At 67.1% G+C, this 47,807-nt stretch carries 38 protein-coding genes; 16 read left to right on the top strand and 22 right to left on the bottom strand.

All coding sequences use genetic code 11. From position 1 onward, the window contains the following. Positions 1-91: 91 nt before the first annotated feature. On the bottom strand, positions 92-1,060 hold the full coding sequence (locus AB0I04_RS50410) for an LCP family protein (protein WP_360902443.1): 969 nt from the start codon (positions 1,058-1,060) through the stop codon (positions 92-94). A 178-nt stretch (positions 1,061-1,238) separates the two neighbouring features. Between AB0I04_RS50410 and AB0I04_RS50415 the strand changes: the two genes are divergently transcribed. Together AB0I04_RS50415 and AB0I04_RS50420 are read left to right on the top strand one after the other, a co-directional pair. Next, positions 1,239-2,564 carry an O-antigen ligase family protein gene (locus tag AB0I04_RS50415; protein ID WP_360902446.1) on the top strand — a complete coding sequence of 442 codons (1,326 nt, stop codon included), beginning with the start codon at positions 1,239-1,241 and terminating at the stop codon, positions 2,562-2,564. After that, positions 2,557-3,420, top strand: a complete 864-nt coding sequence (locus tag AB0I04_RS50420; RefSeq protein ID WP_360902449.1) for a class I SAM-dependent methyltransferase — start codon at positions 2,557-2,559, stop codon at positions 3,418-3,420. The genes AB0I04_RS50415 and AB0I04_RS50420 overlap by 8 nt, the downstream gene beginning before the upstream one ends. Here the strand turns inward: AB0I04_RS50420 and AB0I04_RS50425 are convergent. Beyond that, the gene (locus AB0I04_RS50425; RefSeq protein WP_360902451.1) at positions 3,381-4,568 is read right to left on the bottom strand and encodes a glycosyltransferase; all 1,188 of its coding nucleotides are present in this window, start codon (positions 4,566-4,568) and stop codon (positions 3,381-3,383) included. The genes AB0I04_RS50420 and AB0I04_RS50425 overlap by 40 nt on opposite strands. A gap of 288 nt (positions 4,569-4,856) precedes the next feature. Here AB0I04_RS50425 and AB0I04_RS50430 point away from each other — a divergent pair, with 288 nt between their 5' ends. The 5 genes from AB0I04_RS50430 (at position 4,857) to AB0I04_RS50450 (ending at position 9,959) form a co-directional block, all read left to right on the top strand. Continuing rightward, positions 4,857-5,654, top strand: a complete 798-nt coding sequence (locus AB0I04_RS50430) for a hypothetical protein (RefSeq protein ID WP_360902454.1) — start codon at positions 4,857-4,859, stop codon at positions 5,652-5,654. A 5-nt stretch (positions 5,655-5,659) separates the two neighbouring features. Then, positions 5,660-6,799, top strand: a complete 1,140-nt coding sequence (rffA, locus tag AB0I04_RS50435; protein WP_360902455.1) for a dTDP-4-amino-4,6-dideoxygalactose transaminase — start codon at positions 5,660-5,662, stop codon at positions 6,797-6,799. Positions 6,800-6,943: 144 nt separating this feature from the next. After that, positions 6,944-8,011, top strand: coding sequence for a glucose-1-phosphate thymidylyltransferase (locus AB0I04_RS50440; RefSeq protein WP_360902457.1), 1,068 nt, complete (start codon positions 6,944-6,946; stop codon positions 8,009-8,011). Continuing rightward, a complete protein-coding gene (gene rfbB / locus AB0I04_RS50445) occupies positions 8,008-8,997 on the top strand; it encodes a dTDP-glucose 4,6-dehydratase (protein ID WP_360902460.1) in 990 nt (329 codons plus the stop codon). The genes AB0I04_RS50440 and rfbB overlap by 4 nt, the downstream gene beginning before the upstream one ends. A gap of 38 nt (positions 8,998-9,035) precedes the next feature. Then, complete coding sequence (locus AB0I04_RS50450; RefSeq protein WP_360902463.1) at positions 9,036-9,959, top strand: sulfotransferase; 924 nt, start codon at positions 9,036-9,038, stop codon at positions 9,957-9,959. A gap of 9 nt (positions 9,960-9,968) precedes the next feature. On the opposite strand, the gene AB0I04_RS50455 is transcribed toward AB0I04_RS50450, so the two are convergent. Further along, on the bottom strand, positions 9,969-10,865 hold the full coding sequence (locus AB0I04_RS50455; RefSeq protein ID WP_360902466.1) for a glycosyltransferase: 897 nt from the start codon (positions 10,863-10,865) through the stop codon (positions 9,969-9,971). 286 nt (positions 10,866-11,151) lie between these two features. On the opposite strand from AB0I04_RS50455, the gene AB0I04_RS50460 reads away from it, so the two are divergent. Continuing rightward, complete coding sequence (locus AB0I04_RS50460; RefSeq protein WP_360902468.1) at positions 11,152-13,440, top strand: hypothetical protein; 2,289 nt, start codon at positions 11,152-11,154, stop codon at positions 13,438-13,440. On the opposite strand, the gene AB0I04_RS50465 is transcribed toward AB0I04_RS50460, so the two are convergent. The 7 genes from AB0I04_RS50465 to AB0I04_RS50495 form a co-directional block, all read right to left on the bottom strand. Then, on the bottom strand, positions 13,430-14,410 hold the full coding sequence (locus tag AB0I04_RS50465) for an FkbM family methyltransferase (protein ID WP_360902471.1): 981 nt from the start codon (positions 14,408-14,410) through the stop codon (positions 13,430-13,432). The genes AB0I04_RS50460 and AB0I04_RS50465 overlap by 11 nt on opposite strands. Continuing rightward, entirely contained in the window at positions 14,313-15,788 is a 1,476-nt protein-coding gene (locus AB0I04_RS50470) for a hypothetical protein (protein ID WP_360902474.1), read from the bottom strand. The genes AB0I04_RS50465 and AB0I04_RS50470 overlap by 98 nt, the downstream gene beginning before the upstream one ends. Beyond that, complete coding sequence (locus tag AB0I04_RS50475; RefSeq protein WP_360902477.1) at positions 15,701-16,912, bottom strand: O-antigen polymerase; 1,212 nt, start codon at positions 16,910-16,912, stop codon at positions 15,701-15,703. The genes AB0I04_RS50470 and AB0I04_RS50475 overlap by 88 nt, the downstream gene beginning before the upstream one ends. Before the next feature lie 303 nt (positions 16,913-17,215). Then, positions 17,216-18,661: a polysaccharide biosynthesis tyrosine autokinase gene (locus AB0I04_RS50480; RefSeq protein ID WP_360902480.1), complete on the bottom strand. Its 1,446-nt coding sequence runs from the start codon at positions 18,659-18,661 to the stop codon at positions 17,216-17,218. A gap of 78 nt (positions 18,662-18,739) precedes the next feature. Continuing rightward, positions 18,740-19,870 carry a glycosyltransferase family 1 protein gene (locus AB0I04_RS50485; protein WP_360902483.1) on the bottom strand — a complete coding sequence of 377 codons (1,131 nt, stop codon included), beginning with the start codon at positions 19,868-19,870 and terminating at the stop codon, positions 18,740-18,742. After that, complete coding sequence (locus AB0I04_RS50490) at positions 19,867-20,916, bottom strand: glycosyltransferase family 4 protein (RefSeq protein ID WP_360902486.1); 1,050 nt, start codon at positions 20,914-20,916, stop codon at positions 19,867-19,869. Before AB0I04_RS50490 ends, AB0I04_RS50485 begins: the two co-directional genes overlap by 4 nt. Positions 20,917-20,959: 43 nt before the next feature. Beyond that, entirely contained in the window at positions 20,960-21,715 is a 756-nt protein-coding gene (locus AB0I04_RS50495) for a sugar transferase (protein ID WP_360902489.1), read from the bottom strand. A gap of 275 nt (positions 21,716-21,990) precedes the next feature. Between AB0I04_RS50495 and asnB the strand changes: the two genes are divergently transcribed. Next, a complete protein-coding gene (gene asnB, locus AB0I04_RS50500; protein ID WP_360902491.1) occupies positions 21,991-23,835 on the top strand; it encodes an asparagine synthase (glutamine-hydrolyzing) in 1,845 nt (614 codons plus the stop codon). Continuing rightward, positions 23,729-25,147, top strand: coding sequence for a polysaccharide biosynthesis C-terminal domain-containing protein (locus AB0I04_RS50505; protein ID WP_360902494.1), 1,419 nt, complete (start codon positions 23,729-23,731; stop codon positions 25,145-25,147). The genes asnB and AB0I04_RS50505 overlap by 107 nt, the downstream gene beginning before the upstream one ends. On the opposite strand, the gene AB0I04_RS50510 is transcribed toward AB0I04_RS50505, so the two are convergent. From AB0I04_RS50510 to AB0I04_RS50540, 7 genes are all read right to left on the bottom strand, one after another. Beyond that, positions 25,128-26,159 (bottom strand): NAD-dependent epimerase/dehydratase family protein, encoded by a 1,032-nt coding sequence (locus tag AB0I04_RS50510; protein WP_360902497.1) that lies wholly within the window; start codon positions 26,157-26,159, stop codon positions 25,128-25,130. The genes AB0I04_RS50505 and AB0I04_RS50510 overlap by 20 nt on opposite strands. Positions 26,160-26,306: 147 nt before the next feature. Then, on the bottom strand, positions 26,307-27,101 hold the full coding sequence (locus AB0I04_RS50515; protein ID WP_360902500.1) for a hypothetical protein: 795 nt from the start codon (positions 27,099-27,101) through the stop codon (positions 26,307-26,309). A gap of 492 nt (positions 27,102-27,593) precedes the next feature. Next, a complete protein-coding gene (locus tag AB0I04_RS50520; protein WP_360902503.1) occupies positions 27,594-28,574 on the bottom strand; it encodes an ATP-binding cassette domain-containing protein in 981 nt (326 codons plus the stop codon). Positions 28,575-28,578: 4 nt separating this feature from the next. After that, positions 28,579-29,382 carry an ABC-2 family transporter protein gene (locus AB0I04_RS50525; protein WP_360902506.1) on the bottom strand — a complete coding sequence of 268 codons (804 nt, stop codon included), beginning with the start codon at positions 29,380-29,382 and terminating at the stop codon, positions 28,579-28,581. Further along, on the bottom strand, positions 29,375-30,211 hold the full coding sequence (locus tag AB0I04_RS50530) for an ABC-2 family transporter protein (protein ID WP_360902508.1): 837 nt from the start codon (positions 30,209-30,211) through the stop codon (positions 29,375-29,377). The genes AB0I04_RS50525 and AB0I04_RS50530 overlap by 8 nt, the downstream gene beginning before the upstream one ends. A gap of 164 nt (positions 30,212-30,375) precedes the next feature. Further along, positions 30,376-31,326: an alpha/beta hydrolase gene (locus AB0I04_RS50535; protein ID WP_360902511.1), complete on the bottom strand. Its 951-nt coding sequence runs from the start codon at positions 31,324-31,326 to the stop codon at positions 30,376-30,378. Positions 31,327-31,450: 124 nt separating this feature from the next. Beyond that, positions 31,451-32,896: a M1 family metallopeptidase gene (locus AB0I04_RS50540; RefSeq protein ID WP_360902514.1), complete on the bottom strand. Its 1,446-nt coding sequence runs from the start codon at positions 32,894-32,896 to the stop codon at positions 31,451-31,453. 555 nt (positions 32,897-33,451) lie between these two features. Here AB0I04_RS50540 and AB0I04_RS50545 point away from each other — a divergent pair. From AB0I04_RS50545 to AB0I04_RS50555, 3 genes are all read left to right on the top strand, one after another. After that, the gene (locus AB0I04_RS50545) at positions 33,452-33,691 is read left to right on the top strand and encodes a hypothetical protein (protein ID WP_360902517.1); all 240 of its coding nucleotides are present in this window, start codon (positions 33,452-33,454) and stop codon (positions 33,689-33,691) included. Further along, positions 33,691-35,037 (top strand): hypothetical protein, encoded by a 1,347-nt coding sequence (locus tag AB0I04_RS50550; protein WP_360902519.1) that lies wholly within the window; start codon positions 33,691-33,693, stop codon positions 35,035-35,037. The genes AB0I04_RS50545 and AB0I04_RS50550 overlap by 1 nt, the downstream gene beginning before the upstream one ends. Before the next feature lie 121 nt (positions 35,038-35,158). Beyond that, entirely contained in the window at positions 35,159-37,378 is a 2,220-nt protein-coding gene (locus tag AB0I04_RS50555; protein ID WP_360902522.1) for a hypothetical protein, read from the top strand. A gap of 238 nt (positions 37,379-37,616) precedes the next feature. Here AB0I04_RS50555 and aceA read toward each other — a convergent pair whose 3' ends face one another. Next, entirely contained in the window at positions 37,617-38,912 is a 1,296-nt protein-coding gene (aceA, locus tag AB0I04_RS50560; RefSeq protein ID WP_360902525.1) for an isocitrate lyase, read from the bottom strand. Positions 38,913-39,063: 151 nt separating this feature from the next. On the opposite strand from aceA, the gene AB0I04_RS50565 reads away from it, so the two are divergent. Together AB0I04_RS50565 and AB0I04_RS50570 are read left to right on the top strand one after the other, a co-directional pair. After that, positions 39,064-40,500: a helix-turn-helix domain-containing protein gene (locus AB0I04_RS50565; RefSeq protein WP_360902527.1), complete on the top strand. Its 1,437-nt coding sequence runs from the start codon at positions 39,064-39,066 to the stop codon at positions 40,498-40,500. A gap of 159 nt (positions 40,501-40,659) precedes the next feature. Continuing rightward, complete coding sequence (locus AB0I04_RS50570; protein ID WP_360902530.1) at positions 40,660-41,625, top strand: glucosyl-3-phosphoglycerate synthase; 966 nt, start codon at positions 40,660-40,662, stop codon at positions 41,623-41,625. A 25-nt stretch (positions 41,626-41,650) separates the two neighbouring features. On the opposite strand, the gene AB0I04_RS50575 is transcribed toward AB0I04_RS50570, so the two are convergent. After that, positions 41,651-42,937 carry an MCE family protein gene (locus AB0I04_RS50575; protein ID WP_360902533.1) on the bottom strand — a complete coding sequence of 429 codons (1,287 nt, stop codon included), beginning with the start codon at positions 42,935-42,937 and terminating at the stop codon, positions 41,651-41,653. 250 nt (positions 42,938-43,187) lie between these two features. Here AB0I04_RS50575 and AB0I04_RS50580 point away from each other — a divergent pair, with 250 nt between their 5' ends. Then, positions 43,188-44,417 (top strand): acyl-CoA dehydrogenase family protein, encoded by a 1,230-nt coding sequence (locus AB0I04_RS50580; protein ID WP_360902536.1) that lies wholly within the window; start codon positions 43,188-43,190, stop codon positions 44,415-44,417. 339 nt (positions 44,418-44,756) lie between these two features. On the opposite strand, the gene AB0I04_RS50585 is transcribed toward AB0I04_RS50580, so the two are convergent. The 3 genes from AB0I04_RS50585 to AB0I04_RS50595 form a co-directional block, all read right to left on the bottom strand. Beyond that, a complete protein-coding gene (locus AB0I04_RS50585) occupies positions 44,757-46,250 on the bottom strand; it encodes a tetratricopeptide repeat protein (RefSeq protein WP_360902539.1) in 1,494 nt (497 codons plus the stop codon). A 442-nt stretch (positions 46,251-46,692) separates the two neighbouring features. Next, complete coding sequence (locus AB0I04_RS50590; protein WP_360902542.1) at positions 46,693-47,145, bottom strand: MarR family winged helix-turn-helix transcriptional regulator; 453 nt, start codon at positions 47,143-47,145, stop codon at positions 46,693-46,695. Continuing rightward, the gene (locus tag AB0I04_RS50595) at positions 47,142-47,561 is read right to left on the bottom strand and encodes a hypothetical protein (protein WP_360902545.1); all 420 of its coding nucleotides are present in this window, start codon (positions 47,559-47,561) and stop codon (positions 47,142-47,144) included. The genes AB0I04_RS50590 and AB0I04_RS50595 overlap by 4 nt, the downstream gene beginning before the upstream one ends. Positions 47,562-47,807: the final 246 nt, after the last annotated feature.

The following is a 47,807-nucleotide window of genomic DNA, read 5'->3' on the forward strand; positions in this document are numbered from 1 at the left end:
CTCATCCGTCAACGTCACCTCGGCCACCGGCCGACCCCTGCGAGCCAGCCAGCAACCCCACAATTCTTCAACGAATTTCAGACGCGAGACACTAGCCGGGGATCAGGCCTTTGGGTTCTGGGCGGTCGACGACGAACGAGCGGACGAGCTCTGCCATCGTCTTGGGGTCCCACCCGACGATCTGGCCGATGCCGGGCTGCCAGGCGCCGACGGTTGGGATCGTCTTCGCGGTGACGGCGCCATCGCACAGTGCCAGCGCCAGGCGGACCAGGTCGTACAGATGGTTGCCCTTGTCGACCGTGACGACGGCGAGGGCTGTCCTGACGAACGCGATGACCCGCGCCGGTTCGAGGGCCGCATCCGGACTCGTCGCCTTCTCGATCACTGCGGCGATGAGCCTTCGCCGGCGTTCGGCGGGACCCGGGCGGGCATGGGGGAGGGCGCCGCCGCGCAGATAGTCCAGCGCCCGGTCGCCGGAGACGGTGGAGCAGTCCGCGGATGCCCACGGCGCGGCGACCCGGGTCGGCTCGTCCGCGCAGATTCGCACCCCGCCGACCGCGTCGGCGAGTGAGACCAGACCGCCGAGACCGATCTCGACGTAGTGGTCGATGCTGGCGTGGACGATGCTCTCGACCTCGCGGATCAACAGTTGTGGCCCGCCTCGGTCGTAGGCCGTGCGGAGAGAGGCGACGCCGTAACCGGCGATCGTGGCGGTGGTGCGCAACGGCAGGCTGACGAGCAGCGGTCTGCCGCCGTCGTGGCGGAGGTGAAGCTCGATCGCCGTGTCGATGCGGCGCCCGCCGGCGCCGGTCATCGGCCGTTGTCCAGGCGGCTGGGGTGGGTCGTCGTAGGTGACCAGGAGCCAATCCTCGCCGAGTCCCCACGTGGGTTTGAGGGGATAGGGCGCCGTCGCGTCGATCCGGCCGAGGTCCGCTTCGATGAACAGGCATGACGCCAGCAGGACCACCAGGAGGACGTCGAGCACGGCGAACGGCCAGCGCCGCCCCCCGTACCTGGGTAGCCATGCTCTCGGCTCCCATGGCGGCGCGTCAGGGTTCATGGTGCGGCGTTCCTTCCGCTCGTCATCTCGTACCGGCCCGGTGGCAACACGGTTTCGTACAGCGCCCGATAGATCAGATGCTGCTACTGTCCGTAGTTATACCTGTGCGCAGTGTGCGAGGCAGTCCAGTGAAACATGATCTTCAGGAACGTCGGGGGGGACGAGGGTGCACGGGCGGATGGACCAGGCTTCGGCCGCGGGCCTCCGGGACCTTTGCCGACCGGCGACGCTGGTCCTTCTTCTGGTTCCCCTGAGCATGCTCGGGGCGGGCACGTCCACTGACGGCCGACTCGCCCTCGTCAGCGCGATCGCCGCGTCGGCGGCGATCGCCGCCGCATCGGTCCTTCTCGGCATCGTGCCGGTGCGGCACACCTACCTGTGGATGGTGCTCTTCGCCGGCCTGCTGGTCTTGAGCTTCGCCTTTCCCCTGGCGGCGGTGCCGGCGCCGCCAGGGCAGCGGTATCGGGCCGTCGATCTCCTCAGGTCGTTGAGCGCGATGCCTCACGCGCAGCTCGCTCGGCTCTTCGACCTCGTGGGAATCCTGGCGGGCCTGGCGCTGCTGGGCGTCAGCGTCGTCACCTCGCCACACCCCCGGCAGGCCGCGCGCGTGATCACGCTGTCCGGTGCGGCCGCCGCGGCGTACGTCCTCGTCCGCGGCGGATTCGACAACGTGCGTCTCGAAGGGCTCGGCTGCAACCCGAACTACCTCGGCTTTCTCCTCGCCATCCCGTTCGTCACCGCCGTGGGGCTGGTGCGGTACGCCCGTAATCCGAGATGGCTCGTGCCCGCGGCCGTCTGCGGCATCGCGCTCTCCGCGACGCACTCGCGGAGCGCGTCCCTGGCGGCCGCCGTCGGCGTCGCCATCGTCCTGCTCCAGGGCTGCTCCCGGCTCCTCCAGATCATTCTGATCTCCGGCGTCGCCACGGCCACGACAGCGGCGGCGGCCGGCGGGATGCTCCAGCCGATGGGACGGCATATCGAGAACCTGGGTGCGGGTGGCCGGACGATCACTGATCTGAGCCTCAGCAACGGTCTGCGCAGGAAAGTGGCGGAGTTCGCCGTACGCGTGATCATCGAGCATCCGCTGCGGGGGATCGGCCTTTCGACGTTCCCCGGCTATGCCCAACGCTCCCCGGACGTCGGCGTCTACCTCGCCACCCATGACGAATATCTGCGGCTGGCCGCCGAGGCGGGCGTCATCACGTTGATCGTGTTCGTCGTCCTGCTCTGGCTCGGCCTGGGGCGGCGGCAGGTCGGCGACCTGGCGCTGCTGCGGGCCGTCGTGCTCACGTACGGGGTGATTCTCCTGCTGTCCAATCCGTTGGCGAATCCGGTCGTCAGCGCGCCCTTCTGGGTCTCGATGGGGTGCCTCCTGGCCTCCCGGCCCAGCCGGGGGCTCACCACGAGGGCGCTGGTGGTCGGCGCGGCTCGGGCACTCAGGCGGAAACGAGAGACGACCTCGATCGCCCGACCGCCACGAGAAGGGGCGGAGCCACGTGCCTGACGTCCGAACCGATGCCCGGAGGGATGACCGGTTCCGATTCGGGGAGAACTGGCGTTCCTTCATCGAACTCGTCGACGACACGAGGATCGCCGCCGCCGTCCACGCCGTCCGCGATCCGCTGGGGGTCGCCGACCTGGCGGGCCGTACCTTTCTCGACGTGGGGTGCGGCAGCGGGCTCTTCTCGCTGGCCGCGCAGCGGCTCGGGGCGCGGGTTCGCGCTTTCGACTTCGATCCCGAGTCGGTGGCGGCTGCTGCCGAGCTACGCAGGCGGTTCGCACCGGGCAGCGACTGGGGCGTCGAGCAGGGGTCCATCCTCGACGACCGGTTCGTCGAGCGGCTGGGCACCTTTGACGTCGTCTATGCCTGGGGCGTTCTGCACCATACGGGCGACCTGTGGGCTGCGATCGACGCCACGTCCCGCCTGGTCGTACCAGGCGGCCTCATCTACATCTCGGTGTACAACGACCAAGGGCCACGGAGCCGGATGTGGTGGCACGTGAAACGGCGCTACAACAGGTCCGGTTCGCTGGTACGGCGGCTTCTCCTCGCGGCGAGCGCCGCCTATCTCGTACGGAACGCGCCGCTGCGCCGGCTCATGCGCGTGGCCTCCGTCGGCGCCGGCGTGCCGGACCGGCGGGTACGGCCACGGGGCATGTCCGCGTGGCACGACCTCGTCGATTGGGTCGGTGGGTTTCCCTTCGAAGTGGCCAGGCCCGAGCAGGTGTTTCTGTTCCTGCGCTCCCGGGGCTTCGAACTGCGCCACATGACGACCTGCGGAGGCGACCTCGGGTGCAACGAGTACGTCTTCGAACGTCCTCACGACGGTTGCCGGACCATGCCGAGCAGTTCGCGGTAGACGCGCACGTGCTCGTCGACCATGACGTCGTTGCTCAGGTGCGCCTCGCTCCACGCGCGTGCTCTCAGACCGAGGTCGGCGGCGAACGCCGGATTCCCGATCACCCGTGCGATCCCGTCCGCCAGCGCCTGGGGATCGGCCGGCGGCACCAGTACGCCGCGGCCGCGGAGCAACTCGCCGGCGCCTCCGACCTCCGTCGCGACGACCGGGCGTCCCGCCGCCATGGCCTCCATGACGGCGTTGCTCATGCCTTCCTGAAGTGAGGCCAGCGCTACGACGTCGCACCGGGCCAGCAACCGTCCGATGTCGGTTCGCGTACCGAGGAAGCGGACGTCGACGCCGAGCCGCGTCGCCTGACGCTCCAGCGCCGCCCGCTCGGGCCCGTCGCCGGCCAGCGCGAGTGTGCAGGGGACCCCACACGTCCGCAGTCGTGCCATGGCCTCGAGGAGGTACCGGTGGCCCTTGTACGAGATGAGGTTGGCCACGCAGAGCACGACCGGAAGCCGGGTGGCGAGGGGAGCGGGAGGCATCGGCTCGAAGGCGGAGCCGGGAAGACCGTTCCGAACGATCGTGAGCTTCTCCGCCGTGACGCCTCTGTCGCGCAACGCGTCGTCGGCGACGGCCCGCGCGTTCGCTATGAGATGGTCGGTCACGCGCGTCGCCGCAGCGTCCAAGGCCGACACCAGCGGTCGGCCCCGCTTGAAATCCCCGAGGCTTCTGCGGCCCGCCACGAGCACCGGGACGCCCGCCGGGCGTGCGGCCGCGGCGGCCGTCACGTGGCTGTGGAAGAGGAACGCGTGCAGCACGTCCGGCCGCGTCCGGCGCAGGCGCCCGACCAATCGGAGGAACGCCGCCGCGTTGTCCGACGGCATCCGCCAACCCGCGGAGCGGCGCTGGAACCCGAGGTGTATTACGGGGACACCGGCGGTGCGGAGGGTGTCTTCGTGCGGACCTCCCTCGAACATCACCAGCACGCTCGTGTCGACGCCCCGTGCGCGCAGGCCCTCGGCGAGCAGGGCGACCTGCTTCTCGGTACCGCCGAGGCCGAGTTGGCCGATCAGCAGGCACACGCGCTCGAGCGGGGCCGACGTTCCGCCGGCATCGGCCCGCGCCGAGACCGCGACCTCACCGCCTGGGGCCTGTCTCAAAGTTCCCGCCCTGTCATGGTCGTGATGGTAAGACGACGATTTCCCGCCGACGGTCGCCGTCCGCTTCTCACCCATTGTCCGTGTCGCCCGCTCGGGGGTGATATTCGCTAGGCAGGGACGATGGTGGTCGAATTTCCAAAGAATATTTTAGGAAAGCCGATGCTGATGGTCGACGTCGACTTGAATGCCGCGCATCCGGTCTGGATACCGTTGTAAGCCGACGGCCGACCGATGGAATTCATGACGATAATATGGCGGAGGCATCCCATGAGTTGGCACGATGTCGCCTTGGCGCCGGGCGTGGTCGCCGGGCCGTCTCCGTACGACTCGGCCCGATTCGGTATCGCCGTCGATCGGATCTCCGTATCCGCAGCGTCGGCGGCGACGCTCGAGGACGTACTCGACGCGATCAATGCCTCCACGGCGGATGTCGTGGTCCTGCGTTATCCGGCCGATCGCATGAGCTGGTTCGCGGCCCTGACGGAACTCGACCGGACCGCCATCGTCGCCGACAACCTCGTCGGCTGGAAACTGGCCACGGGCCAGGGGCGACGTCCCCCTCCGCTGCCGGGCGGTCTCGAGATCGTCGACTCCGTGAGCGCGGCGGAGATGGACGCCATGATCGTCGATGCCTTCCGCGATTACGGCAACCACTACCGCGCCAATCCACTGTTCGATCCGGCGCTGGTGCTAGCGGGCTACCAGGAATGGGCCCGTCGGGAGATCACGAGCGGCGTCGTCGCCATCCGAAACACCGAGAGTCGAGATCGCGAATCCGGGATGCTCGGATTCGTCACTTACGGCGCCGCGAGCGGTGTCGCCGAGATCGAGCTCAGCGGCGTGGTCTCGGGGGCCCAGAACGCCGGGCTCTACCATCACCTGCTCGCCGGAACGGAGGGCCGAGCGGCGTCGCGCGGAATCGAAAGCGTGGTCATCTCCACCCAGAGCCGGAACGTCCGAGTGCAGCGTCGCTGGGCGGACTATGGCTTCAAGCCTGTGCTCAGCATTTTCACAGTCCACCTTATCCGGCGGGGCCTGCTGAGAAATCCGGCAGAGCCCGCTGAGAACCGGTCAAGACAAGGATAACGACTTTGCCGGATACTACCGTGATTCCGTTCAACCGCCCCTATGTCGCCGGAGCGGAGCAGGAATATCTGGTGCGGGCCATGGCCGGTGGTGCTCTGGAGGGGGACGGGCCTTTCACGAGACGAGCGAACGCGCTGATCGCCGAGCTCATCGGGGCCTCCTCAGCCCTGCTGACGACCTCGTGCACGCATGCGCTGGAGATGAGTGCCCTGCTCCTCGGCATCGCCCCCGGTGACGAGGTCATCATGCCGTCGTTCACCTTCACCTCGACCGCCACCGCCTTCGCGCTGCGCGGCGCGGTCCCGGTCTTCGCCGACTGCCGTCCGGACACGCTCAACCTGGACGAGCGGCGGATCGAGGCGGCGATCACGGAACGGACGCGCGCGATCGTCGTCATGCACTACGCCGGCGTGGCCTGTGAGATGGACGCCATCATGGCGATCGCCGAGCGGCACGGCCTGGCCGTGGTGGAGGACAACGCACACGGGCTCTGTGCCCGTTACCGCGGCCGAGCGCTGGGGTCGTTCGGCGCGATGGCCACCCAGAGCTTCCACGCCACGAAGAACGTGCAGTGCGGGGAGGGCGGTGCGCTCGTCCTGAACGACCCTGGGCTCGTCGAACGCGCTGAGATCATCCGGGAGAAGGGCACCAACCGCGCTCAGTTCTTCCGCGGAATGGTGGACAAGTACCGATGGATCGACATCGGTTCGAGCTACCTGCCCTCCGACATGCTGGCCGCCTTCCTCGTCGCACAACTCGAGGCGATCGACGACATCCAGGCCCGGCGGCACCGTGTCTGGGCGGCCTATGACGAGTGGGTGGCCGACTGGGCCAAGGAGCGTGAGGTGCGGCGGCCGATCGTACCCGCCGACCGAGACCATCCGGCTCACCTGTACTACCTGCTGCTGCCCGATCTGGCCCACCGCCAGGCGTTCCTGCGCCATCTCAGCGAGCAGGGGGTGCGGGCGGCATTCCATTATCAGCCGTTGCACACCACGCCCGGGGGACTGCGGTACGGACGCGTGGCGCCGGGTGGATGTCCGGTTACCGAGGACGTCGCCGACCGGCTCGTGCGGCTTCCACTGTTCGCCGCGATGAGCGATGACGAACTGCAACGCATTGTCAAAGCCGTCATCTCCTACTGAGACGGGCATCGCCGCGAGTATCAAACTCATATCCCGCCGGTAAACGTTCACAAAAAGAAGCCGTGTCCGCCGGGTCGCGTGCACGCCCATGAGATCATTTGCATGACACGCGGACTCGGGGGGGCTCGTGGAAGCTGCAGAACGATGAAGGCACTGGTGCTCGCAGGGGGACGCGGTACTCGCCTGCGTCCCCTCACTCATACGTCGGCGAAGCAACTTGTCCCGGTCGCCAACCGGCCAGTGCTGTTTTACGGCCTGGACGCGATCTGCGAGGTAGGTATCACCGACGTCGGGATCGTCATCGGTGATACCGGGAATGAGGTGCGCGCGGCGGTCGGTGATGGGTCGCGTTTTGGGATGGACGTCACTTATATCCCGCAGAAGGAACCGCTCGGGCTCGCGCACTGTGTGCTCATCGCGAAGGACTTCCTGGGCGACGACGACTTCATCGTGTACCTCGGCGACAACTTCCTCGTCGGCGGCATCTCGAACCTCCTTCAGGAGTTCCGGGCCGGCGGTTACACGGCGCAACTGTTGCTGAGCAAGGTCGCCGAGCCGCAGTTCTACGGCGTTGCCGAACTCGACCGGGACGGTCGCATCATCAGCCTGCAGGAGAAGCCCGAACTGCCGAGAAGCGATCTGGCGATCGTCGGCGTGTACGCGTTCACAGCAGCGATACACGAGGCGGTAGGCGCGATCAAGCCCTCGGCGCGCGGTGAACTTGAGATCACGGACGCGGTCCAGTGGCTGATCGACCAGGGACATCGTGTTCACTCGCACATCGTCACCGGTTACTGGAAGGACACCGGTCGTCTCCAGGACATCCTGGAATGCAACCGCATTCTGCTCGAGACGGTCGAGCCGGACCTCGCCGGCGTGGTAGCGGGCCGATCGGAGATCGACGGCCGAGTCGTGGTCCACCCGGACGCGGTGGTCGAGGATTCGGTACTCCGCGGACCGATCGTCATCGGGGCCGGAAGCAAGGTGCTCCGCTCCTACGTCGGTCCGTTCACGTCCATCGGGGATGACTGCCTCATCGAAGAGGCCGAGATCGAGTACTCCATCGTCCTCGGTGGCTCGACGATCCAGGGCGTGCCGCGGATCGAGTACTCCCTGATCGGCAGGGACGTCGAGGTGACGCGTGCCGTTCACGCACCTAATGCCCACCGCCTGATGGTCGGTGATCACAGTAAGGTCCAACTGCGCATATGAGGTTCTTCGTCACCGGTGGTGCTGGATTCATCGGATCGCACTATGTTCGCGCATTGCTTCGTCGCGGCTACCCGGGATGGGAGGATGCGGATGTCACGGTGCTGGACAAGCTCACCTACGCCGGTAACCTCGCCAACCTCGCATCCGTGGCAGGCCATCCGCAGTTCACCTTCATCCGAGGTGACATCGGCGACGGCTCGCTTCTCAAGGAAGTCGTTCCCGGCCATGATGTGATTGTCAATTTCGCCGCGGAGTCGCACGTCGACCGGTCGATCGACGACGCCGGCGATTTCGTGGTGACGAACGTTCTGGGCACACAGCGGCTGCTTCAGGCGGCACTCGAATATGGGGTCCGGACGTTCGTGCAGGTCTCCACCGACGAAGTGTACGGATCGATCGATGATGGGGCCTGGCGGGAGACCGAGCCGTTGTTGCCCAACTCGCCCTACTCCGCTTCCAAAGCGGGCGCGGATCTGCTCTGCCGTGCCTTTTATCGCACCTATGGTTTGGATGTCAGAGTTACTCGCTGCTCGAATAACTACGGGCCGTGGCAGTATCCTGAAAAGATCATTCCGCTGTCCATCGCGAACCTGCTCGATGGACGCAAGATCCCCTTGTACGGCGACGGTCGGAATGTCCGTGAGTGGCTACACGTCGACGATCACTGCCGTGGCATCCAGCTGGTACTGGAGAAGGGGTCGGCGGGCGAGACATACAACATCGGCGGTGGTACCGAGCTCACCAACTTCGAACTTGTCGGCAGATTGCTCGAGGCGGTGGGGGAGGGCTGGGACATGGTCGAGTACGTCGCAGATCGTCTGGGGCACGATCGCCGGTACTCGATCGACACGACGAAGATCCGAGGCCTCGGTTATCGACCCGAGGTCGATTTCGACGAGGGGCTCGCGGCCGTCGCGCGCTGGTATGCGGACAATGAGGACTTCTGGCGGCCGCTCATTGAGGCGGAACGCCCGACGGTGCGTTAACCCATATTCGTGAGAGCGAACTTGGCGAAAGGATCGGTATGCATCCCCGTGTCATCTTCGTGGGTGGCGTCTCTCGAAGTGGAACCACGCTCCTGCATCGCCTCCTCGGTCAGTTGCCCGAGGTCGTCTCGCTGGGTGAGGTCTGCAACCTCTGGGGGACAGGACTCAGAAATGGAGATCTATGTACCTGTGGGGACCTGATCGCTTCCTGTGTTTTCTGGAAGGAGATAGGCGACCGGGCGTTTGGTGGCTGGGACGCCGTTGATCTGCAGGAAATGCGACGACTCCGTGGATCGATCGACCGGATTCGCTTTCTTCCGGCGTTGCTCCAAGGCAAGCGCTCCGGCGCGGTCCAGACGACGGCCGCCGCCTACGCCTCTTACTACACCAAGATCTACACGGCCGCACTCGAAGTCAGTGGCGCGCAGGTCGTCGTTGATTCGAGCAAGCGGGCGCCGTTGGCCTGCTGCCTTGGCATGTATGCCGACGTCGACCTGAGACTGGTTCACGTAGTTCGCGACAGCCGTGGCGTTGCGTATTCTTGCACAAAAAACGTAGTGCGGGTGGATTCCGTTCGTGGCGCAACCCTGGGAACGGCGTCGCCGGCGGATACGTCAATCAATTGGATCGTTCAGAACCTTGCTTTGGAGATTCTGAGCAGAAAGGGAGTGTCGACCCGCATGCTCGCCTATGAACGCCTCATCGACGATCCTGTCGGCGTCCTCCGTGAAGTCATATCTTTTGCGGGCCTGTCGGTCGATGAGTCGGCGATGAGATTCCTGTCCGATGATCACGCTGTGCTGGACGCCGGGCACAGTATCGGAGGCAATCCGATGCGTGCGCAGACCGGTCGCGTCTCCCTTCGCCTCGACGATGCCTGGCGCACTCACCTTCCCCGTACCGACCGTCTGCTGGTGTCCGCGCTCACGTACCCATTGCTCCGCCGCTACTCCCGCAGCTGAGAAAGAGTTCTACTCTCTCGGCCCAGGCAGGACGAGCCCCGTCAATCCTTCGATGCGGCCGATGGCCCGCTGGAGATACCAAATGGTCAGGGCCCAGCGTCCGCCGGCGATGCTCAGCGCCGCTGCCGCGAGAGGGCGGAAGACCACCCTGATCCGGAGGCCGAGGCCGTGGTGGGCCCGGTACACGCGTCCGGTGCCGCGCGCATAGCGCCTGGCCTTGATGTGGTAGGCGCGTTCACCTGGTGACGGCGCGTCGGGGTTGTACTCGACGATGATGATCTGGGGGTCGAACAGGATCGTCCAGCCGGCCTTCAGGCCACGAAGAAGCAGATCCGTTCCCTCCCCCGATTGCCAGGGTGATGCGGCGCCGACCCCGAGATCTTCGTCGAAACCGCCCACGGCGCGGAGGAAGTCGCGCCTTAGAAAGACCGTGTGCTCGATGGCGCTCGTCCACACCGTCCGATGGTTCAGCGGCATCTGCCGGTCGCCGAACGAGGTGAGCTGAGCCGGTCGACCCGGGGTGCCGACCGAGCGACCGGAGACCCCGCCGGCCGATGGAGAACGCGCGAGGGCCGCCGCGGCTTGCGCGAGCGTCTCGGGCAGATAGCTGGTGTCGTCGTCCGGAAACGCGACGAAATCGTAGTCTCCCAGGGCCGCGACACCTACGTTGCGTCCGACCGATGCGCCTCGTGCCGAGGTCAGACGACGCACAGGGAGCCGATCTGCCCATGAGGCGACCACGGCGCGTGTGCCGTCGTCGCTGCTCTGGTCGACGACGACCACCTCGCTGGGCCTGAGCGTCTGCGCGTGGATGGATGCCAGCAGGTGGTCCAGCAGCTTGGGCCGCCCGATCGTGGTCACAACGACAGCGAATTTCGGTTTCGATTTCATGTCACCGTTGTTCAATTCATCCGGGTCAATGGTAATTCCTGGAGAGACGCCTTCGCTCTTCCTGTGGACCCATTATATGGATCTGCTCTGAGGTAGCGGTTGCAGCATGACGGTCCATCGATATGGGGGTGTCGCGTTGGCTGTGGCGATCGCTCCGGATTGTCGCGGTGGCGGCGGCGTCCAAATATTACCGAGAATGACCTTCTCATTTCCTCATTCTTTGTGTGACCATCGTTCGGATCTTGTTACGTTGCTGGTCGCTACGCTTCTTCTTTTACGGTGAATCGGCGAGGAGAGGGTCATGGCGCAGGCGCCGCCGGCAGATCAGATGACAATGCCGATCGGGACTGAGCGCCCGATACGATGGCCGGCGAAAGCGCTACGATCGGGCTGGGTTCCCACGGCGCTCGTGATCGCGGTGGCTGCCGCTCTTTTGCGACATTATGGCGTGCCCCTACGCGAAACGGCGTTCTTCGGCGCCTTCATCACTCTGGGTTCCACGGTGCCGGGGGTGCTGCTGTGGCGCGCTTTTCGAGGGGGATCGCAGTTCGTCGCCGAAGAGGTCGCGGCCGGGACGGTCCTCGGACAGGCGATCACCGTACTCATTTATGTGGGCGCACGGTGGGCCGGGCATCCTTTGTTCGTGCTCGCGTGGCCGGCCGTCACGATAACCGCTTTTCTCGCCGTACCGGCATTGCGGCGACACTGGCGAAGAACGGGGCCCATCAGGCACGTCCCGGCTGCCTATTCCTGGGCGCTCGCGGCTCTGGTCGGGTTCGTCGTACTGTCGACCGGGTCGGCGTTCTACCGTCAGCACGGGCTGACGTGGCCGGGCTATGCCGCGCCCTACATCGACATGCCGTACCATCTGGGCCTCATCGGTGAACTCAAGCACCATATGCCACCAGAAGCGCCGTCCGTGGCCGGTGAGCCGCTCTACTATCACTGGTTCGTCTACGCGGACATGGCGGCCACCAGTTGGGTCACCGGCATCGAGCCGCAGACGCTGCTGTACCGGCTGTTCATGCTGCCGACCCTGGCGACGTCGCTCGTACTGCTCTTCGCGGCCGCACGGCGCTTGACCGATCGGTGGTGGCCCGGGATGGTCGCGCTGGCGATCAACTGTCTGGTATGGGCGCCGAGCGTGTACTCCTGGTACCCCTCCTTGGGCGTCGACTTCCTGATACGCGCTGACGTGCCGTGGCGAAGCCCGACGCAAGGGCTCGGGGCGATGATGTTCGCGCCTGTCATTCTGCTGCTCATCGACCTTCTTCGTCGGCCGAGGTCGGGAGCGGGGCCGTGGATCCTGTTCGTCACCTTGCTCATGGGGGTGATGGGGGCGAAGGCCACCTATCTCCCGATGCTCATCGCGGGCCTTCTCATCGTGCTGATCGGGACGATCATCGCGAGACGGCGCCTGCACCGACCGGCACTCGTGGCGCTCCTGGCCGCGGCCCCCTCCGTGCTGATCGCGAAATTGGTGCTGTTCGGCGGGAACTCTGACGGCGTGATTTTTCACCCCGGGTCGATGTTCGGTGCTGTGGCTGATGTGGCCGCCTCGACGTCCGATCCTCCGCAGGCGTTGCGGGAGGTCGCGGCGCTGGTGAGCATTGTCGGTCGGGTCTTTGTCTGGGGAGGCGCACTGTGCCTGGCCCTCCGGCGAAGGACCTTGTGCGACCCGGCGATCCTCCTGCTCCTTGGAATCAGTGTGACGGGGATCGCGGTCGCGTGCATTCTGCGTTTTCCCGGTAACTCCCAGTCGTACTTCCTCTGCGGCGTGATGCCATGTATGTCTCTCGTATCCGTCTACGGGCTGATGGCTGTGCTTCCGGGGCGGCTCGGCCGACGCTCGGGAATCATGCTTCTCGGTGCCTCGGCCGGTGGGGTCGCTGCGGTCTTGGCGGTCCGCGGACTGGGGGGGAACACCAGGCCGACCGTGGGTGACGCACTGCCGCGTATGCTCGGCCCGTTCTTCGCGCTCATAGTGATCAGCATCGGGTGCATGGTGCTTCTGGTGTTGGCCGGACGCCGGCGTCCATCCGTGCGGTCCCTGTCGCCGGTGGTGGCGCTCGCCTTCGTCGGCGGGCTCATCCTGCCCGGGAGTCTGCTCCACGTCCGGCAACTCTGGCATGGCATTCCCCGAGACCCGTTGGCAGCCGCGATCGGCGCGGGGACTCTCGAGGCGGGACGGTGGCTGCGGGATCACTCGCGTCCCGATGACCTGGTCGCGACCAACGCCGTCTGCCTCTCCGGCATGGGCTGCGACGATCGGCGCTTCGCCGTATCGGCGTATTCGGAGCGACGCGTCCTGGTGGAGAGCTGGCGCTACACCGCGAGAGCGCATATGGAGGGGGTGAGACGGCACATTCCCGACGAGTCAGTGCCCTTCTGGGACCTTCGGCGGCTGATGGCCAACGACGCCGTCTTCCACCGGCCCTCACTCGAGGCGGTTCGGCGACTACGCCACACGTACGGTGTGCGCTGGCTCTTCGTCGACAGGAGTTTTGACCGGCCCGCTCCCGACCTCGACCGATTCGCGCGCCTGCGCTATGCGGCGGGTCAGTGCAGTGTCTACGAGATCACGGGCTGAGACGGACACTGACGTCCGATCGGTCCTTAGCGCGATTCGAGTGTGCGTCGAGCATCATGTTCGCGATCGCCAGATGGTCATCGTTGTTGGTCGCGAGAAGGTTCGCCCCGAGGCCCTCTTTCATGCCGAGACGAAGGACGTCCTGCTTCGTGCAGGCGCGCATCCTGATCTCATGGACGAGGAACACATGGTGATAATTTGAAAAAATCACATCAAGGAGCTCGTACGGCGAGAAGCCGCAATTCTCCAGCCCGTGCGGACTGTATTCGATCAGTAGCGTCGGGGCGAGGCTCAGTGTCTTCTGGGCGCCTCGAAGTACGAACCCGTCGTAGCCCTCGGCGTCGATCTTGATGAGGTCTGGCGTACCGATCTCATGGTCCGCCAGATACGAATCGAGTGAGACCACGGGGACCGACGTCGAGCTGGACCATCCCAGCGCGTTACCGGCGCCGATGGAATGATGGCCGATGCCCCTCGCCAGGTAGATCGTCGCGGAACCGATCTTCTCGCCGACCGCCGCCGCTTCGACGGTGACCTTCTCCAGGAGGCCGTTTCGGGTGATGTTCCCCCGCAGGTAGGCGACGTTCTCCGGTACGGGTTCGAACGCGACCAGATGGCCGCCCTCTGGAAGATTTGCTGCGCCGACACAGGAGTAAAGGCCGATGTTGGCACCGATATCGATGATCACCTTGCTGCGGGTCGCCAGGCGCTCGAAAAGGACGATCTCGACCTCTTCGTAATAACCGGCGAACAGTTGGTGAATGATCGAGAAGTCGCGTGCCGGACCGGTCAGACTCAGCCCGCGGTATACCGTCGCGACGTCATCGCCATTCGCGGAACAGCCGAATTTGTAAACCATCTTCTGGATGCGCTTAGTGATCGTGAGATCCTGAACGCGCGTTCGCCTGAACAGTTTCCGGGAAACCTTGAGAGTCTGGCGAGCGATTTGCCTGCGCACGATGCTGGTCAACTCCCTGATAGTCGACTGTGCCGAGTTGCTCGGCGGGCACTGCCGGCCGGTGTCGCCGACCGAGTGGTCGGACGGTCGTCTGGGGTCGATGTCTCGCGTACAGCACGGCGCCGTACAGGCAGGACAGTGTCATGGTGGCGGCGAGACCCGTCGCGGCTCCCTGAGCGCCGGCGAAAGCGGCGCCGATGGCGGCCGCGCCGACCAGGGCGACCGCCGTGGCCAGCCTGAATATGAAGAGCGCGCGTATCGCCTGCAGGGCGCGTAGGGCCCCCGCCGGCCCCAGCACCGCGCCCTGCGCGATGCGAAAGACGGTCTGCGCCGGCAGCAGAGGAGCCATGAGCTGCCATGATCTGCCGAACACCAACGCGCCGACGCTCGCCGGCAACACCATCGCCAGCACCCCCGAGGCGGCGCCGACGGTTCCGAGTCCCAGCGTGACCACGAGGGTTCCCTGGCCGAGCCGGTCCGGCCGGTCGGCGAGCAGCCGTGACAGTTCGGTGATGGCGATCACTCGGCCGGCGTTGATCACCACGGCGGCCGGGCCGAAGACCGTATCCGCGGCACGCAGCGAGCCGACGGCCGCCAGCCCTGCGATCCTGCCGACCACGATCAGCGTCCCGTAGGAGCAGATCGTCAGCACCACGCCCTCGACCAGGTACGGACGTGCGAGATCGCCGTACTCGCGGAGCCAGCCGGACGCGGAGGCGAAGCGCGGCAGCACCCGGGCCTGGGCGATCGCGATCACGGTGGCGATCAGTCCGCTGAGTCCCCAGACCAGGAACACCCAGGTCATCTTCGTGGTCACCGACAGCACGACGAACATGGCGACGCACTGGCTCAGCCCCCAGGCGGCATCGCTCACGATGGCCTTGCGGGGCTGGCCGGCGGCGATGAAGCCCATTCGCAGGGTGCTCTGAATGAGGAGCACCGGGAGCAAAGCTGCCAAGATCAGGACCGGAGCGGTGATGCCGCCCAGGATCGGGCCGGACAACGGGAGCAGCGCGACGGCACCGATCAGCCCGAACACCGCCGCGGCTCCCGAGCTGTCGCGCAGTGCCCGGCGCGCGGAGCCGGGGTCCCGGGGGAAACGCACCATTAGTGGCTCGGCGAACGTTGTCTGGGTTAGCTGATGAAAGACTACGTAATAGCCATATAGCAGGGCGAATTCGCCGAATGCTGCGGCCGACATACGCCGTGCCGACAGAATGATCAACATAAAATTCGTCGCACTCGATATGACCTGATCGGCGAGGATCCATCCGCCTCGGCGGGTGGCATGAGTGAGCATGATCAGTCCTCTCTGGCGCGTGCGCGATGTAGCAGCATCCAAGTAATCAGCCCACCGACGATCAGAGGAAAGGCGCGGCCAAGTCCCCAATAGAAGAGCATTCCCATTTCGAGGATGCCGACATAGATGACAGCGTAGAGGACGATTCCACGCAGTTCTCCGGAACGCATGCTGTGGTAGCAGATTCCGATGAGCAGCCCTACGGCGCCCCACCAGACGACTGCGCCGAAAAGGCCATAGTCGATGATGCTGGGAAGGATTCCCCCGGGAGTATTGAATTCCAGATTTCCGTATCTCGCATACAGATATGATCTGTAGTCGGTACCGTTGGTGGCACTGTTGTCGATGTGAACGAATGATCTCACGACTGGGAAGTTCCATAGGAACGGTCCGGTGTAGATAGGTATCGGCGAATTCGTTGAATCATGGGCTAGGAGTATGGCTGAATTGTTGCTGGAGGTAGCGTAATATCCGCCAAGTCGCCGTAGCACGAACCCGATGAAACCGGTGTCACTATGGCGTGCGTAGAAATCGTTCCAGCTGCGGGTGTACTCAAGGGCGCCGAAGACGGTCGCCAAGACCAGTGGGCCAAGGAGCGGAAGCATCGCCCATAGGATTGAATGCTGCCGCCGTCGGCCTTTGGGAAATGCTGTCGCGGCGAGCACGATTACGGGGACGGCCAGTTCCATGAGGGCGATACGCTCAGTATTGAAGAAGCCTCGGGCCAGGCCGAAACTCGCGAGTGCGACCAGTCCGAGCGTGTGCCGTCGGCCGCTGATCCGGCGATCCAGCAGCAAGCAGATAAGAGCGAGCGGGCCGACTTGGGTAAGTGTCGTGATTCCCGGAACGGTGGTGAGGTATTCACCTCTGGCGGATTGCAGTACGCCCCGCTGCAGGGCGAGCGCGTCGTACAGCTGTTGTGCTCCGTAGCCACGTGATACGGCGGCCACGGCCCACGTCACGTACCCGATCAAGGCAAGTATCAGGAACACGCGTCCGGCCCACAGCAAGACTTTCTGTTGACCGACCGTGACGATTTCGTGTGGCTTTCGGGAATCATGCCTACGGCGTTTGATGAGGTTCGGTACCAGCGTGCCGGTGACGAAAACGCCGAGAAGTAGCGCGGTGAGAAGCGCCTCAGCCGTGCCGAAGTATTTCGGCGTGCGCCACCAGAGACGGAAGTCGTCCGCCGGGATGAGGCACGCGATGGCCAAACACGGTAGGACGCTCAGGATGCCGGTCCAGCCTGGATGCAACCACCAGGCCCCTTGGCGCAGCTGGAGCGGACTCGGCGTGGACGAACGGCGCCCCGCCCCGGTCGGGCGATCGTGGAGCGCTGCATGAACGCGTTCTGGCACGGACGTCTCCAGCCTTATCGGCGAGTGCGGTTTCATCGAGTCGTTCAAGAACGGGATGCCGCCTCGGCCTGGTTATTCGGCTGAGGCTGCACATCCCCGCTTCTCCATCGACAGACTCCGGATACCGGCCGGCTCTGAAGTCGGGTCTGCCGGCCGAAGTCATCCGACAGGGGTCCTTGTCGGTGCCGCACCGTTCGCCGGCGAAACCGGGTCCACGTCCTCGAGGCGCGGCTTTTTCTCATCGGGGCGATAGCCCGAGTTGCCGCCGTAGTAGCGGTAGCGGTCGTGCTTCCCCTTCGTCGCCATGTTGACGATCACTCCCAGTGTGATTCCGCTGACCGCGTCCATGCTCTTGACGGCCTCGCGCAGCTCATCGCGTTTCGTTCGTCCCGCACGCACGACGAGAAGGACGCCGTCGCTGCCGGAGGCGATCACCGCCGCATCCGTGACCGGGAGCAGCGGGGGCGAGTCGATGATCACGTAGTCCGCGTCGGCCTGGAGTTCTTCGAGGAGCAACTGCATCTTCTGGGTTCCCAGCAGCTCGCTCGGGTTCGGTGGTACCGGACCGCTGGCCAGCACGTCGATCGCACAGCTTCTCTCGGCGCGCTGCATGACGTCGGCCATGCTGGCCTGACCGGACAACACGCTGGTGAGCCCGATCTCCTCGACGAGACCGAGCGAGCTCGCGACGGTCGGGCGTCGCAGGTCGGCATCGACGATGACGACGCGGGCACCGTCCTCGGCGAGCGAGAACGCAAGGTTCAGGGCGACGCTGGACTTTCCGTCGCCTTCGAGCGGACTGGACACGACGATCGTCCGTGGGGGTCGGTCGACATTGATGAAGCGCAGGTTCGTTCGGAGCTTGCGGAATCCCTCGGCCCGGAGACCGAGCGGGTCGGTGTCGTGGACGAGGGTTCGTTTCCGCGCGGCGCGCTCGTAGACGATTTCGCCGAGTACGGGCAGACCACTCGCCAGGCCCGCGTCGGACGTGACGTCGATCCGGGTGTCCAGGGCCTCTTTGAGCATCCCTGCCAGCGCGCCGGCGAGGGCGCCGAGCACGATGCCGAGGAGGGTGTTCAACACCGGCCTCGGGCTAATCGGCGCGCTCGGCTGCGAACCCGGCCTGACCACCTGGATCCGTACGGTCGGTGGACGCCCCGGCAGCGGTGCCTCCAGTTCCGCCACCGTGGTGATGAGGTGCTGCGTGACGCTGTTCACGATCCGCGCCGCCATCACCGGATCGGAATCGCGTACGGCGATGTTCATCAGCACGGTGTCGATCGGTACGTCGACCTTGAGTCGTTTCGCGAGCATGTCCGGCCGCATGCGCAGCCTCAGCTCACGGATCACGGGAATCGTGACCTTCGGCGTCGTCACGAGGCCGGCGTACGACCGGACCTGCTGCTGGCTGAAGAGCGTCCCTTGATAAACCTGATCCAGTTTCTGTGCCTGCTGCGACACCGAGACGAAGACCGATGCCTTCGACTCGTACATGGTCGGTTGCAGCATCGTGATCAGCTGCGCGACGCCGATCCCCAGCAGCATGACGCTCACCAGCAGCGCCAGGTGCCGCCGGATCGCGGTGATCAGTTCCCTTACGCTCATGCAGTCCCCCGTGTCGGACCTTCGTGAAATGCGAAGTTCTCGGCGTTCTAGTTGTCGGTGCTCTCGTGGGCCGCGTCCTCACGAACGCGATAGCGCTGCCGGGGCCGTGCCCTCGCCGTTCGAGGAACTCGGGCGGCCCGACAGCAGGCGCGTGAAGACCTCCAGATGACGCCGGGCCGATTCGGCCCAGGTGAACCGCTGTGCGTTGGCCAGGCCGTGAGTGTGCAACTCTGTGGCGAGGGCGTCATCGGTGAGGACGTCTCGTAGCGCCGCGGCGATCGACCCGGAATCGAGGTCACGCAGCAGAATGGCCGCCTGACTGGAGACTTCCGGCAGGGCGCCACGGTCGGAGCAGATCACGGGTGTCCCGCACGCCATCGCCTCGATGACGGGCAGCCCGAACCCCTCGTGGCTCGACGGGAGCGCGAAGACGGCGGCGGCGCGGTACAGCGGGGCGACCAGCTCCGCCGGCACCTGACCCAGGTATCGCACGTGCGGCGCGGTCGCCACGAGCCGCTCGACCGGCTCCGACCCGAGGAAGGGACCGCCGGCGACGACCAGTTGGATCCCGAGCCCGGCGATCTCCGGCCGGCCGACCGCGTCGACGAGGGTCGGGATGTTCTTTCGGGGGTCGAGATTGCCGAGGTAGAGAACGAACCGTTCCGGTAGGCGCAGGCGCGCGAGGAGGTCGGCGTCCGCCGAACCGTCGGAATGGAAACGATCGGTGTCGACGCCGTGTGGGATGACGTGCAGGCGATGCTCGGGGACTCCGAACGCGCGCTCGATCTCGGCCGCGGAGCTTGCGGAGACGGTGACCACGGCGTCAGCGGCGTGGGCCAGGCGGCTCACGCGTGCCCGCCAGGTGCGTTCCCAGAGTGTGCGCCGGATGCCCGGGACATGCTGGGGAACGCCGTGGATCGTCGCCACGATCGGCAACCGGCCCGTGCTCAGCGCTCCGGTGTCCGCGGGGAAGTGCAGCAGATCAGCGTGCCGGTGGTCCACCGTACGCGGCCAGACGAATCCCTCGGCCGCCGCGTGGCAGAGCTGTCGCGCCGGCCCGCGGAGCGTATCCCCGGGTGGCACGAGGAGCGTGTGCTCGACACCGAGCCGCCCCAGCCTCCGGTAGAGGCTCTCCGCGTAGGTCGTGTTGCCGCCGACGTTGCGGCGCAGTACCTTTCCCGCCACCGCGACCCGAATCCGGTCGGTCACGCTCTCTCCTTCACTGGTAGGGCCGGAGCTCCATAGGCCGCGGCCAGCCGCCTCGCCTGGACCTCCGGCGTGTGCTCGTGCAATGCCGCGCGGCATCGGTTCGTGTGCTCGACCCGGTGCGCGGGATCGGTCATGCGGCGCACCGTCGCGGCGAGCGCCTCTGGGGTGCGGACGAGTCCGGGAAGCCCGAGCGCGGCCAGATCCGGTAGTGACCGCACGACCATGGGCAGTCCGGCTGCGGCCGCCTCCAGCATCGCCATGGTCGGCGCGACCTCCCAGAGCGCCGTGTGCACGTAGACGTGCGCCTGGCCGAGCCTGCGCAACACCTCTTCCCGTGGCAACCAACCCGCGACGTGCACGCCGGCGGACTCGAGCCGCTCACGACGTCCGGGATCGCCGTCGCCGATCCACTCCCAGCGGATCGGCCAGCCGCGCCTGCGCGCCTCCATGCTCGCCTCGGCGAGGAAATCCGGGTCCTTCTGCCGGCAGATCCGCCCTACGGCGACGGCGGCCACCTCGTTCTCGGCCGGTCGCGCGGCCGGGATCACCGGCTGGACCCGGACGGCATGCGGTACGCACACCACCTGCTGCCGTCCGCGCAGCATCCGGGCGAGCGCGGCTTCCCGGGGACTTGCCGCCGCCACCACGCCCGTTCGCCGCGCGAGGATGGATTCCGCGATACGGAACATTCCACGTACCCGCGGAATTACATCGACGCGTTCGAACGCATAACAGTGCGGCGAATAGACGATACGATCCGCCGGGATCGACGGGCAGCCGCGAACGTAGATTCCGGCGTACGAGGAATGGGCGTGCACGATATCGGGCCGGATCAGGTTGTAGGCATGATGGATCGTGCGAATGCGCGCCGGGTGGCCCTCGGGCAGCCGAAGCCAGCCTCGCACCTGTCCGGCGAGTGTCACGCCGGTGTCCTCTCCATCGCGTGTGGCGGTGAGCAGCCAGTGGTCGAACGTGGGCGTCGCGCGGATATAGCCGGCTACGGCGCTGCTTACGCCACCGCCCCAGCATTCGACGACATGGATCACCGTGAACCGGCGCGTGAGTTCGGCGGAACGTGCGCCTTCCGGCTCACAATGCGCCGTTACCATTGACCACCGCACCAAGCGTCTTGAAGAGGATCCATAGGTCCAACCTCAGCGACCATTCCGCTACGTAACGGAGGTCCAGCTCCATCGCGTGCTGCCACGGCAGGGTCGAGCGGCCGCTGATCTGCCACAGGCCGGTCAGACCCGGTCGTACGGCGAGGCGGCCGCGCTCCCGGCTCGTGTACAGCGCGACCTCCGAGTGGACCTGAGGACGGGGTCCGACCAGCGACATTTGACCGAGTGCCACGTTCCAAAGCTGGGGGAGCTCGTCGAGGGACCATCGGCGCAACCAGTGACCGATCCGGGTCACACGGGGGTCATCGGGCACTTTGAAGAACGGTTCGTCGGCCCGTCCGTGTGTCCGCAACAGGTCCGCGAGCTGGTCATCGGCGCCGACCCTCATCGAGCGGAACTTCCACATCCGGAACGGCTTGCCGTCGATCCCGATGCGCTCATGGACGAAGAGCACCGGTCCCGGGCCGCTCAATCGCACCGCGACGGCGATGGCCACCAGAACAGGAGCGAGGACGAGCAGCGCGACAAGGGCGACCAGCCGATCGACGGCGTGTTTCACTCGAAGTGCCGCCGGTCCACTGAGGAGACGTTTCTCGGGCTGCACTTCCGCCAAACGTAGATGTGCCTCGACGTCCTCGATGAGGCCGACATCCTCGACGACGCCGACGCTCTCGTCGGCAGGCGCGTTCTGGCCTGACTGCGCGCTCGGTGTGGAAATGGACACTGTCGTCCTCCGGCATGTTGAATAATCTCCGCTCCCCGGCCCCAGGTATATCGCCTACGTGCGATTAGTCACTCCTTGCTCAAGATCAACACTTGGTCAGTTGACCGGAAATTATCTCTTGCGGTTCTTTCGGGGACTGTACGTGTCCGGGGCAAATAGCCTGGGTACCTGGCGTGCGACGGCTGCGATGTCATGGTTGGGGGTCGAAAAGACCGATGTGCGGGATAGCGGGAATCGTGTCGATTGGTCATCCGGATTCCGGTCTTCTCCGCTGTATGTGCAAGGTGCTCGCTCACCGAGGGCCGGACGGTGCGGGCTTCCACGATGACGAGCACGCCACACTCGGCATGCGACGCCTCGCGATCATCGACGTGGCCGGTGGTGACCAGCCGGTTTACAACGAGGACCGGACCGTGGTCGCGGTCTTCAACGGCGAGATCTACAATTACGCCGCATTGCGGCGTGAACTGCGGAATCGTGGTCATCGTTTTGCCACGAATGGCGATACCGAGTGCCTTGTGCACCTGTATGAGGAATTCGGTGATGATCTGGTCCACCGGCTCCGTGGAATGTTCGCGTTCGCCATCTGGGACCGGACCAGGCGGCGGCTTCTCCTCGCCCGCGACCGGGTGGGCAAGAAGCCGCTGTTCTGGCGCTCCGACGGCGCGACGCTATGGTTCGGCTCGGAGCTCAAGGCGCTCATGCAGGACGCCACGGCGCGTCACGAGATCGACCTGGTGGCGCTGCACCACTATCTGACGTATCAGTACGTACCCGCCCCTTGGTCCATTCTCCACGGGATTCACAAACTGCCGCCGGGCCACCTGCTCTCCTGGCAGGACGGCATCGCCGTGACGAGTCGTTACTGGCGCCTCGACTGCACGCCGCGCGAGGTCACATCCGAAGAGGAGGCCGCCGAACAGCTTCGCGATCATCTGCTCGAAGCGACGCGCGTCCGCATGGTGAGTGAGCGGCCGCTGGGGGCCTTCCTCTCCGGCGGGCTCGACTCCTCGGCGGTCGTCGCCGCGATGGCCAGGCAGAGCGGCGAGCGCATCAAGACGTTCAGCATCGGTTTCGACGAGGAGAAGTTCGACGAACGACGCTACGCGCGCATGCTGGCCCGGCGTTACGCCACCGACCACCACGAGATGGTCGTCACCCCGTCCGCGCTCGACGTGCTGCCGACGCTGTCCTGGCACTACGACGAGCCGTTCGCGGACTCTTCGGCGATCCCCACCTTCTACGTCGCACGGATGAGCAGCGAGCAGGTGACGGTGATCCTCAACGGAGACGGCGGCGACGAGCTGTTCGGCGGCTACCTGCGCTATCTGCTCATGTCGCACGCCGGCCGGATTCCCGCGTTCCCGTTCCTGAGAGGCCGGCTCGACCGGGTCGGCTCCTCACTCTCGGCCCGCTGCGCCCCGCGCTCGGCGCTACAGCGGGCGGGCCGGGCGGTGGAGCTCCTGGGCCACCCGACGCCGCGGCGCTACGCACGGCTCATGTCCTACTTCACTCCTGAGCAGAAGACGGCTCTCTACTCGGACGCGCTGCGTACGCGGCTGGCGGAGGTGGACAGCTACGACCTGTTCGACGAGGCGTTCGCCGCCTCCCGCGCCGTCTCCGACGTCTGTCGTGTCATGGACGTCGACGTCAACACGTACCTTCCCGGCGACCTCCTGGTGAAGGTGGACATCGCCACGATGGCCAACTCCCTGGAGGCGCGTTCCCCGTTCCTGGACCACCACCTGATGGAGTGGGCGGCCGGGCTGCCGGCCCGGCTGAAGGTCCGTTCGGGCACGACGAAATACCTGCTGAAGAAGGCGGTCGCGGAATGGCTGCCCCCCGCGATCGTGACGCGGCCGAAGATGGGGTTCGGGGTGCCGCTCGCGCGGTGGCTCCGCACCGAACTGTCGGAACTCTCGTGGGACGTGCTGACGGACGGCACGGCGAGATCGCGAGGGCTGTTCCGGCCCGAGGCGGTGCGGGAGATGCTGAGGCGGCACGAGAACGGGCATGACCACGCCAACCGGATCTGGGCGCTCATCCAGTTCGAGCTGTGGTGCCGTGCCTTCCTCGACCCGCCTGGCACGAGTGACCCGGCTCCGGGATCCCGGCCGTGAACCGACGCGCCGCCTTCATGGTCCCCGAGCCGGTGCGGTGAACCGAGAAGCTCGGCAGGCCGCCGGAACCCTTTGCATCTACGCCGCCAGATTCCTTCTCGGCGCGCTCATGAGCGTGGTCGTGAACCGGTCGCTGGGGCCCGAGGGGCGCGGTACCTACGCGGTGCTGATGACCGTCGCGACGGTCGCCCTCCACCTCGGTCACCTGTCGGTCGAAGAGTCACACGTCGCGCTGTGGCCGCGAGTCCGCGACAGCGCTCTCATCACCGCCAACTGCCTGCTCTTCGGCATGGCACTCGGATGCGTCTGCGCGATCGCCGCCGGCATCGCGGTCGAGGGTCTGGGACCCGGCGTCGTGCCGGTCGGGGATCACGGCCTGCTGGTCCTGGCGATGGCCTGGATCCCCTGCGCCATGACCGAGAAGCTGCTCGCTCGCCTGATGGTCCTGAGGGCGCGCATCGACGTCAACAACTGGAGCGGCCTGCTCAGCGTGAGCGTGCACTGCGCGGCGCTGATCGGCCTGGCCGCCATGGCGAAGCTGACACTCTGGTGGATCGTCGCGCTGTGGACCATGTCCGCCGCGCTGCCGCTGGCGGTCCTGCTGCCCGCCGCTCGCCCGAGGCTGCGGCACTGCGATGCCGTCGTGGCGCGCCGGGCGCTCCGTCTGGGGTTGCGCTACCACACCGGCCTCGTCTCGATGTTCCTCCTGCTGCGCGCCGACATCCTGATGCTGGGTGCGATGACGACGACCGTCGAGGTGGGGCTCTACGCGGCGGCGGTGACGCTCATGGAACTCGGCAGGGTGCCTCCTGACATCGTCGCGAACCTCGCCATGCCTCGGCAGCTGGAGGCAGACGAGCGGACGGCCGCCGCGTTCACCGTCAGCTCCACGAGGATCGCCGCGCTCGTGGCCGCCGGCTCCGTCGCGCTGCTGTGCGCCACCGCGCCCTTCGTCGTTCCGGTGGTCTACGGGCCGGCGTTCACGGGGAGCATCGGCCCGCTTCTCGGCCTGGCGCCGGGCCTGTGGCTGATCGGGGCGACCAGACCGGTCGGCGCCTTCCTGCTGCGGCTGGACCGTCCCCTGCTGAGTTCGGTGACGACGGTCGTGGCCCTCACCGTCAACGTGGGGCTGAATCTCGCGCTGATCCCATCGTGCGGAGCCGTCGGCGCCGCACTCGCCTCCAGTATCGGTTACGGCGTGCTCGCGGCCTTGCAGGTCCTGTGGTTCCTGCGGGTGACGCGAACTCCGCCGCGTCAGCTCATTCCCCGGCGGTCCGACATCCGCTACGCGCTCACCGTGGGAGCGCGGTGATGTACGGCGGCGCGGAGGCGGGACTCTCCGACATCTCGCGTGCCCCGTCTGCGATCGCGTCGGCGAGGATGTCGTCGAGTGAGTATCGCGGAGTCCAGCCGGTCAGGGCGTGGAGCTTCGCCGTGTCCGGAACCTTCCGGTTCATGTCCTCGTACCCGGGCCCGTACGCCTGGTCGTAGGGAACCAGCCGGATCGGCGACGTGCTTCCGGAGCGCGCGATGATCATCTCGGCGAGATCACGAATGCTGATCTCCTGCGGCGACCCGACATTGAACGTCTGCCCGACCGCCGCCGGCTCGCTCATGAGCGGGAGGATCGCGTCCACGACGTCCCTGACATGAGCGAAACAGCGCGTCTGCCGTCCGTCCCCGAAGACCGTCAGGGGCTCGTTACGCAGGGCCTGCCGGACCAGACGCGGGACGACCATGCCGTACATCGGGCTCTGCCGGGGGCCGACCGTATTGAAGAGGCGGACCACGACCGTGGGGAGACCGCGTTCCCGGTGGTAGCTGGTCGCGAGGATCTCGCCGACGGCCTTGGCCGTGCTGTACGCCCAGCGCAGGACGGAAGGGCTGCCGAGAATCATGTCGGCGGTCTCCGTCAGGGGGTGGAGTGAGTTCTTCCCGTAGATGTCCGAGGTGCTGGTGACGAGGATCTTGCGGCGGTAACGGTGCGCGGCCTTGATCACGATCTCCGAGCCGCGGATGTTCGTGGTCAGCGATCTCAGCGGCTGCGCGACCACGAGCTTCACCCCGACCGCGGCGGCCATGTGGATCACCATGTCGCACTCGTGCACGAGTTCGTCGACCAGGAGCTCATCGAGCACGGAGCCGTGCACCAGGCGGAAGCCGGGGTGCCGGGCGACCGTGGCGAGGTTCGCCGATCGGCCCGTCGACAGGGTGTCCAGGGCGACGACCGAGTCGCCGCGTGCGAGTAGGGCCTCGACGAGATGCGAGCCGATGAAGCCGGCTCCGCCCGTCACCAGGTATCTCGTCCCGCTGTCTTCCGGCATGCCGCGCCTCCCGGGATTCCGTTGTCGTCGCTGCGGATGGGGCCGATTTCCGCGTACGGCATGGGTGGCGGGAATTTCGTTCCCGCCACCCATGCCGGCCCATTGCCGATTCCTGGTACCGCCACAGAAGACGGCAGAGCCTTCGGGTCAGGAGCAGCCGGGAATGCTGCCCACGGGCCTGCAGTTGTTGGGATTGTTGGCGGTCACCAGGCTCCCGGCGAGCGTCACCGTCCCGGGACCGGGACGGTCGAAGATCCCGCCGCCGTCGGAGGCGGTGTTGCGCTTGACGAGCGTCCTCACGAGCAAGGCTCTTCCGCCGACGCCGTTCAACAACCCGCCTCCTTCGAACCTGGCGGTGTTGTCGTCGAGTGTCGTCTGGACCAGCCTGGCGGTGCCGCCCTGCTCGTTGTAGATGCCGCCGCCGCTCGTGTTGGCGGTGTTTGCGGTGATGCGGGACCTATCCGTCTCGAGCCGGCCGTCGCTGTAGATGCCGGCACCACCACCGCCGAAACCGTTGGGATGACGCGTCGTGTTCCTTTCGATGAGGACCAAGATAAGGATGAGCGAGCCGCTGTCGTTGGCGATGCCGGCGCCGTTGTCCGCCGTGCTGTTCCGCACCGTGACCGATTTCAGGACAATGGTGCCGCGTGCGCTGAGGATGGCCCCGCCGGGGAAGACCCCCGCGTCGCCGCCCTCGATGAAGATGCCCGCGACGTCCAGGCGGGCGCCGGCGGCCACCTCGATCAGGCGGAACGGCCCGCCTCCGGTGCGCCGAATGTGCGTGGACGGCCCCCCGACGATGGTGATGTTCCCGGTGATGATGGGCAATGCGTCCCCGCCGCGCGTCCCGGTCTCCGCCGCGGTGGTGAAGTCGTAATTGCAGTTCGGGACCAGTCGGATCGTGCCGTGACCGGCCGCGTTGGCGTTGGTGACCGCTGTCACGAGCCCTGACGCCCCGCCTGAAGGTCCGCTGCACGGCACCGTCACGACCTGCTGGGCATAGGCCGAGGATGGCGATGCCGCCGCCCCCGCCCCGATCAGCGTGGCAGCCGCAACGCTGCCAGCTGTTCTAGCGAATGAACCCATGAGGCTCCCCCCGGAACAGAATGGACATTCCTCTTGTCGGTGATGAATTGTCCTAGCGGCACCGCCGACAGTAGAAGAGAAACATTGCGGAGACTATCACGCTGCCATAGACGCCGGTTCTTTGGAATTCTTGAAGATTGTTGACTTGTGTTTTCACGAGTTCGCCGATGAGTGCGACCGGTGAAGTGACCCAGGCGGCTGTATCATGACGGGCGATGCGTCAGGTGTCTTGAGGTGCACGGTGGCTCGGCCGGGCGATGGTCGAAAAAAACAATTGCCTGGCCGGAGAAATGGCGTCGACTGCGACTTTCGGTACGGAATGATTGTCGGCCTGGCCGCCGAGCGCGGTCAGAGACGCCCGGGTTCGCAGTCGAAACCGGCAGAACTGCCGGTGCGGTAGAGGCGTGTGACGACGTCCTCGATATCGGGTTCGCGCAGGGCGATGTCCTCGACGTCGTAACGGGCGGCGACGGCGGCGACCACGGCCGCGGCGTTCTCGGCCGGCGGTATCGCCAGCCACTGCCGGGGGCCGTCCGTACGGATGAGGCGGGCGCCGTCGACCTCGATCGGCGCCTGCGGGGCGGCGAGATCGACGACGAGGATCCGGTCGGCGTCGGCGGTGGCCCGCAGGCGCTCCAGCGAGCCGTCGTACGCCAGCCGGCCATGGTCGATCACCATGACGCGGCGGCAGAGGCGTTCGATGTCGCCGAGGTCGTGCGTGGTGAGCAGGATCGTCGTTCCCCGCTCGGCGCCCAGCCGGGACAGGAAGGCGCGGACGGTGGCCTTGCTGATGACGTCGAGGCCGATGGTCGGCTCGTCGAGGACCAGGATCTCCGGATCGTGCACCAGCGCCGCGGCGAGGTCGCCGCGCATCCGCTGCCCCAGGCTGAGCTGCCGGACCGGGGTGTCGAGGAACGCGCCGAGCTCGAGTACCTCGGTCAGCTCGGCCAGCCGGGTCCGGTGCGTGGCACGGTCGACGCGGTAGAGGTGCCGGATGAGGGTGAGGCTGTCGCGCAGCGGCAGGTCCCACCACAGGGTGGTGCGCTGGCCGAACACCACGCCGATCCGCCGGGCCAGGGTCGTGCGCTGCCGCGCCGGGTCGAGGCCGGCGACGCGCACCCGCCCGGCGGACGGCGTGAGGATGCCGGTGAGCATCTTGATGGTCGTCGACTTTCCGGCGCCGTTCGGACCGAGGTAGCCGACGAACTCCCCGGCGCCGACGGTGAACGAGATCCCGTCGACCGCGTCGACGTTCACCCGCGTGCGGCGGAGCCGCCCGGTGCGCCGCCGCACGGCGAACGTCTTGCGGACGTTCTCGACCTCCAGCATGTGGTCAGCTCCCCGTCGATCGATAGCGCCGCAGGCCCGTACGCCAGGTGACGGCGGCCAGTGCGGACAGCACCGCCGCGACCAGCGGCGACGCGAAACGGAAGAACACCGGCAGGCCGAGCGGATCGGGTCGGCCGAGGACGTACAGCGCCGGCTGCCAGTTGACGAATGCCAGCGGCACGACCCAGGTCAGCCCGCGCAGGACGTCGCGGCCGAAGATGCTGAGCGGGTACTGGGCGAGGTAGGCGCCGCCGTACGTGACCGTGTTCATCGCCTGCTTGCCGTCGACGATCGCGAACTGCCACGTCGCGCTGAGCACCCACAGCGCGGCGTAGATCCAGTAGCCGCCGGCGAGCATCAGCGGGACCGCCGCGACGCGGCCCGGTGTCCAGGCCACGTCGAGCCGGGCGAGGGCGAGGAGGAGCACCGTCCCCGTCGGCACGAGCTTGCCGATCCGGCGTGGGGAGAAGTCCTCGGTGGCGAGTTGCAGCAGCGGCCCGACCGGCCGGACCAGCAGCGTGTCCAGCGTGCCCTGGCGGATGTGCTCGCCGAGCCGGTCGGTCGAGCCGAACGTGAGGTCGGCGAACGCGAAGGAGACTCCCGCCGTGCCGTACAGGAACATCACCTCGGGCAGGGAGAAGCCGCCGAGCTGGGACGTGTGCGCAAAGATGATCAGGATGGCGGCGAGGTCGAGCGACGTGACGACCGCCTGGGCGACGATCAGCATAACCATCGACGCCGGGTACTGCGCGGCCGCCCGCAGCCACGTTCCGGCGAGCAGAAGGTAGGTCCGTACCGCCTCAACCACCGTGGATCACCAGCCTCCGCGGTGCCGCCACGGTCAGCAGCCGCCCGGCGACGAGCAGCGCCACGGCCCACGCCGCCTGGAAGGCGTACGCCCCGAGCGGGTCGGCCCGCTTGCCGAGGAACACGTCCGCGGGCACCTGGATCAGCGCCGCCCACGGCAGGACACGGGCGACCGCGGCGAGGGGGCCGGGGAAGACCACCAGCGGGATGATCATGCCGGAGAAGAACATCGTGGTCACCAGCGAGATCGCCGTGACCCCACGGTCGTCGTGGATCCAGAAGACGGCCAGGGAGTACAGGTAGCGCAACGCGAAGCTCACCAGCACGGCGAGCAGCACCGCGACGGCGAAGGCCGCCCACCGGCCCGGAGACGGCGGCCATCGCAGCGAGAACGCCAGTCCGCCGACGATCAGCGGGGGAGCGCCGCGCGACAGCACCGCGAACGCCGCGCGCCCGAGGTCGTCCGCGAGCCACCAGCCCTGCAGGTCCACCGGCCGGTGCAGGTCGATCGCGATGTCACCGGTGCGGATCCGCTCGGTCAGGTCGAGACTGCCGGCGAACACCCGGACCGGCTCGATGAGCCCCTGCGTGAGGAAGCTGAACGTCACCGCGTCGGCGACGTCGTACCCGCCGAGCGCCGGCCGGGCCCGCCACACGGCGATCAGCACGAACGCCCGCAGGAAGCCGAAGACGGTGTTGGTGAACGTCGCGGAGACGGCCGCCACGCGGTAGGTGCTGTAGCGCCGGAACGCGTACGCCGCGACCCAGGCGTACCGCAACGGCGCGTGAAGAGAGGAGACCGCCCGTGCCCGCCCGCCGGGACTCCGCAAGGCAACCTCCTCCTCACCGACCGTGACCGCTGTGGGCGCGCGCGAACCGCCCGGGACGCCGGGCTCTCGCGGCCGGTTTCACACCGTACGGCGCGGGCGGCCGATCGGCCAGTGGATTATGGCCGCCTCGGTGCCCGCGCCGCGGGGTCGGGAGTGAGCCGGCCTCAGCCGGTGCCCAGGGCCTTGCGGAGGGTGCGGACGGCCTGCTCGATGGCGGCGGTCGCCGCGTTGGTCGTACGGACCGGGTTGAGCATCATGAAGTCGTGGATGATGCCGTTGAAGCGCACGCTCGTGGTCGGGACCCCCGCCTGGGTGAGCCGGCGCGCGTAGGCCTCGCCCTCGTCGCGCAGCACGTCGTTCTCATCGACGATCACCAGGGCCGGCGGCAGGCCGGCGAGGTCCTCGAGTTCCGCGCGGAGCGGTGAGGCGGTGATCTCCGCCCGCTGCGCGGGATCGGTGGTGTAGGCGTCCCAGAACCAGGCCATGGCGTTGGCGGTCAGGAAGGGCCCGTTCGCGAACTCCCGGTAGCTGCCGGTGTCCTGCGCGGCGTCGGTCACCGGGTAGTACAGCGACTGGTGCACGAAGGTCACGTCACCCCGGCGCTTGGCGAGGATGGCCAGGGCGGTGGCCATGTTGCCGCCGACCGAGTCGCCGGCGACGGCCAGGCGAGACGGGTCGAGGCCCTCGTCGGCGCCGTTCCGGGTGATCCACTGCGCGGTGGCGTACGCCTGCTCGAGCGCGACCGGGTACCCTGCCTCGGGCGAACGGTCGTACTCGACGAAGACGATGGCGGCGCCAGCGCCGACGGCGAGTTCGCGGACCAGACGGTCGTGGGTGCCGGCGTTGCCGAGGATCCATCCGCCGCCGTGGACGTAGAGGACGGCCGGCAACGGACCGGCGGCCCCGGGCGGCTTGACGATCCGGACCCGCACGTCGCCGACCTCCGCCGGCACGGTGATCCACTTGTCGTCGACGCCGGGCTTGTCGATCGGTGCGGCCTGAATGTCGTCGAGGACCTTTCGGGCGTCCTCCACGCCGAGTTCGTACAGGAAGGGAGGCTTGGACGTGGCGTCCGCGATTTGCTGCGCCGCCGCCTCGAGAACCGGATCGCTCATGACATCGCTCCTTGGTAACGGTGAGTAGTCCGTCTCCTGTGGAGCTACCCGTGTGGAGCGGGTCTTCGAACCGTGGGTCATGAGCGGTGGCCGGGGACCCGGCGGGTCCCCGGCCGAGGGGAGGTCAGCCCTGTGGCAGGGCCGGCTTGCCGGGGGCCCAGAGCCAGGTGTTGAAGAACCCGCTCAGGTCCTGCCCGGAGATCTTCTGCGCGAGCGCCGTGAACTGCTGGGTGGTGGCGTTGCCGTACCGGTGCTCGGCCGCCCAGGTGCGCAGCGTCTTGAAGAAGGCGTCATCGCCGATCTTCTCCCGCAGGAACTGCAGCACCATGGCGCCGCCGCTGTAGACGCGGTCGTGGAACATGGTGTCGCGCTTCGGATCCGCGATCACGACGTTCCACCAGCTGTCGTTCGCCGCGTGCCCGTTGTAGATCGCCCGAGCCTGGTCGTGCAGCGTCGTGCCGCCGTGCTTCTCGTTCCAGTAGTAGTGCGAGAAGGTGGCGAAGCTCTCGTTCAGCCAGATGTTCTGCCAGGTCTTCACCGAGACGCTGTCACCGAACCACTGGTGCGCCAGCTCATGCGCGATCGTGGTCGTGTTGCGCACGTCGGAGTAGAGCGGCCGGGTCTGGGTCTCCAGGGAGAAGCCGATCGCCTTGCCGTTGTACGTCGCCAGGTCGGCGATCGCGCCGGTCGAGTCGAACGGGAACTTCCCGTACTGCTTGACCCACAGGTCGGTGGCCTCGCCCGTGGTGTCCCAGAAGAACTTGATCGGGTCCGGGTGGTTCGGGTCGCGGCCCTTGAGCTTCGGGTCCACGGCGATCGTCTCGGGGATGCCGCCCGGCGTCTTGCCGGTCTTGAACTCCCACTTGCCGATGTCGGCGGTGGCGAGGTAGGTCGCCATCGGGGCCTTCTCGTCCCAGACGAACGTGGTCTTGGTCCCCTTCGTCTTGTGGGAGACCAACCGGCCGTTCGCGATCACGCCGAGGTCCTTGGGCACCGTCACCTTGAAGGTGAAGGCGGCCTTGTCGGACGGGTGGTCGTTGCTCGGGAACCACGTGGACGCGGCGTTCGGCTCGTCGCCCATGAACGCCCCGTCGTCGGTGTGGACGAAGCCGTACGGCGAGCCGAAGACGATGGGGGAGCCCACGATGGTCTGCGGGACGCCGCCGTACGTCACCGTGGCGGTGAAGCGCTGGTTCTTCCGGATGCCGCTCTTCGGCGTGATGACCAGTTCCTGGCCCTTGCGGGTGAACTTGGCCTTGTGCCCGTTGACGGCGACCTTCGCGACCGTCAGCTGCTGCAGATCCAGGTCGAACCGGGACAGGTTCTGCGTGGCCCGCGCGGTCATCGTGACGACCCCGTCGAGACGCTTGGTCGAGGGGTTGTACTTCAGGTCGAGCCCGTAGTGCAGGGCGTCGTACCCGCCGTTGCCCTCGAGCGGGAAGTACGGATCGCCGATGCCCGGTGCGCCGGGGGAGAAGTGGGGCCGCGCCGCGGCGGACGCGGCGGGTGCGATGGCCGCCACGGAGGCGAGGGTCGCGCCGACGGCCACCAGACGGGATGTTCTGCGCATTTGGGGGGTTTCCTCGTGCAGAAGATCAACTGGACCTTGCGACTCTGGCGTATGTGCGCGGGGATTGTCCAGAGTGTGGGCCAGAGGTGGCCTGTGGCGGCATTGGCCGGATTCAGCCGGAATAAACGCACACGGTGGCCCCCGGAATCATCCGGGGGCCACCGCGTCGATCGCGATCGTCGAGTCGTCCAGGTGCCAGCAGTGAGACGTCGGAGGTGTGCTGTCGCAGAGGCGGAGATGCTGACGCGGTGGGGGTGCCGCTGTCTTGGCGCTCGATCTGGGGGCGCAGATCATCTTCGGCGTATTGCCAGGACCGGGAGACGCCGGCATGGCGGGCGACGGCGTCGAAGGTGAACCGCCGGCCGGTGGCGTCCATCCGGCGCAACGCGGTGACGGCGCGTTCGCGGGTCCGTTCGGCTCGGCGTGCGCTCGCGCCCGCCACCGGCCACAACCCCGGATAATCGACGGTGGTTCACGGCGACGATACAAAAACATGACACTGCTCAAAACCGGAGCTCCGAGTTGTCTCTTGGCCGGCTGTCTATCGTTCATGTCATGAGCGACCAAGCAGCGGCGGAGGAGTCGAGTGATCTTGCTTCCGGAATTACATCTTCGAACGTGGAGCAGCGGGGTGACATCCGGGATCCGCTGACAGATCACGGCCAACGCCGGCTTCTGGAAAGCTGGTGGACAAATGCTGCACTATGGGCGATTATTGCCATTTCTCCGGCGCTCGTCGTAACATTTCTCGTGCGACACTACTTCAATGCTAGCCTGCTCGATTTTACCCCGTAATGTCGGACAAGATCGACTACTGGCATCAGGTTGCGACATTCCGGACGGTCGGCTTCGCAGGTGGCGTTTACGGTGTCGACGAGCCGCATGCTGAACTTCCCTTTATCTACTTCGGCTCAAATGGGCCTGCGTACCCGATGCTTCTGGCGGGCATCGGATCGATCGCCGGATGGCGCCCGTTCTCGGGCCCGCTTATCAATATGACCGTCGTGGCGGTGGCGATTTTCAGCTACCTCGCGCTGACCAGGGCAGGCAGGATGAGAGCCGTGCTGACCGGACTGCTCGTGCTCACGTTCTGGCCGCTGATGCTGTATCTGACGACCACCATGCAGGAGACCTTTCACCAGGCATTCGCCGCCGCTCTGGCCGGGCTGTTCTTCCTGCTGTTGCGCCGCGGCCCGGACACGAGCCGCACGTTCTATACCGCTGCGGTCGCCCTGCTCGCGTTGGCCTCCCTGCTGCGGCCGACATGGGCGCTGCTGTTCGTACCGCTGTTCTTCCTGCGCGGCGCGGAGTTCTCTGGCCGGCGGCTCAAATGGGCGGCAGTCAAGGCGAGTCCGATCATCGTTGCAGCCTTCTGGGTCTGGAGTGCCGTGTCAACGCCCTATCCAGGCTTCGTCGCACAACTCACGGGGTCGGCCACCCGCTCTCCACTGGCCGCGGTAAAGCTGTTCCTCTGGCACTTCTGCAGCAGCACCAAGAAGCTCGCCGAGGGCAACTGGCTCGAACTGGCGCTGCGGGCAGCGCTGCTGCTGATCGTCGTGGCGGCCATCACCGGCGTTGTCCGTCACCTTCGCGGTAGCGATGCCGATCACCGCGAAGGCTTGGCCGCCTGTACGTTCCATCTCCTCAACCTCGTGCCGCTGCTGATCCTGTTGATAGGGTTTTACGACATCTTCGACTGGCGTGACTACCGGGTTCTCGCCCCACATGTACTGCTCTCGGTGCTGGTTGCGCTGGCTCGCTCCGAGCGGACCGTCGTGATCAGCGCAGTGGCCACCAATGTGGCCGTCGTCGGCGCGGTCGGACCCATTTTCTCCGAAATCCACTATCGGCACTTTGTGCCTGTGAATAAGAAGACCACCACACTTAGTCGCTATCTCGCTTACAAGCCGGGTGCGTCGGCATGGGAGAACACGATTCTGGTCGACCGCGCCAATTTTGGACCCGGACTTGTGAACGTACCCGCGGGCCTGGGCCTGACGCTGCACTTGCGAGAGAACGATCAAACGGTCCGGTCACGCTATCTACTCGTGACAGAGGCAACCGCGCTGAAGCTCAGGCCGGACCGACTCCGGTTGCTCACCACAACCGACCAGGGCAACCTATACATCCGCAAAGACTGATCCCATTATTCGCTCTGGTTTTTCTTTTGCGGCAAACGTTGAAGGAGTGATAATGACAGAGGCGCAGGCGGTTCGTCAAAGAGTGGTACCAGCGCGGTCGGATCGTCCGAGGCGACGGCCGATGAACCTGCTGCGATCGGGTTGGGTCCCTACGGCGCTTGTCCTTGCGGTGACCGTTGCGGTTCTTCGTTATTACGATGTCTCTTTCCGAGATACGGCGGTGTTCGGCGCCTCCGTGATTCTGGGAAAAACGGTACCGGGAGTGCTGCTCTGGCGTGCTTGCCGCGGCGGATCGCGGTTTTTCGCCGAGGAGGTGGCGGCCGGCACGGTGCTCGGTCACGCGATCATTGTGCTCGGCTACATACCGGCACGGTGGGCCGGGTATCCGTTGTTGGTGCTCGTGTGGCCGGGCGTAACCGTCGCCGCGTTCCTGGTCGTACCGGCACTGCGGCGGTTCTGGCGAGGAGCGGGGAACACCGTTCGAGTCCCGGCGCCGTACGCTTGGGGTACCGCGGTTCTGATCGCGTTCACCATACTCTCGAGTGGATCCGCGTTCTTCCGCCATCACGGGCTGGCCTGGCCGGGATATGCGAGGCCCTACGTCGACCTGCCTTTCCACCTCGGCCTCGTCGGCGAGCTGAAGCATCACATGCCCCCAGCCTATCCGGCCGTTGCCGGCGAGCCGCTCTATTACCACTGGTTCGCCTACGCCGACATGGCGGCCACCAGCTGGGTGACCGGGATCGAGCCGCAGACTCTGGTGTACCGGCTGTTCATGCTGCCGATCCTTGCGGCGTCGCTCGTTCTGTTCTTCGCCATCGGGCGGCGGTTGACCGGCCGGTGGTGGCCGGGACTAGCGGCCCTCGGGATCGCCTTTCTCGCATGGGCGCCGACTCCCTACGTGTGGGCACCGTCTCTCGGGGCCCACGTTCTGTCGCCCGACGAAGTCGCGTGGTACAGCCCCACGCACGGGTTCGGTGTGATGTTGTTCGCCCCTGTGGTCCTGCTGCTCGTGGACATTCTCCGCCAGCCGAGATCGGGTTCCGGCCCCTGGACGCTGTTCGTCACCTTGCTCATGGCGGTGATGGGGGGGAAGGCCGTCTTTCTTCCCATTCTCCTAGCCGGGCTCTCCGCCGTGCTGATCGCGACGATGGTGGCGCAGCGGCGGCTTCACCGGCCTGCCGTCGTGGCGATTCTGGCCGCGATGCCATTCGTGCTGATCGCGCAGCTCGTGCTGTTCGGCGGCCAATCTGACGGCATGATCGTGCACCCCGGGTCGGCCTTCGCGACGGTGGCCGCGGAAACCGCATCTACTCCCGATCCCTCCGTGGCGTTGGTAGCACTTGTGGCGTTGCTCAGCGCCTTCGGCAGGGTCTGCATCTGGGCCGGCGTATTCGGTCTTGCCGTCCGGCGGAAGACCTTCTGCGACCCATCGATTCTCCTAATCCTCGGGATGAGTGTGGCCGGAGTCGCCGTCGGCGTGATTCTGCGTTTCCCCGGCAGCTCTCAGCTGTTCTTCTACAACGGTGTGATTCCGTATATTTCCCTGGCGGCCGCCTGCGGGCTGGCCATCGTATTCCGCGAGCGGATCACCCCGGGTTTTCGAGTCGCGCTTCTCAGCACGGCAGGGGGTGGAGTCGTCACCTTTCTGGCAGTCCGCGAGCTGGATGGAAGCACCAGGCCCACGGCGGATGCGGCGGTGCTGCGGATCCTCGGTCCGTTCGTCGCGCTCGTGGCGATCACTGGAGTGTTCGTGGTGGTCCTGGCCATGCTCGGACGCCGGCACCGTGTCCTGCGGCCGCTGTCGCCGGCGTTCGTTGTCGCCTTCTTTACCGGGATGGCCCTTCCCGCGAGTCTGTTCCACGTCCGCCAGATGTGGCAGGGGCCGGCTTCCCCGCCTCTTCCGAGCACGACGATCAGCTCCGGAATCCTCGAGGCAGGGCGGTGGCTGCGGGACCACTCACGCCCTGGCGATCTGGTAGCCACCAACTCGGTCTGCATAAATGAGTGCCACAATCGGAACTTCTTTGCCGTATCGGCGTATACGGAGCGACGTATTCTGGTCGAAGATTGGGGATTTGAGTTGAGAACGCACGCTGAAGCGATGAAGCGGAACATTCCCGACGAGGCGGTCCCGTTCTGGGATCGACGGCGGCTGGCGGACAACGATGCGGCATTCCACCGTCCGTCGTCCGAGACGGTACGGCGGCTACGCGACGCGTACGGTGTCCGCTGGCTCTTCGTCGACAGGAGCTATGACCGGCCCGCTCCGGGCCTGGGTAGATTCGCCTGGTTGCGGCACGAGGCCGGCGCCTGCGCCGTCTATGAGATCCCGAACTGACGCCACCGCCGACGAGGCCTACGGCCAGGTCAACCGGATACCCACGACGCGGCACACGTACCGGCCACCCGCCACATATCAGGTCCGTACTTGGCGGGTCTGGTAAGCCCACATCGCCTTGTCGATGCTCGCCCACGCCTGGCTGGCGGTGGCCCGATCCCTGGCCACAAAAGGAATAAGCGCACGCGGTGGCCCCCGGCATCATCCGGGGGCCACCGCGTCGACCTGGAGGCGTTTTTCAGTCGGCCGGGACGAACTGCTCCTCTTCGGTGGATCCCTTCAGCGCCACCGTGGAGGAGTCCGGCGAGATCGCCGTGCTGACCCGGTCGAAGTACCCGGTGCCGACCTCGCGCTGGTGCTTGGTGGCGGTGTAGCCGTCCCGCTCGGCGGCGAACTCCGCCTCCTGCAGCTCGACGTAGGACGTCATGCCGTCCTCGGCGTAGCCCTTGGCGAGGTGGAACATCGAGTAGTTGAGCGAGTGGAAGCCGGCCAGCGTGATGAACTGGAACGTGTAGCCCATGTGCCCGAGCTCGCGCTGGAACTTCGCGATCGTCGCGTCGTCCAGGTGCTTCTTCCAGTTGAAGGACGGCGAGCAGTTGTAGGCCAGCATCTGGTCCGGGTACTCCGCCTTGATCGCCTCGGCGAAGTGCCGCGCCACGTCCAGATCCGGCGTGCCGGTCTCCATCCAGAGCAGGTCGGAGTGCGGCGCGTACGCCAGACCCCGGGCGATGCACGCCTCGATGCCGTTGCGCACCCGGTAGAAGCCCTCGGCGGTGCGCTGACCGGTCACGAATCGCCGGTCGCGCTCGTCGACGTCGCTGGTCAGCAGCGTCGCGGCCTGGGCGTCGGTCCGCGCGATGATCAGTGACGGGACACCGGCGACGTCGGCGGCCAGGCGGGCACCGTTCAGCGTCTTGATGTGCTGGCCGGTCGGGATGAGCACCTTCCCGCCGAGGTGACCGCACTTCTTCTCCGACGCCAGCTGGTCCTCCCAGTGCACACCCGCGGCGCCGGCGGCGATCATCGCCTTCATCAGCTCGTACGCGTTCAGCACACCGCCGAAGCCCGCCTCGGCGTCGGCGACGATCGGCGCCAGCCAGTGCGGGGCGGACTCGTCGCCTTCGGCCCAGGTGATCTGGTCGGCCCGCAGCAGCGCGTTGTTGATGCGGCGCACGACGGCGGGGACCGAGTTTGCCGGGTAGAGGCTCTGGTCCGGGTACGTGTGCCCGCTGAGGTTCGCGTCGGCCGCGACCTGCCAGCCGGACAGGTAGATCGCCTTGAGACCAGCCCGCACCTGCTGGACGGCCTGGTTGCCGGTCAGCGCGCCCAGCGCGTTGATGTACTCCTCATCGTGCAGCAGCGTCCACAGGCGCTCCGCGCCGAGGCGGGCCAGCGTGTGCTCCTCCTGCACCGAGCCGCGCAGGCGGATGACGTCCTCGGCCGTGTAGGTCCGCTCGACGCCGGCCCACCGCGGGTCGGTCTTCCACTGCCGCTGCAGCTCTTCGGCTGCTCCCTTGAGGCGACGATCGCTCATGGATACTGCCCTCCTCTGTCGTCCCCTGGGTGCTTGTGTCCTACTCTCTGGCCGCTGGAGCACTAAGTGAACTACTCGGTAACAAGAAGAACAGCAGAATTTTCGCTACTATGAAGCTGTGACGGGCTTTCAAAAAGAAGAATCGCTGAACTTGACGAATGGTCTAGACCTCGTGACGTTCGGCCAGCGGCTGCGGCACCTTCGGCGCGCCCGCGGCTACACCCTCTCTGAGCTGGGAGAACGCGTCGGCCGGGCGCCGTCCCAGCTCTCGCTGCTGGAGAACGGCCGACGCGAGCCGAAGCTGTCCCTGCTCCAGGCGCTCGCCGCGGCCCTCGAGGTCCCCATCGAGGAACTTCTCCGCAAGCAGCCGCCCAACCGTCGCGCCCAGCTTGAGATCGCCCTCGAGGAGGCCCAGCGCGACCCCGCCTACCGCGCGCTCGGCCTGCCCCACCTCAAGGTCGGCAAGCGAGTGCCCAACGACGTCCTCGAACACCTCCTCGCGATGTACGACGAGGTCAAGCGGAGCCGGACGAAGCCGACCGCCAGCCCGGAGGACGCCCGCAAGGCCAACGCCGAACTGCGCCGCCAGATGCACGAGCGCGGCAACTACTTCGGCGAGATCGAGCAGGTCGCCGCCAAGTCCCTGGAGGCCGCCGGCTACCGGGGCGGCGCGCTCTCGCAGGGCATGCTGCTGTCGCTCGTCACCCACTTCGGCTTCACCCTGCGGTACGTCCAGGACCTGCCGCGCTCGGTCCGGTCCGTCACCGACCTGCGCAACCGCCGCATCTACCTCGAGCGCGAGCAACTCGGCATGCACACGCCCCGGACGATCCTGCTGCAGACGCTCGGCCACATCGCCCTCGAGCACGCCGTGCCCAAGGACTTCGCCGACTTCCTCCGGCAGCGCGTCGAGGCCAACTACTACGCCGCCGCCACCCTCCTGCCCGAGCGGACCGTCGTGCCGTACCTCCAGGAGGCCAAGGCCGACCGCGAGCTGTCGATCGAGGACCTGTGCGACGTGTTCTCCGTCTCGTACGAGATGGCCGCGCACCGGTTCACCAACCTCGCGACGCACCACCTCGACCTGCCGGTGCACTTCACCAAGAACGACGAGAGCGGCACCATCTACAAGGCGTACGCCAACGACGGGCTGATCTTCCCCGCCGACGAGCACGGCGCCATCGAGGGCCAGCGGATGTGCCGCCAGTGGGCCGGGCGCCGGGTCTTCGGCGCCGACGACCGCTTCTCCGTCTACTACCAGTACACCGACACCCCCACCGGGACGTACTGGTGCCTGTCGCACATCGACCCGAGCCACGACCGCGACTTCGCCATCACCCTGGGCGTGCCGTACGAGCACTCCCGATGGTTCCGCGGCCGCGAGACGAACCGCCGCGTCCGGTCGGCCTGCCCGGACGGCGACTGCTGCCAGCGGCCCCCGGCCGAGCTGGCCCGTAGGTGGCAGGGCCACGTCTGGCCGTCCGCGCGAGCCCATTCCCACGTCCTGGCGGTCCTGCCGCCCGGCGCGTTCCCCGGAGTGGACGAGGCCGACGTGTACTCCTTCCTGGAGCAGCACGCCGAGACGTGACAGGAGGGTCAGCGGGCTGAGCGACCGCGAGTGGGGAGTGGTGAGCGACCAGCGAGGCCGCCACCATGTTTCCCCTGGCTGTGATGCCGGCGAAACGAGGGTGAAACCCTGACGGGTGTCAATGGGCCGGTACGCTGACGCAGGAAAGGGGACCATCAGGTGCTGCCCCAGGTACAGGCGTGGCTGCGCAACCGCATGAGCTCCGCGGCGGACTGGCCGGTGGACCGGCTCCTGGCCGCCAAGGGCCAGACCACGGTGAGCGTCGTGCTGCCCGCCCGCAACGAGCGCGAGACGGTCGGCGAGATCGTCGCGGCGATCCGGCGAGACCTCGTCGAGCGCGCCCCGCTCGTCGACGAGATCCTCGTCATCGACTCCCGATCCGTCGATGACACCGCCCAGGTCGCGGCCGCCGCCGGTGCCCGCGTCGTCGCCCAGGACGCCGTGCTCCCCGAGCTGCCGCCGCTGGCCGGAAAGGGCGAGGCGCTGTGGAAGTCGCTGCACGTCGCCCGCGGCGACGTGCTGGCGTTCGTGGACGCGGACCTGCGCAACTTCTCCTCCTCATTCGTCATGGGGCTGCTCGGCCCACTGCTCACCGACCCGTCCGTCGAGTACGTCAAGGCCTGCTACGACCGCCCGCTGAACACCGGCGGCGTCTCCGTCCCCAGCGGCGGCGGCCGGGTGACCGAGCTGGTCGCCCGACCGCTGATCAACATGCACTGGCCGCTCCTCGCCGGATTCGTCCAGCCGCTCGGCGGCGAGTACGCCGGTCGGCGCACGCTCCTCGAACACGTGCCGTTCGTCACCGGGTACGGCGTCGAGCTCGGCCTGCTCGTCGACGTACTGGAGGTCGCGGGGCTGGACGGGATGGCCCAGGTCGACCTCGGCACCCGCGAGCACAGCCACCAGTCGTCCGAGGCGCTCGGCGTCATGGCCGGCCAGATCATGCAGACCGCCTGGTCACGCCTTGACCGGCAGGGCCGCATCGTCCCGCTCGAGCCGCCGTCGACCGTGCTGACGCAGTTCCGTCGCGACGGCGACGGCCACCAGGCGCGGATCCGCGACGTCTCCGTCGGCGAACGCCCGCCGATGATCGAGGTCCGCGCCTACAGCGACTCCGCCGCCTGACCGGCCGCCCCGGCCGGGGAGAGACTCAGCCGGGCGACGGGGGTGCCAGGATCCCGCCGAAGGTCGGGTCCGGGTTGGCGCCCGGCTGCGCGGTCTTCTTGGTCGTGCCGCCCTTCGCGGAGGTACGCGCGGAGCCGCTGCCGTAGGCGTCCGGTGGCGGAGGCACCACGTCGAAGTGGGTCGTCGCCGCCGTCAGCCCCGACAGATCCAGGCCGATCTTGCTGAGCGGGGCGCCGAGCGCGTTGAGCGGCTTGAGCAGCGTCTCGCACTGCTTCGGCGGAGCGCCGAGGGAGTACGCCAGCGAGCAGAGCCACATCGCGATGTTCTGCGACTGCATCAGGTTGAGCCGGGAGTGCAGCGTGCCGTCCTGGTAGTCGTAGACCTGCATCGCGTTGGTGGCCGCCACCGGCGCCTTGTCCAGGAACTGCTGCAGGGACTGCTTCTCCTTGACGAGGATGCCGGTCACCTGCGCGAGGCCCTGGACGTTCGCGGCGATCTGCGTCTTGTTCTCCTTGACGAACGCCGAGACCTCCTGCAGCGCCACCGTGAGGCTCTTCAGCGCCGCCCGCAGCTCGGTCCGTTCCGCGTTGAGCGTGCCGGAGACGGTCGCGAGGTTCTCCGAGAACGCTCGGATCTGCCGGTCGCTCGCGGCCATCGCCTGGGTGATCTTCGCGAGGTTGCGCACGGTCTGGCTGGCGTCGCCGCGGTTGTCGGCGAGGATCCGGCTGACCTCGGAGAGGTCCTGGAGGGTCTGCTTGAAATTCTCGCCCTGCCCGTTGAGGGTCTGCGCGCTCGACTTCAGCAGCCGCGACAGTGCGCCGTTGGCGTTGGCGCCCTGCGGTCCGAGGGCCTTGGCCAGATCGTTGATCGACTGGTTCGCGTCGTCGAGCTCGACCGGCACCGCCGTGCTCGACAGAGACAGCGTGGCGCCGTTCTGGAGGGCCGCTCCGCCGCGATAGACCGGCGTGAACTGGATGTACCGGTCGGCGACCAGCGACGGAACGATGATGACGGCCTGGGCGTTCGCGGGGATCTTGCGCTTGGCGTCGTACGCCATCCCGATCTCGACCATGTTGCCCTTGGGCGTCACGCGGGTGACCTTGCCGACCTTCACGCCGAGCACGCGGACCTCGGTGCCGCGGTAGACGCCGGTGGCGCGCTCGAAGTAGGCGGTGACATGCGTCTGCTCACCACTGGGCCAGAAGACGGCGGCGAGCGCGGCGGCCACGACGACGGCCAGGACGGCCGCGCCGAAGGCCAGCACTCGGGTGGGGCGGGCATCCCGACGGCGGGGGGAACCGGGCAGACCCACTCAGACTCCCGTTCTATCGGGCGACCAGGGCCACGGGGGCAGATTGCGAAATAAGTTACCTCTTACCTCGTGCGGACGGTACCGCTTGTTACAGCCTCGTGACTCTCATGGCACGAAGTCAATCTCCTTCTGGGCGTAATGTGACACTTGCCACCCTGTTACCGCCGGTAGCACTCTGGCCGCTAGGGTGAGGTGGACATCGGGTCCAATAGCGTGCCCGCCGCCCGGGCCGGCCGTGAACGGAGGAAACATGTCGGACGACGGCGCCCCGGCCTTCTCGCTTGAGCTGAACGAGGATGTGCGGGCGGTCCAGGAGTGGGTCCACGAGTTCGCCAGAGACGTCATCCGGCCCGCCGGCCAAGAGTGGGACGAGCGGGAGGAGACCCCCTGGCCGATCCTCCAGGAGGCGGCCAAGATCGGGCTGTACTCCCTCGACTTCTTCGCCGAGCAGTGGATGGAGCCGTCCGGCCTCGGCATCCCGGTCGCGTTCGAGGAGCTGTTCTGGGGAGACGGCGGCATCGGCCTGTCCCTCGTCGGCTCCGGCCTGGCGGCCGTGTCCGTCGCCGCCACCGGCCTGCCCGAGCAGATCGGCGAGTGGATCCCGCAGATGTTCGGCACCGCCGACGACATCAAACTCGGCGCGTTCTGCGCCTCCGAACCCGACGCCGGCTCCGACGTCGGCTCGATCCGCACCCGGGCGGAGTACGACGAGGCCAAGGACGAGTGGGTGATCAACGGCACCAAGACCTGGGCCACGAACGGCGGCATCGCCAACGTTCACGTCGTCGTGGCCTCCGTCGACCCCGAGCTCGGCACCCGCGGTCAGGCCAACTTCATCGTGCCGCCCGGCAGCCCCGGCCTGTCCCAGGGCCAGAAGTTCAAGAAGCACGGCATCCGCGCCTCCCACACCGCCGAGGTCATCCTCGACAACGTGCGCGTGCCCGGCTCCTGCCTCGTCGGCGGCAAGGACCGGCTCGACGAGCGGCTCGCCCGCGTCCGTGAGGGCAAGCGCGCCGCCGGCCAGGCCGCCCTGCGCACCTTCGAGGCCTCCCGCCCCACCGTCGGCGCCATGGCCGTCGGCATCGCCCGCGCGGCGTACGAATACGCCGTCGACTACGCCCGCGAGCGCGAGCAGTTCGGCAAGAAGATCGGTGACTTCCAGGCCGTCGCCTTCAAACTCGCCGACATGAAGACCCAGATCGACGCCTCCCGCCTCCTCGTCTGGCGCGCCGCCTGGATGGCGCGCAACGGCAAGGAGTTCGCCAGCGCCGAAGGCTCGATGGCCAAACTCCACGCCGGCGAGACCGCCGTACGGGTCACCGAGGACGCCATCCAGATTCTCGGCGGCAACGGCTACACCCGCGATTACCCCGTCGAGCGCTGGCACCGCGATAGCAAGATCTTCACCATCTTCGAGGGCACGTCGGAGATCCAGCGCCTCGTCATCGGCCGTACGGTCACCGGATTGCCGGTCCGCTAGCGTTTCCGCAGGTCAGGCGCATTACGCGTGCACGTCTGTGCTGAGTTCGATCACGCTGCGCGTCGATCGGCGATTGCTCGTCAGACCCCATCGTTTCCCGTCGGTTCCCAACGCGGTGCTGACTTGGCGCTGACCAATGACCAGCCCACTCACAGCTCATCTCTGAGTTGAGCCGTCTACCCCTGTACGGCAAGATCTGCGAGATGGCCGCAGCGGCGATTGCGTACTATCGGGCACTCCTCGACCGGATCCCGACGATTCACGATGCGTGTCGACTGATGCCGGGGTCAGGTGCGCCAGCGTACGAACAGCCGATCGCCTGATTCGGCGTGAGCGGTCCTACGCCTGAGCGGGGTCCGACGTGATGGCCTTGATGGATCCGTCGGAGGTGAACGCCACCGTGAGGCGGTGACCGTCGGGGAAGCGGCCCTCGATCGCGTCGGGGCCCTCCGCGATCTCCGAGCCGTAGTGGACGACGAAGCCCCGGACGACCCGGCGGGGATCGGACGGGAAGACCTCGATGGCGGTCATCATCAGGCGCGCGGCCGAGAACGGATCGTAGGCGGCGACGGGCAGCTGCGGGTCGTCGAGGTGGAAGTACACGGAGCCCTTCCCGCCGTTGATCCGGCAGCTATGGACGCCGTTGCCGCCCAGCAGCGCCCCTGCGGCGATGGCCATCGTGGTCGCGGCCTGGTGTGGGTTCGGGAACCCGGAAAGGTCGAGGCGCCCGATGGTCAACTCGGCGATGTCGTGTTCCCGGCCGTACTCGCGGACGGCGCTCAGCGGCTCGACGGCGGGATGGTCATCGCGGTAGTGCTCGTTGGCCCAGGACCACAGCCAGGACTGGTCCAGGTGGGAGAAGCTGCCGAGCAAGGTGACGCCGTGGTAGGTGCGGCCCCCCGTGGTCAGTGTCCGCTCGTCGGTGTCGAAGTGGACCTCGCTCTCGCCCAGGGCCTCGTTCAGCACGTCCTGCCGGTGGATCGCCGCCGCCGCGCCCTCGCCCGCGAACGTCTCGAACCACGGGCTGTAGGCGCCGAGCCCGTACGGGAGATCCCGCCAGAATTTGGCCTGGTCCCGGTCGCCGTCCCCTTCGTAGATGTCGGCGAGCTTCCCGGCCGCCGCCGTGTGCCCGAAATCCTCCACCGCCCTGTGCAGCCATACGACGGCCGACTCCTGGTCGCCCTGCTGCCTGAATATCAGCCCGAGGCTGTAGGCGGCCTTCGGATGCTTGAGCTCCGCGGCCCGCTGCCAGGCCGCCACCATCGCGGCCTCATCGCCCTGGTCGCGCCGGACGTGCCCGAGGTTGTACGCGGCGCCGCCGTTTCCGCGTTCGGCCGCGCGCTCATACCACTCGGCGGCCAGCGCGAGGTCGCCCTTGCCCTCGTCGTCATGGATCTTGCCGAGGTTGAACGCGGCCTTGTCGTCGCCCAGGTCCCAGGCGCGGCGGTAGAGCTCCATGGCCTCGGGCAGGTCGCCCCGATTCTCCAGGAGCACCCCCAGGTTGAGGATCCCGCTGCGGTGACCGCCCTCGGCGGCCAGCCGGTACAACCGCTCGGCCTCGTCCAGGTCGCCGCCGCGCTCCTCCTCGTAGCCGACCTCGAAGGCGGCGGCGGGTACGCCCTGCTCGGCGGCACGCCGGTACCACGCCTCCGCCCCGGCCCGGTCGCCGTGGTCGAGCAGGCCGTGACCGAGGTCGTACCCGGCGACGGGGTGCCCGGCCTCGAACGCCTGGCGGAACAGCTCCTCGGCCTCCGCCCACCGGCCTTCGCGCTCGGCGGTCAGAGCGCGCTCACGCAGCTCTACCGCGGCGGGCGGGTACTGGGCATCGGTCATGCGGAAAGCCTCCAGGGGGGTCGGGTGTTTCCGATCACGACTACCGACGTACGCGACCATGGTCGCATTCCCCGCCGAACCTGATCGGCGAAGTGTCAGCGACGCCGGAGGACGTACGGCTGGATCAGGCCGAGGCCATGGGCGCGGCGGCGGGTGATGCGCGTCAGGTCGTAGGCGTCGTCCTTGGGGTTCCGATAGTCCTGGCGGAAAACCAACGGATTGAGGCCGCGTCTCGGACGGGTGTCCGTAAGACGTTCCCTCAGCGGACACCCGGGTGTCGATGGCGCGGCCGTCGCGACCAGCGAAGACGCCGTCTCAGATAGGCCGTCCGGTGAACGTCTCACTGAGCGGGGCCTATCCGGACGAGCCGCCGCTCAGCGCCGTCGCGGACTCTCCAAACCTCCGCAGGGCAGAGCTATATCCGTTGGATTTTCCACGATTACTACCGACCGGTGCGGCGTTCGGCGATCTCGCGGAGCTTGTGCTGCATGTCCTCTCGGTCCGGACCGGCGCCGAAGAAGGCGGCGTCCACCTCGGCGGCGGCCTGGACGGCTCGCCGGACGAGGTCGCGGCCTTCGGCGGTGGCGATGAGGCGATTGGTGCGGGAGTCGGCCGGGTCGGGGACGCGCGTCAGCAGGCCGCGGGCCTCCAGGGTGGTCAGGACCTTGGAGGTCATCATTCGGTCAGCGCCGGAAAGTTCGGCGGCTTGCTGCTGGGTCGGCGGGCCGGTCTGGTTGGTCAGCCAGTTGACTGACGCCAGCAGGTTGAACTGGGTGTGGGTAAGGCCCATCGGCCGGAGGCCGGCGTCCATCGCCTGCCGCCAGGCCAGGGCCGCGTGGTGCAGCCAGAATCCGGGGCTCATCAGCGGGCCCCGGGGCGGGGGGGTGTCGATCATCTCTGGGCGGCCTCCTGCTCCAGTGCGGTGAAGGTGCCGGCCAATGCACGGCGCACCTTGCGACCGTAGTAGAGACGGAACAGCAGGATGAGAGGGCCGCGGACCTCATAACGCTTCCAGACCCTGATCTTGCCGTCGCGGATCGGCTCCAGGCCGTGGTCGATGGTCAGCTTCCCGCCCGGCAGCGGCGACTCGGCCGTCCACATACGGCCGGGCTCGACGGCGGTGATGGTGTAGGGGCCGCCAGGGTTGCCGCGCTGCTTGGAGTAGCCGCTGGTGCCGGGGGCGAAGGGACCGTGGAGCCGATTCTCCATCTCGCGCGGGTCCCACTCGGGGAACCGTTCCACCTCACTCCAGACCGCCCAGACCTTGGCGCTGTCGCCACTGATGATCTTCTCATCGCCGAAGACGTACACAAGACCTCCTTTGTTGTCGCAACTACAATATTAGTAGTCGCGACAACAGTCCAGAGCCTGGGGGGCCTAATCACGTCATGGGTCAGCTATCTGACGGCTGGGGACACGTTCGGGAGCGGGGGCCAACGTTGCATGACGCGGCACTAGTGTCATGCGCCTGAAATTCGTCGGCAAAATCGTGCTAGGGATTCGAGGATCTCTTCGGCGGTCTTGGTCCACACGAACGGCCGGGGGTGGGTGTTCCAG

This window comes from Actinoallomurus sp. NPDC050550, from assembly GCF_040655075.1.
Classification (GTDB): domain Bacteria; phylum Actinomycetota; class Actinomycetes; order Streptosporangiales; family Streptosporangiaceae; genus Actinoallomurus.

What these genes read in the sequence shown, in the direction of transcription:
- AB0I04_RS50410 (WP_360902443.1), bottom strand. Translation starts at nt 1,060, where the DNA reads ATGAACCCTGACGCGCCGCCATGGGAGCCGAGAGCATGGCTACCCAGG.
- AB0I04_RS50540 (WP_360902514.1), bottom strand. Translation starts at nt 32,896, where the DNA reads ATGCGCAGAACATCCCGTCTGGTGGCCGTCGGCGCGACCCTCGCCTCC.
- AB0I04_RS50520 (WP_360902503.1), bottom strand. Translation starts at nt 28,574, where the DNA reads ATGCTGGAGGTCGAGAACGTCCGCAAGACGTTCGCCGTGCGGCGGCGC.
- AB0I04_RS50550 (WP_360902519.1), top strand. Translation starts at nt 33,691, where the DNA reads ATGTCGGACAAGATCGACTACTGGCATCAGGTTGCGACATTCCGGACG.
- AB0I04_RS50555 (WP_360902522.1), top strand. Translation starts at nt 35,159, where the DNA reads ATGAACCTGCTGCGATCGGGTTGGGTCCCTACGGCGCTTGTCCTTGCG.
- AB0I04_RS50580 (WP_360902536.1), top strand. Translation starts at nt 43,188, where the DNA reads ATGTCGGACGACGGCGCCCCGGCCTTCTCGCTTGAGCTGAACGAGGAT.
- AB0I04_RS50480 (WP_360902480.1), bottom strand. Translation starts at nt 18,661, where the DNA reads ATGAGCGTAAGGGAACTGATCACCGCGATCCGGCGGCACCTGGCGCTG.
- asnB (WP_360902491.1), top strand. Translation starts at nt 21,991, where the DNA reads ATGTGCAAGGTGCTCGCTCACCGAGGGCCGGACGGTGCGGGCTTCCAC.
- AB0I04_RS50585 (WP_360902539.1), bottom strand. Translation starts at nt 46,250, where the DNA reads ATGACCGATGCCCAGTACCCGCCCGCCGCGGTAGAGCTGCGTGAGCGC.
- AB0I04_RS50505 (WP_360902494.1), top strand. Translation starts at nt 23,729, where the DNA reads ATGACCACGCCAACCGGATCTGGGCGCTCATCCAGTTCGAGCTGTGGT.
- AB0I04_RS50415 (WP_360902446.1), top strand. Translation starts at nt 1,239, where the DNA reads ATGGACCAGGCTTCGGCCGCGGGCCTCCGGGACCTTTGCCGACCGGCG.
- AB0I04_RS50460 (WP_360902468.1), top strand. Translation starts at nt 11,152, where the DNA reads ATGGCGCAGGCGCCGCCGGCAGATCAGATGACAATGCCGATCGGGACT.
- AB0I04_RS50590 (WP_360902542.1), bottom strand. Translation starts at nt 47,145, where the DNA reads ATGATCGACACCCCCCCGCCCCGGGGCCCGCTGATGAGCCCCGGATTC.
- AB0I04_RS50440 (WP_360902457.1), top strand. Translation starts at nt 6,944, where the DNA reads ATGAAGGCACTGGTGCTCGCAGGGGGACGCGGTACTCGCCTGCGTCCC.
- aceA (WP_360902525.1), bottom strand. Translation starts at nt 38,912, where the DNA reads ATGAGCGATCGTCGCCTCAAGGGAGCAGCCGAAGAGCTGCAGCGGCAG.
- AB0I04_RS50545 (WP_360902517.1), top strand. Translation starts at nt 33,452, where the DNA reads ATGAGCGACCAAGCAGCGGCGGAGGAGTCGAGTGATCTTGCTTCCGGA.
- AB0I04_RS50510 (WP_360902497.1), bottom strand. Translation starts at nt 26,159, where the DNA reads ATGCCGGAAGACAGCGGGACGAGATACCTGGTGACGGGCGGAGCCGGC.
- AB0I04_RS50535 (WP_360902511.1), bottom strand. Translation starts at nt 31,326, where the DNA reads ATGAGCGATCCGGTTCTCGAGGCGGCGGCGCAGCAAATCGCGGACGCC.
- rfbB (WP_360902460.1), top strand. Translation starts at nt 8,008, where the DNA reads ATGAGGTTCTTCGTCACCGGTGGTGCTGGATTCATCGGATCGCACTAT.
- AB0I04_RS50450 (WP_360902463.1), top strand. Translation starts at nt 9,036, where the DNA reads ATGCATCCCCGTGTCATCTTCGTGGGTGGCGTCTCTCGAAGTGGAACC.